Annotated in this window: 47 protein-coding genes; 14 read left to right on the forward strand and 33 right to left on the reverse strand. The window is 61.2% G+C overall.

What is annotated here, in order from left to right; genetic code table 11:
- Nucleotides 1-99: 99 nt before the first annotated feature.
- The 8 genes from ACK59X_RS05565 to ACK59X_RS05600 form a co-directional block, all read right to left on the reverse strand.
- Nucleotides 100-2,835, reverse strand: coding sequence for a beta strand repeat-containing protein (locus ACK59X_RS05565; RefSeq protein WP_409955871.1), 2,736 nt, complete (start codon nucleotides 2,833-2,835; stop codon nucleotides 100-102).
- Nucleotides 2,836-3,717: 882 nt separating this feature from the next.
- On the reverse strand, nucleotides 3,718-4,059 hold the full coding sequence (locus tag ACK59X_RS05570) for a hypothetical protein (protein WP_409955873.1): 342 nt from the start codon (nucleotides 4,057-4,059) through the stop codon (nucleotides 3,718-3,720).
- 526 nt (nucleotides 4,060-4,585) lie between these two features.
- Nucleotides 4,586-6,754 (reverse strand): hypothetical protein, encoded by a 2,169-nt coding sequence (locus ACK59X_RS05575; protein WP_409955875.1) that lies wholly within the window; start codon nucleotides 6,752-6,754, stop codon nucleotides 4,586-4,588.
- A gap of 29 nt (nucleotides 6,755-6,783) precedes the next feature.
- Nucleotides 6,784-7,233, reverse strand: a complete 450-nt coding sequence (locus tag ACK59X_RS05580) for a ProQ/FINO family protein (RefSeq protein ID WP_409955877.1) — start codon at nucleotides 7,231-7,233, stop codon at nucleotides 6,784-6,786.
- Nucleotides 7,234-7,254: 21 nt separating this feature from the next.
- Nucleotides 7,255-7,512, reverse strand: a complete 258-nt coding sequence (locus tag ACK59X_RS05585; RefSeq protein WP_409955879.1) for a hypothetical protein — start codon at nucleotides 7,510-7,512, stop codon at nucleotides 7,255-7,257.
- Nucleotides 7,513-7,547: 35 nt separating this feature from the next.
- Complete coding sequence (locus tag ACK59X_RS05590) at nucleotides 7,548-7,877, reverse strand: hypothetical protein (protein ID WP_409955881.1); 330 nt, start codon at nucleotides 7,875-7,877, stop codon at nucleotides 7,548-7,550.
- 41 nt (nucleotides 7,878-7,918) lie between these two features.
- Complete coding sequence (locus tag ACK59X_RS05595) at nucleotides 7,919-8,239, reverse strand: hypothetical protein (protein WP_409955882.1); 321 nt, start codon at nucleotides 8,237-8,239, stop codon at nucleotides 7,919-7,921.
- A gap of 16 nt (nucleotides 8,240-8,255) precedes the next feature.
- Nucleotides 8,256-8,438: a hypothetical protein gene (locus tag ACK59X_RS05600; RefSeq protein WP_409955884.1), complete on the reverse strand. Its 183-nt coding sequence runs from the start codon at nucleotides 8,436-8,438 to the stop codon at nucleotides 8,256-8,258.
- A gap of 170 nt (nucleotides 8,439-8,608) precedes the next feature.
- Here ACK59X_RS05600 and ACK59X_RS05605 point away from each other — a divergent pair, with 170 nt between their 5' ends.
- Nucleotides 8,609-9,286, forward strand: a complete 678-nt coding sequence (locus tag ACK59X_RS05605) for a hypothetical protein (protein WP_409955885.1) — start codon at nucleotides 8,609-8,611, stop codon at nucleotides 9,284-9,286.
- Between the two features lie 79 nt (nucleotides 9,287-9,365).
- Here ACK59X_RS05605 and ACK59X_RS05610 read toward each other — a convergent pair whose 3' ends face one another.
- Nucleotides 9,366-9,662: an H-NS family nucleoid-associated regulatory protein gene (locus tag ACK59X_RS05610; RefSeq protein ID WP_409955886.1), complete on the reverse strand. Its 297-nt coding sequence runs from the start codon at nucleotides 9,660-9,662 to the stop codon at nucleotides 9,366-9,368.
- A gap of 102 nt (nucleotides 9,663-9,764) precedes the next feature.
- A complete protein-coding gene (locus tag ACK59X_RS05615) occupies nucleotides 9,765-10,502 on the reverse strand; it encodes a hypothetical protein (RefSeq protein ID WP_409955888.1) in 738 nt (245 codons plus the stop codon).
- A 251-nt stretch (nucleotides 10,503-10,753) separates the two neighbouring features.
- Between ACK59X_RS05615 and ACK59X_RS05620 the strand changes: the two genes are divergently transcribed.
- From ACK59X_RS05620 to ACK59X_RS05630, 3 genes are all read left to right on the forward strand, one after another.
- Nucleotides 10,754-11,242 (forward strand): hypothetical protein, encoded by a 489-nt coding sequence (locus ACK59X_RS05620; protein ID WP_409955889.1) that lies wholly within the window; start codon nucleotides 10,754-10,756, stop codon nucleotides 11,240-11,242.
- Between the two features lie 363 nt (nucleotides 11,243-11,605).
- The gene (locus tag ACK59X_RS05625; protein ID WP_409955891.1) at nucleotides 11,606-11,881 is read left to right on the forward strand and encodes a hypothetical protein; all 276 of its coding nucleotides are present in this window, start codon (nucleotides 11,606-11,608) and stop codon (nucleotides 11,879-11,881) included.
- Between the two features lie 1,177 nt (nucleotides 11,882-13,058).
- Entirely contained in the window at nucleotides 13,059-13,844 is a 786-nt protein-coding gene (locus tag ACK59X_RS05630; RefSeq protein ID WP_409955893.1) for a hypothetical protein, read from the forward strand.
- Between the two features lie 385 nt (nucleotides 13,845-14,229).
- On the opposite strand, the gene ACK59X_RS05635 is transcribed toward ACK59X_RS05630, so the two are convergent.
- Nucleotides 14,230-14,751, reverse strand: coding sequence for a hypothetical protein (locus ACK59X_RS05635; protein ID WP_409955895.1), 522 nt, complete (start codon nucleotides 14,749-14,751; stop codon nucleotides 14,230-14,232).
- Nucleotides 14,752-15,072: 321 nt separating this feature from the next.
- On the opposite strand from ACK59X_RS05635, the gene ACK59X_RS05640 reads away from it, so the two are divergent.
- The 4 genes from ACK59X_RS05640 (at nucleotide 15,073) to ACK59X_RS05655 (ending at nucleotide 19,059) form a co-directional block, all read left to right on the forward strand.
- Complete coding sequence (locus ACK59X_RS05640) at nucleotides 15,073-15,381, forward strand: helix-turn-helix transcriptional regulator (protein WP_409955896.1); 309 nt, start codon at nucleotides 15,073-15,075, stop codon at nucleotides 15,379-15,381.
- 37 nt (nucleotides 15,382-15,418) lie between these two features.
- Nucleotides 15,419-16,240 (forward strand): hypothetical protein, encoded by an 822-nt coding sequence (locus ACK59X_RS05645; RefSeq protein ID WP_409955898.1) that lies wholly within the window; start codon nucleotides 15,419-15,421, stop codon nucleotides 16,238-16,240.
- A 144-nt stretch (nucleotides 16,241-16,384) separates the two neighbouring features.
- Entirely contained in the window at nucleotides 16,385-18,043 is a 1,659-nt protein-coding gene (locus tag ACK59X_RS05650; protein ID WP_409955900.1) for an ATP-dependent nuclease, read from the forward strand.
- Nucleotides 18,028-19,059, forward strand: a complete 1,032-nt coding sequence (locus ACK59X_RS05655) for a DNA helicase UvrD (RefSeq protein WP_409955902.1) — start codon at nucleotides 18,028-18,030, stop codon at nucleotides 19,057-19,059. The genes ACK59X_RS05650 and ACK59X_RS05655 overlap by 16 nt, the downstream gene beginning before the upstream one ends.
- Before the next feature lie 236 nt (nucleotides 19,060-19,295).
- Here the strand turns inward: ACK59X_RS05655 and ACK59X_RS05660 are convergent, their stop codons facing one another.
- From ACK59X_RS05660 to ACK59X_RS05680, 5 genes are all read right to left on the reverse strand, one after another.
- Nucleotides 19,296-24,659, reverse strand: coding sequence for a beta strand repeat-containing protein (locus ACK59X_RS05660; RefSeq protein WP_409955904.1), 5,364 nt, complete (start codon nucleotides 24,657-24,659; stop codon nucleotides 19,296-19,298).
- A gap of 335 nt (nucleotides 24,660-24,994) precedes the next feature.
- Nucleotides 24,995-25,432, reverse strand: a complete 438-nt coding sequence (locus ACK59X_RS05665; RefSeq protein ID WP_409955906.1) for a DUF6283 family protein — start codon at nucleotides 25,430-25,432, stop codon at nucleotides 24,995-24,997.
- Nucleotides 25,433-25,592: 160 nt separating this feature from the next.
- Nucleotides 25,593-25,961: a hypothetical protein gene (locus tag ACK59X_RS05670; RefSeq protein WP_409955908.1), complete on the reverse strand. Its 369-nt coding sequence runs from the start codon at nucleotides 25,959-25,961 to the stop codon at nucleotides 25,593-25,595.
- Nucleotides 25,962-26,003: 42 nt separating this feature from the next.
- A complete protein-coding gene (locus ACK59X_RS05675; RefSeq protein WP_409955909.1) occupies nucleotides 26,004-26,291 on the reverse strand; it encodes a hypothetical protein in 288 nt (95 codons plus the stop codon).
- Nucleotides 26,292-26,465: 174 nt separating this feature from the next.
- On the reverse strand, nucleotides 26,466-26,831 hold the full coding sequence (locus ACK59X_RS05680; protein WP_409955910.1) for a hypothetical protein: 366 nt from the start codon (nucleotides 26,829-26,831) through the stop codon (nucleotides 26,466-26,468).
- Between the two features lie 507 nt (nucleotides 26,832-27,338).
- Between ACK59X_RS05680 and ACK59X_RS05685 the strand changes: the two genes are divergently transcribed.
- Entirely contained in the window at nucleotides 27,339-27,995 is a 657-nt protein-coding gene (locus ACK59X_RS05685) for a hypothetical protein (protein WP_409955911.1), read from the forward strand.
- Nucleotides 27,996-28,001: 6 nt separating this feature from the next.
- Here the strand turns inward: ACK59X_RS05685 and ACK59X_RS05690 are convergent, their stop codons facing one another.
- Nucleotides 28,002-28,685 (reverse strand): DUF6998 domain-containing protein, encoded by a 684-nt coding sequence (locus tag ACK59X_RS05690; protein WP_409955913.1) that lies wholly within the window; start codon nucleotides 28,683-28,685, stop codon nucleotides 28,002-28,004.
- Here ACK59X_RS05690 and ACK59X_RS05695 point away from each other — a divergent pair.
- From ACK59X_RS05695 to ACK59X_RS05705, 3 genes are all read left to right on the forward strand, one after another.
- Entirely contained in the window at nucleotides 28,635-28,877 is a 243-nt protein-coding gene (locus ACK59X_RS05695; protein ID WP_409955947.1) for a hypothetical protein, read from the forward strand. The two genes, ACK59X_RS05690 and ACK59X_RS05695, sit on opposite strands and share 51 nt — an antisense overlap.
- A 180-nt stretch (nucleotides 28,878-29,057) precedes the next feature.
- Nucleotides 29,058-29,804, forward strand: a complete 747-nt coding sequence (locus ACK59X_RS05700) for a hypothetical protein (protein WP_409955915.1) — start codon at nucleotides 29,058-29,060, stop codon at nucleotides 29,802-29,804.
- Nucleotides 29,805-30,159: 355 nt separating this feature from the next.
- Nucleotides 30,160-30,684 (forward strand): hypothetical protein, encoded by a 525-nt coding sequence (locus ACK59X_RS05705; RefSeq protein ID WP_409955916.1) that lies wholly within the window; start codon nucleotides 30,160-30,162, stop codon nucleotides 30,682-30,684.
- A 251-nt stretch (nucleotides 30,685-30,935) separates the two neighbouring features.
- Here ACK59X_RS05705 and ACK59X_RS05710 read toward each other — a convergent pair whose 3' ends face one another.
- The 6 genes from ACK59X_RS05710 to ACK59X_RS05735 all read right to left on the reverse strand — a co-directional run bounded on the left by ACK59X_RS05710 (nucleotide 30,936) and on the right by ACK59X_RS05735 (nucleotide 39,148).
- The gene (locus tag ACK59X_RS05710; RefSeq protein WP_409955918.1) at nucleotides 30,936-31,736 is read right to left on the reverse strand and encodes a hypothetical protein; all 801 of its coding nucleotides are present in this window, start codon (nucleotides 31,734-31,736) and stop codon (nucleotides 30,936-30,938) included.
- Nucleotides 31,733-32,947: a hypothetical protein gene (locus ACK59X_RS05715; protein WP_409955919.1), complete on the reverse strand. Its 1,215-nt coding sequence runs from the start codon at nucleotides 32,945-32,947 to the stop codon at nucleotides 31,733-31,735. Before ACK59X_RS05715 ends, ACK59X_RS05710 begins: the two co-directional genes overlap by 4 nt.
- A complete protein-coding gene (locus ACK59X_RS05720; RefSeq protein WP_409955921.1) occupies nucleotides 32,944-33,621 on the reverse strand; it encodes a hypothetical protein in 678 nt (225 codons plus the stop codon). The genes ACK59X_RS05715 and ACK59X_RS05720 overlap by 4 nt, the downstream gene beginning before the upstream one ends.
- Entirely contained in the window at nucleotides 33,608-37,312 is a 3,705-nt protein-coding gene (locus tag ACK59X_RS05725) for an ATP-binding protein (protein WP_409955923.1), read from the reverse strand. Before ACK59X_RS05725 ends, ACK59X_RS05720 begins: the two co-directional genes overlap by 14 nt.
- A gap of 274 nt (nucleotides 37,313-37,586) precedes the next feature.
- Nucleotides 37,587-38,462, reverse strand: a complete 876-nt coding sequence (locus ACK59X_RS05730; protein WP_409955924.1) for a hypothetical protein — start codon at nucleotides 38,460-38,462, stop codon at nucleotides 37,587-37,589.
- Between the two features lie 125 nt (nucleotides 38,463-38,587).
- Nucleotides 38,588-39,148 (reverse strand): hypothetical protein, encoded by a 561-nt coding sequence (locus tag ACK59X_RS05735; RefSeq protein WP_409955925.1) that lies wholly within the window; start codon nucleotides 39,146-39,148, stop codon nucleotides 38,588-38,590.
- 227 nt (nucleotides 39,149-39,375) lie between these two features.
- Here ACK59X_RS05735 and ACK59X_RS05740 point away from each other — a divergent pair, with 227 nt between their 5' ends.
- Both ACK59X_RS05740 and ACK59X_RS05745 read left to right on the forward strand, forming a co-directional pair.
- Nucleotides 39,376-39,900, forward strand: a complete 525-nt coding sequence (locus ACK59X_RS05740; RefSeq protein ID WP_409955927.1) for a hypothetical protein — start codon at nucleotides 39,376-39,378, stop codon at nucleotides 39,898-39,900.
- A gap of 402 nt (nucleotides 39,901-40,302) precedes the next feature.
- Nucleotides 40,303-41,754 carry a toll/interleukin-1 receptor domain-containing protein gene (locus tag ACK59X_RS05745; protein ID WP_409955929.1) on the forward strand — a complete coding sequence of 484 codons (1,452 nt, stop codon included), beginning with the start codon at nucleotides 40,303-40,305 and terminating at the stop codon, nucleotides 41,752-41,754.
- A gap of 292 nt (nucleotides 41,755-42,046) precedes the next feature.
- Here ACK59X_RS05745 and ACK59X_RS05750 read toward each other — a convergent pair whose 3' ends face one another.
- From ACK59X_RS05750 to ACK59X_RS05795, 10 genes are all read right to left on the reverse strand, one after another.
- Nucleotides 42,047-42,595, reverse strand: a complete 549-nt coding sequence (locus ACK59X_RS05750) for a hypothetical protein (RefSeq protein WP_409955930.1) — start codon at nucleotides 42,593-42,595, stop codon at nucleotides 42,047-42,049.
- Between the two features lie 170 nt (nucleotides 42,596-42,765).
- Nucleotides 42,766-42,912 (reverse strand): hypothetical protein, encoded by a 147-nt coding sequence (locus tag ACK59X_RS05755; protein ID WP_409955932.1) that lies wholly within the window; start codon nucleotides 42,910-42,912, stop codon nucleotides 42,766-42,768.
- 547 nt (nucleotides 42,913-43,459) lie between these two features.
- Nucleotides 43,460-44,524, reverse strand: coding sequence for a phosphoadenosine phosphosulfate reductase family protein (locus ACK59X_RS05760; RefSeq protein WP_409955933.1), 1,065 nt, complete (start codon nucleotides 44,522-44,524; stop codon nucleotides 43,460-43,462).
- Nucleotides 44,525-44,663: 139 nt separating this feature from the next.
- Entirely contained in the window at nucleotides 44,664-44,987 is a 324-nt protein-coding gene (locus ACK59X_RS05765; protein ID WP_409955935.1) for a DNA-binding protein, read from the reverse strand.
- Complete coding sequence (locus tag ACK59X_RS05770) at nucleotides 44,987-45,331, reverse strand: type II toxin-antitoxin system RelE/ParE family toxin (protein ID WP_409955937.1); 345 nt, start codon at nucleotides 45,329-45,331, stop codon at nucleotides 44,987-44,989. The genes ACK59X_RS05765 and ACK59X_RS05770 overlap by 1 nt, the downstream gene beginning before the upstream one ends.
- Before the next feature lie 394 nt (nucleotides 45,332-45,725).
- The gene (locus ACK59X_RS05775; RefSeq protein ID WP_409955939.1) at nucleotides 45,726-46,370 is read right to left on the reverse strand and encodes an AAA family ATPase; all 645 of its coding nucleotides are present in this window, start codon (nucleotides 46,368-46,370) and stop codon (nucleotides 45,726-45,728) included.
- The gene (locus ACK59X_RS05780) at nucleotides 46,351-46,638 is read right to left on the reverse strand and encodes a hypothetical protein (RefSeq protein ID WP_409955941.1); all 288 of its coding nucleotides are present in this window, start codon (nucleotides 46,636-46,638) and stop codon (nucleotides 46,351-46,353) included. Before ACK59X_RS05780 ends, ACK59X_RS05775 begins: the two co-directional genes overlap by 20 nt.
- A 254-nt stretch (nucleotides 46,639-46,892) precedes the next feature.
- Nucleotides 46,893-47,399 (reverse strand): hypothetical protein, encoded by a 507-nt coding sequence (locus ACK59X_RS05785; RefSeq protein ID WP_409955943.1) that lies wholly within the window; start codon nucleotides 47,397-47,399, stop codon nucleotides 46,893-46,895.
- A 106-nt stretch (nucleotides 47,400-47,505) separates the two neighbouring features.
- On the reverse strand, nucleotides 47,506-47,790 hold the full coding sequence (locus ACK59X_RS05790) for a hypothetical protein (protein ID WP_409955945.1): 285 nt from the start codon (nucleotides 47,788-47,790) through the stop codon (nucleotides 47,506-47,508).
- Between the two features lie 83 nt (nucleotides 47,791-47,873).
- A partial coding sequence (locus ACK59X_RS05795) for a hypothetical protein (protein ID WP_409955946.1) occupies nucleotides 47,874-48,219 on the reverse strand: 346 nt, incomplete at its 5' end.

The raw sequence follows: 48,219 nt of genomic DNA on the forward strand, positions 1-48,219 counted from the left end.
GGCCAGCTCGCACCTGCCGAACCGCCTCCAGTTTGAACTCCCGCGTGTACTGCGCACGCACTTGCTTGTCACTCATTGCTCAACTCCTTGTCGGTATTTTCAACAAGGGTTAAGAACTCCACTTTTCAGGGGCAACCTCACGCCCGAGCCCGACGATTGGCTTGACTCCACGCCGACGCCGGTGGGCAGTCCGATCTGCAAGACTGGCTCACCGCCTACCGTGGCCAGCGGAATGTCGGCGAGGTGGCTGCTGCCGCTGCCAGGCGTATCTGTGCGATTGCTCGCTATCGGGGCTACGGTTTGCGTCGTAGTGGTGCTTCCATCGGTGTGGGTCGTTGTCGTCGTCGTTACCGAAGTGCCATCCACCGTGGTCTGGGCAGGAGGTGTCGTGGTGCCGCCGCCGCTTGCTGGCGCTGCCGCGGTAGTGAAGTTGTAGGTGGTGTCATCGTTCACCGCGTTGACGGTGTTGCCTGCCAGGTCCTTGAGCGCATTGGCGCCCCAAATCACGGAGTAGGCCGTGGATCCAGACAGGTCCGAGTCCGGGGTGATGACGAGCTGGCCGCTGCCGTTGATAGAGACCGTGGCGGACACCGGGTCGTGCGTGCCGACTTCGCGCAGTGTCACCGATGTCAGGACGCTGTTGACGGCGTCCAGGGGCTCACTGAAGGGGAGCACGATAGCGGCCGATGCCGAGAAGCCGGTGGCGTTGTCTGCAGGGGTCCCGGCAGAGGGGTTTGCAACTGGCGCCTGGTTGTCCACGGTCGCATTCGTGGTGTCCGACCGCGGCCGGACATTGCCAGCGTTGTCGGTGACCTTGAACGAAACGTTCGCGTTGGAGCTGGTGATGGTGCCGGGAATGATCGTATGGACTGCTGTCCAACTGCCGCCCAGATTCAGCGCCGCGACCGACGACCCACCGCCGAACGCAGAGAAGTCCACGGTGACGGCGGAGATGGTATCGACGTTGTTGTCGCCTGTGCCCGTGTCGTTCCAGGTAGCAAAGATCGTGTCACCGATCTTGAAGGCGCCACCAGTTCCCGTACCGCCGGTGATCGACAGATGCGCATCGGAAACGATGGGGGCGATGTTGTCGACGGTGGCGTTGCTGGTATCGGCAACCGTGGTGGTGCCCGCAGCGTTCGACGCACTCACACTGACGTTGCGGGCGGTGGTGTCAATGATCCCGCCCACGATGGTGTAGGAGGCAGTCCAGACGCCGCTGACTTCCGTGGCCACGACAGCAGCGCCCCCACCGAACTGGGAGAGGTCCACCGTAACGCCGGTGATGCCCGGGTTGTTGTCGCCTGCCGCCGAGTTGTTCCAGGTGGCCGTCACGGTATCGCCCGTCTTGAAAGCCCCGCCAGTACCGGTGGCACCGGAAATCGAAATGTTGGCGTCGGTGACCACTGGGGCAGGGTTGCTGATGACCGTGGCGTTGGTGGTGTCGGCCACGGTTGCAGTGTTGCCTGCGTTGTCGGTGGCGGTCAGGCTGACGTTAGCGTTGATCGAGCCCGTTGCGCCAGAAGCGATCGTGTAGGTGGCGGTCCAGGTCCCGCCGCTGTTGCTGGACGCCACTGCTGCGCCCCCGCCGAACTGGCTGAAGTTGACGGTGGCCGACGTGATGGTGTCACTGTTGTTGTCGCCGCCGGCAGTGTTGTTCCAGGTGGCGGTGACGGTATCGCCGACCTGGTAGGCACCGCCGATGCCTGTGCCGCCGGAAATCGACAGGTTGGCGTCGGTCACGATCGGCGCGGCGTTGTCCACCGTCGCGTTGCTGGTATCGCCCGTGGTGGCCGTATTGCCGGCGTTGTCGGTGACCGTGAAGGAGACGTTGCGAGCGCCAGTGTCGATCGAGCCCGCAGAAAGCGTGTACGTAGCGGTCCAGATGCCGCCGACGTTGGTTGCCAGGACCGCCGCGCCACCACCGAACTGGGAGAAATCCACGGTGGCCGAGGCGATGGTGTCGCCGTTGTTGTCGCCCCCGGCCGTGTTGTCCCACGAGGCGGTGATCATGTCGCCGATCTTGAAAGCGCCACCGGTGCCCGAGGCACCGGAGATCGTCACATTGGCGTCGGACACCACAGGCGCGGTTGTGTCCACCGTGGCGGTCTGGGCCCCGGCCGGCGTCGTGGCGTTGCCGGCATTGTCGGTTGCCGAGATGCTCACCTTGGCGGTACTGGTGTCGATCGCTCCGGCGGTGATGGTATAGGCCGCGGTCCAGACGCCGCCGCTGTTGGTTGCCGCGACAGCCGAGCCGCCGCCAAACTGAGAGAAATCGGCGGTCACACTGGTGAAGCTGTCGAAGTTGTTGTCACCGCCGCCCGTGTTGTCCCAAGTGGCGGTGACGGTGTCCCCGATCTTGAAAGCACCTGCGGTGCCCGTTGCGCCCGAGATGCTGATGCTGGCGCCCGTGACAGTGAGAGGGATGTTGTCCAGGCTGGCCGTTGTGGCTGACTGGGCGGTGTTGGAGTCGGTCCCATCCGTGGCGCTGACGCTCACGGTCAGAGCGGTGGTGTCGATGGCTCCAGCCGAGATGAGGAAGGTTGCCGTCCAGGTTCCGTTGTTTTCGGTGGCGGGCACCGCAGCGCCGCCGCCGAACTGCGAGAAGTCAACGGTCACGCCGGTCACTCCGGGGCTGTTGTCGCCAGCCAAGGTGTTGTCCCAGCTCGCGGTAATCGTGTCGCCGACCTTGAAGGTGCCAGCCGTACCGGTGCCGCCAGAGATGGAGATGTTGGCGCCCGTAACTGCTGGACCCATGGATAAGGATGACTGCGCCCGAAAGCTGCCGACGCCGTCTGTGTTGGAAACGGAACGCACAATATCTCCTGCCTGCATGTAGAAATCCTTTATCAAGGGAAAGAAAAATAGACGGAACCTCGATCTAAATCTAGAAAGCGAAGCTAACTAGCTCTTTGTCGATTGAGCGAAATAAACTAACGGGCAAACCATATCACGAGTTGTGGGCTTTGTGAGTAATTTCAGTGGAATCAGCGCTAATCGTGAGGCATTTCGCTTACACCATCCGCCCGATAGTAGATTACTACTGAATTGATTCGCCTTTGAAATGCGTCATATATTGACGTATTTCGCATGTATTTCTACTCTTAGACGTCCGATTGACCCCAGCAGGTGGTGAGGCACATAAATTCAGCATGATTCTCCGCGCCTCCGTCATGTCCAGGCAGACCAGTGGACGCGAGGCTATCTGCTATATCCTCGGGCGCGCGCGACTCCTCTTCCATCAAGACGAGGCATCACGGGGCTCAAGGGTGGAGACGGGACCAGTACCGTGGCCTCGGCTTCCTAGATGGAGCTAAAGGTCCTTGTGTGTTATTCAGCTTCCCGGAATTCAGCGAGGACCTCTCGGCCGAATTTGATTTCTTCAAATCGGTGGACGGTGTTGGGAGTTAGCTTTCAGTCGCCCGTCTACCAGTATCGCGTGGCCAGTGGAATAGGGTGATGCACTGGCGACGAAAATTTCGCCATTGGATACGACCAATCCGCGATTCACCGCGCATGGCTTATAATGCCGCTACGTCAATGTTCGTTCCTGGGAAGTGACTAGGGATAGTTGAGCAGGTGAGATGGCCCGACTATTCTGAGAAATAGGCCAGCAATTGTTGCTGGCCTATTTTTTTCTGTGAGGAATGCGCGCTGGCCGTATCTCGCCTGCTCCGCAAGTCAAGCACTGTTCGCCCATATGGCAGCCAAGGTGAGTTAGCTGCGATCGTCCACGACGTTGAACTCGAAACGGAATTGGACAGCTACCTTCTCAGGCAGAGATAGCACGACCCGAGTTTCCTGAGGGTGGAGGATTGTGCCGCCGTCTGCTACCACCGCGCCACCGGTCACTACCAGCGTTTCGTCCTTGGAAGTGGTGGTGCGCCGGGTTGCATTCCACCTGTATTCCGCTGGACGCAACTTCTGCCGCTGCAGCCAAGCCCAGATGGCCAGAATCTCGGCGTTGACCTCGCCCTCGGCCGCTCTGGGCGTCTTGGCCTGGCCAGTGAACTCGTAGCGGTCCTCGCGGAGGACCCATTTGAAAAGCAGGTGTGACATCTATCTGTTGGAGGTACTTGAATCAGTTGTCGATCACGGGGCGGTAGAAATAAATGTGGGGCTGGATAGGTGGCCAAAGAATTTGCCAACCGACTTTTCAGCGATGTCGCGCGCGACGGCGTGGCCTCGCAATTCCGCCGGCAACCGGTGAATCTCCAGTTTTGTGTACAGGTCCGAATTCATCTCAGGCCTTTTTGCCCCTACAGAGCCTTTCATCTGAACACGAGCCAGCGCCTAGATTGCTCCCAGCCAATTATCGTCTGGTCAGGGCCTTGTCCTCATCTGACTTCGGAGACTGGCGCAACGCGTGGCGCTGTTCCGAAAACGAGCCGATATCTCCGTGCTCCCGCAGGCGACGCGCGGCTTCGCGCACGCCCAAGGAGAGGTTGTTCCCGCCTATCTGTTCCAAAATCCGTGCGCTCTCGGCGTCAAGCATCACATTCCGGCGTACAAAGACTGTAGCGCCGTCCTGCGCCTTGAGCCCCCCGCCGGGGGCTCTCTTCTTCGGTGCTGCATCCATTCGTTCTCACAAGGGGCTGTCGTTGAGCAGCGAGTCTATTGCAGGGCGCTCGGCTGGTACTTTGTTGACGCGCGCCAGGCCTCGAATCGAGAGCGGGATGAGAACCGACAACTTCATATCCAGCCAGAGGTTTTTCGCCTTCCAGATCATGGGGTCGATCCGGTCGAGGATATGGTTGCCCGTGTAGGTTCGCAGGAGATCCCAGTGTTGCAGCACATCCGGCAAATCGGTGACTTCGCAACCTGCAACCAGCGCCAGCTCGGCGGAGTTGGCCGGATAGATCCCGATCCAGTGGCTAGCTACGGTGCCGTTCAAGTGGCAGAGCAGCTTGCCGCGACTGTTAGTCCCGCCCAGCAAAACGCCGGCAGCGTTGTACCGCGACTCCCAGTGGCTATTCTCCAGCTCGTGACGCCCAAGAAACTGGCGTATGGTCCTGCGTGGGGTTCCAGGTTGGGGGTCACCGCGCCCGCTGATGGTACGCACTGGGCCTGTATGTCCCTCGTAGCGTGTGAATGACCGTTGCATGCCGGCGTCGACCCACAGCGCATCGTTGCCGCACCAGCGCAGGAGGGTTGGCGCATTGGCTCTCACGCGTGCGGCGTACCAGGCTTTCACCTCGGCCTCGCGCTCTCGGAACTCCGCAGCTGCCAGAGCCCCCACTTGCGTGGCGAAGTTAGCGCGGGCGATGAATTTCCGATCTGCCTCGATCTTCTCGCGGCTTCCGAAAGTCGTTGCGTCGACCTTCACAAGGGGGATTCGCCCTTCGAGTTCGCCTTCCTTCCGCCATGCTGGCAGCGCCTCAAATCCCGGCTTGGTGGTCGATATCTCGCCCGTCTTGTGGTCGAGGGCGAAGGACTTTTCGGGGGCGGCGAGCAGGTTGAGGGTCTCATCAGGAACCAGGTGCCCATACCGCTCTTCGAGCCACCGATTGGGCTCATGGTACTTGCCACCTACCTCGGCTTCGGTCACGGCGTCCGCGGTTACGTCGGCTTTGCGCAGCGGCGGGAGGCCCACCGGCTGGTAGGCCACGACGGGCAAGTTGGCAGTCGTGGCATGCTCGATCAACGAACCCTGGGATTTCAGCATCTCGGCGGTGTACGAGAGCTCTGGCGCTTTGAAGGCGCGGTGCCAGAACTTGTCCACGATGAGGTCGAACATCATCGAGATCCAGACGAGCTCCGCTGGCGGCAACTCGGCGATGGGCTTCAGCGGCAGCGCTGCGTTCTGGTAGGCAACCAGGCCGCGCTCCTGGGTCTGCTTGAGGTAGAGCTGGCCGGACTCTTCGTCGTAGTCCAGGCCCAGCAGGTCATAGGGGAACCAGTTGCGGGAGGCGCGGCGTTCAAGCTCGCGCTCCGGCTTGCGCGTCATCATCGCCTCCAGGGGATGGGCATAGTCGGGCACGTCCGAGAGCGTGAACAGGTTGCCTCCGTTGCGAATCACGAAGCAGAAGTAGCTATGCATGCCATCCGGATGCCGGATCAGGCTCAGCGATACACCGGAGGGGTGATGGGTAGCCGCCGCCAGCATGGAATTGACGTTCCACCACTGGTGCACCGTGCGGTTGTAGACAGGCTTGATTGCTTCCGGCTCGGGAGTCCCCTCAAGAAACTGGTCCACTTTGAGCTTCTCAAGGGAACGCAGGGCATCGCGACGTAAGAGCGCGATGGAGTCATGGGTGGCCAGGAGGTTTTGCACGTCTGGCCGCTCGGCTGCGCCGTAGCCTTCAAGGGCCTCTCTGATCGCCGCGATAAAGCATTCCCTGGCTTCCACCAGGTCCTCGCGGTTGAGGAGGTCCATGAGCTCGCGCGGCTTCACCAGGCGGGCGGCCATGCCCTGCGGGTCGTTGAGCAGCGTGAGCAAGGTAACCTTGCGCTCGCTCAAGTAGCTGTTGAGAAGGTATCCCAACAGCAGGCTGGCTGTGATCTCGGACGGATCCAGGTCGATGGCCTCCTGCAGCTCTTTGAACGTCTCGCGTAGGCTCCAGGATCCGAAGGTACTCGTGGTGGCCTCGGGATCGACGCCCGTGATCTCGCGCCAGAGGTTCAAGGCTTGAAGCAGCTTGGAATCGCCCGGGGCTGCTGCGCCTACTTCGGCCTGCAGCTGCGGATCCATCTCGTGCTCAGCGGCGTCTTCTTGATGATGTGGAGCGTTCCAGGGCCAGGATTCGTCTTGCATCGCGGATCAGATAGTGTCTGCCATGAGGCTTAGACAGAGGGAGATGTGGGCTTCGCTTCGGCGGCCTTTTCGGCCTTGATGATCTTGCGGAGGCGCTTCCTGGCTTCCTCGATATGCTCATCCTTGATCGTCTCGGGCAGTGCCTGGCCGTCGATGCCGTACCGATGGCCGCCCTTGGCCAAGCATTCGATGTAGCGCCGATCCTTGCAGTGGCGGAAGAGGAACTGCTTGATCTTCCGCCACGAAAGCGGCAGCTGCCTGGCGCGGGCATCCGCCAGCAAGGCTTTGTCGAGCCGAATGCCCAAGGGGACGAATCGCCCATCAGCGAACAGTTGAGGCCAGAACGCTGCGACCTGCTGGCTCACCGCCGCGTGGTCGAAAGGAGGCTCATGAGAGCGAGACTTCCCGGCTTCCGGGTCTTCGACATCTGCTGCCTGGTCCGCTCGCGACAGCGACTGGGTGGGGCTATTCGGGTTCATGTTGGGTCTCGGCCGGAGGCTTCAGATCAGGCCGTGGTAGCGGCCTTCGCCTGTGCCGTAGAGGTCGGCCGATTGGATGGACGGCGTGTCTTCCGGTCCACCGAACATTTCGCGCTCCTGCGCTGCATCGCGTTCGGCCTCGGCGACTTCGTCCTGGACAGCGGCGTCGACCGCAGCCTGGAACGCGTCCTCGTTCGCAAATTCCCCCTCCTCGGCTTCGGCGCGCATCTCTCGCTCGATGCGCGGGCGGATTCGAAGGGCGTACTGAACAGAATTCATGGCCTATCCTTTGGGTCAGCTAACGGTGGTGGGAGTCAAACTACTTGGCGGAGCGCTCGGTGGCGCTGGAGCCAGAGTTGGCAGATGGCGTCGACGCGTCTGGTGGCGTGGGCAACGCGCAGTCGTGAGCAGTTCGGCACGATGTCGGCACTGGCGTGAATGGTGGAGCCCCAGGTGCCATCGGAGGACTTTGTGAAGCTCCCGAGGCACTCGTACGCCGCCGGCGCGCCGGGTGCCGTATCCACGCGGACCATCAGAAATCCTGGTGCGGTTGCTTCCTGATAGTCAACGTTCAAGTCGATGAAGAACGAGCCATCATCGAGAAGAATGTGGAACTCGGTCGGTGCTGATGAAGGGGATGCCATGGTGGTCAAGCTTCTCGAATTCAGTGGGCTCGGCGGGGTAGTCAGAACCCGCCCAGGGCACGGCGCTCTGCAGCTGCCTCGGCTGCATAGGCGTGGGTGCCTCGCTCTTTCTGGCGCTGCCTGACCAGTGCGCGGCGCTCAGCAAAGGAGAGGGCGCTGATGTTGGGCACCAATACCTTTCCAGAACCCGAGCAGTCTTTGCACGCTACGTCGTAGGTGCCCTGCAGATATTCAGCCTGCGCTTCGGATTCCAGTTCTTCCCACTCGCTGGATGTGAAGCCGTTCGCGAATGCCGGATGGTCTGTCCGGCCGTCGCCCTCGCAGTTGCAGCAGATCACCCAGCGCTTTTTTTTGTCGCGCATTTTCCAGGCCTCCGCATCAATCGTCCACACCGTCGTCGAGCACGCAGGCGTCGTGTCCTTCGCCCAGCTGGCGAATGGCAATGTCATCCGCCATGGCCCGCGAGGTAAAGCCGGCAGCGGAAAGAAGGCTGTCGGTCCAGGTGGTCTCGTCCTCTGCGAGAAAGACCTGTTGCACTGGGCGGTAGATATAGAAACTCATCGTCGGTTCCGGGCGTGCTGTGGAGATCTTATTATTACACACTAATAAGAAATTGTGACCGCTACCCTTACTGAAACGCCAGCCCCCTGCTTGATCAATAGCGCGAATCGCGCTAACATGCATTCCATCAGCACTGCATTTCGCAAGCGCTGTGACTCATGGAGAGCAAGATGGAATCCTTCGAGAGCGGGCCTTTTGAGTATGTGCCCATTGAAGAGCGGCAGGTGAACGGGGCTCCTCACATTGCCTGGGAGGTGCGCTACGGCCGGCAGCTGGTGGAGCGCTGCGATTTGCCGGTTGGAACAGACCGCCACGAGGTCCAGCGTGCGTTTGCCGATCCGCGTGCGCAGTTCACCGCCAAGAACTGCTTGGCCCACTCCCCAAAAACCCTCGTGCTGCAGCGCTGGGATAGCGGCGACCCTCTCGCCTCGTTCACCGTGGAAACCGTGCCGGAGGCGATGAGAGACCGCAAGGCCGACGTCCACAGTGAGTTCTGGCTCCGCTTGCGGAACACCAGGCTGCGAATGCCGGTGACACTCGCCGAGTACGCCGAGATTGTGCGCACGCACGGCGCGCCCGACTGGCACTGGATCACCGGGCTCCTTCGTCCCCAGGTGACCACTCGCAACGTCGGCGAGTGGATTGCCCCCACGAGCTGGGAGATCCGGCATATCGTGGGAGAGGGGAGCTTCACTGGGGTCTCCGGTGCGCAGGCCGCAGCCTTGGTCGGTGTGACGCCGCAGAACTTTCGTAAGTACACCGCCCGAGATGGCGCCTCCACGCGGCAAAACATCAGCTTTGCCATGTGGCATCTCCTATTGAGCCGCATGCACGTGCAGCGGGCTTAAATGCATTGCCTGGCCTTCGCGGGCCAGTCCTACAGATCAGGCGCTGACGGGTATGCGACCGGAACTCCGGCGCTGGGGCTCAGATCGCGAACTTCTCGCGGTCCTGGTCCTTGATCCAGGTCGGCGGTTTGCCGCGGCCTGTCCAGGTGGCGCCAGTAGCCGGATCGCGGTACTTCGGCGCAACAGACGAACCCTTCAGGGCACTGCTCTTGCGCGCCGCTGGGAACACATCGTCATGGGAGAGGCTGAAGTCCGTCATCAGCTGGCGGATGGTGGCCACGGCTTCCCCTACCTCCTGCTTGCGCGCTGCAGCGATCTGGGCGTCGAGGGCATCGCGCATGGCGACAAGTTCTTTGTAGCTTGGGGTTCCGGTCATTGCTTGGTCCTTCTTGGTTGATAAAAAGTTGATCGCGGTTGGATCTCGTGGTGCTGTGAGACTTGAAAAGCCAACAATCGGGTCTTGTAGGGCACTCAAGGCTTAGCTTGTGCCTTGACTTCCTTTCACCAGCTTGAGCACGTCAGGCCAGCGGGTGACTTCAGGCGCGGTGAAGCCTTGGGCACGGAGCCCCATCACTGCTCGCACGACATCAGGCACGCTGTAGGCTTGGATCTCCATGTCCGGGGTGCCCAGCGCAGCGGGGAGAACGTTCTCCCAGCCGGCGAAGGATGGCCATGGGGCGATCTTCTGGGATCCGTCATGGTGTTGAATGCGCACCCAGGCATGGCCGCTGGGCGAGCGCATGAGGCCCACCGATGAGTTTTTGGGGTGCTGCCAGGGCCATGGATGATTGGGCTGGGGCGGACGAAGCATCGCGGGGCTCGCAGCGAAGATCGAATGCCGCACGGGTCGGGCGGCCTGCATGCGTTCTTGGATTGCGCGCAGCCTTGCCTCAGCTTGCGCCATCGCGAGCTCATGCCTTTTCTTGAACTCCTCGATCAAGTCCGCAGTGTTGCTGGCGAGCAGTTCGCGATCCTGATCGCTCAGCATGTGGCCGCCGCCCCCACCAGCTGCATATGCAGGCCGGCCCAGTGCCTGCAGCCCACCAAATCGCCTGGCAAAACAGGTTGATCCCATCACTATCAACTGGCCACCATCGTCCACGACATGGATCGCCGCGTAGACACCGTGGCCGCAGCCTGGCTGCTGGCATTGGACACGGTTCGCGGGTTCTACCGAGACAATGGCGAGTAGGCGCGCACGTGGCTGAATGCTCATTGGGAAAAAGTTGTGGACGCTGACCCGGGGAATTTCAGGTGCAATTAGATGTAATCCAGCTTATTGGCTGAGCGGTTCGTTACTCACTGGTATGACAGTGTTATGCCTGCATTCTAGGGCTATATTTCGACTTTCAACATTTTTGGTGGTGTCTAACCCATTGCGGTGAGATAGGCTCACCTACCTCGGCATCCCCGCCCTGATGGTCATGGACGGCTCAAAAGCGATCGATGGACGGTACATAATCCGGTATGCGTCCAGAATCCCCCGATCCGCTACAAAGAGAGGCACTGGCCCAAAAATTGTTGAGCACAGTTCTCGACACCTTTGCCGCAGCCGAGAAACAGCCAGCCTTTCAGATGCGCTCCAGCCGCCTGGTTGAACCAGGTGTTTGGCTGTATTTTCGCTGCCTCTCCAGCTGGGCCCTTGCCGCGCGCTACCACTACGTGGACGGTCCAGATGCTCCAATGGGCAGGGCAGTGGTGCTCGCGGACATTTCAATTGACGAATCTCTGCAGCGCCAAGGGTTGTTGACGCGGATGATGCGGACTCTTGAGGAGAACGTCCCCGGTCTGGTGTACATCGAGCTCGAAAACGTTGTCACCGAGGGGCTGCTGGCACATTTGAAGCGCATGGGCTGGAGGGAGCGTGTTCCTGGCTGGCAAGTCTCGGATGGTAAGGTCGGCGGCTGCTGGTATCGCAGGGTGGAGCGGCGCCCAGAGATCCGAAACGACAAATAATCGACTGCGCTCGCCGTGCTGACGGGCCTCGCACTGCCGGCGCCAGACGGGTCCAAATGCGTCGAGCGTTGGCTTTTCAACCGAAAGGGGAACAGCGCCGACGCGGCGCTTGGGCCTGACCGAGCTTCGCTTGAGGGAGCTACGCACCGCAGGCGCAGAGTATGGCAAAAAGCGCAAAATGTCGTTGCTCCAGCCGCGAAGGACTTCGCGGCGTCCATCCTCGCCTCAATGAAATGCGACGTTTTCGGCCGTATTTCGCATGTATTTTCCCGCCTTCGTTCGGCGAGAATTGTGGTGCATTGAGCGCTCTCACGCGTTTTATTGAAATGTTAAGTCGCCCATGAAAGGAGAGGGTGATCGGACATGGATGACTTCATTATTCAGTTGCGATGGCGGGGCTTCGCGATATTGGGTCTATCCGCTTTGGCTCTGTGGGCTGGACTGGAGGCCTACACAGTGCTGGGTTGCATGCCATGTCGCCTCACCGAGTTTGGCTTGTCCGAGATGGATTTGAATTTCGCCAAACTGATTTCTATCGTCGGTGGGCTGATTGCTCTTGTGAAAGCCTATCAGCTTCGAGCCGAATACAAGGCCGGAAAAAACTTGGCTTCGAATATCACCCACGGCTCTGAGCAATGACACCTGCTAACCTTCGCCCTTCCATTCTTGCAATCGCGGCCGTGGCGCTGGCGCTGCTCTCCGGTCCTGCGAGCGCTCGTTCAGATAGCAAACCCACGCCCGCGGCGCCGCCGAAGCAAAGCTTTGGTTCTTTCAGCTCAAAACCTTCTCCTCCGCCACCCCCAAGGCGGGAGAGCTTCGCAGCGCCTACGCGGTCCGCCCCGGCACCCCCGGCTCCCCCGGCTGCGGCTCGCCCGGAGCCCCAGCGATCCGAAGCCACCCGTTTTGGCTCCTTTAGCGCCCCCGCCCAGCGTGATGCAAGGGAGGTACCGGTGGCGCAACGACAGGAGCAGCGGGACCGCAAGTCCGCCTCGACCACGTTCGGGAGCTTTGGAAGCCAAAGGACGGAGACCAAGCCCGCGCCTGCGGCCACTCCGATTCAGGGTGTGAAGCCCAACAACTCGATGGCCAACGACCTGTCCAACAGTGCGGCCAAGGCCCAGGCGATGCGCGCGTACGACGACAGGCCGCGCGCCAGTACTCAACCCCCCGCCCCGGCGCCCGCCCAGATACAGGCGGAATCGGCTGCAGCTTCTGCCATTGCCAAGGCCAGACAGTCCAGCGCCACGCCTGCGGCATTGGCGCAGCGTCAACCTGAAGCGGCAAGCGGTACGAGTTGGGGCAGGGCGCCGGCCGGTGTTGACAGCACGGCATCGTACGAGCGAAACCGGCGTATCCAGGCGGAGCGTTTGGCGGACGAGCGCCAGCGGGATCTGGACGAGGCGAACGCGCGAGCCTATCGCGCACAGACGCAGCAGGCCGTGCCAAGTCCACGCCCTTTCGACTCGGCACCCCTGGGAATGAACCGCAGCATGGTGGGAGCGGGGGTGGGCGTCGCTGCTGGAGCAGTCGCTGGTGCTGTACTCGCCACGGCGGCCTCTGCTGACGCTGCGGAGAGCACGCCGTCAGGCGATTTCAGCGGCAGCGCGGACAGCGTGGAGATGAGTGCCGGACCTGGGGGCAGTTCCACGGGGATGTCGCCGCCCGCGAGAGCGGCGCTCCCAATGGCCCCTACCAAGGCGCAGGGTTCGGATACCGGCTTTTGGATTGTGCTCATCTCGACGGTGGCCATCGCCGCAGGCATGTTCTTCTGGGTCCGCCACCGCCTGCCCGCTGCCAAAGCTGGGAGGTACTCCCTGTGAGCTGGACAGCCGCGGTGAACAAGGCTCGCAGCTTGCTGGGTAAGCTAACAACCGACTCGCCTACGCTGGCGGCCGATGCCAGCGTGCCTCTTGGCGGGCGTATCGGGGGCTCCATCAGCTTCGATACCTCCGCGTTCCTGCTGGCCAGCAACTCGCTGGTTCCGCCGCCAGATGACCTGGTGCAGATCATGTCCATTTCGCGCCTTCGCGCGGACCTCCAGGGCGCGGTGCACCGGCTCTACATCGCTCGTGGGGACACAGGCAGTGATGCCCCGGAGTGTTTCCTACAGATCTACACCGATGCCGCAGGGCAGGCCAGGGAACTCGTCTACTACCACCGCATCCTGCGCCTCATTCCTGCCAGCCAGGCAGAGCAGGCGGCCTACCTCGGGGAGGGAGGCGCAGGCCTAGGACAGGGTACGTTCACGCTGTGCCGTGAGCAATTCGACGGACTGGACCTGCCGCCGGCGCTTGTAGAGCGGGCTTTCGGGGATGACGATGCGATCGCCTCCTCGCTCAGCGCCGGCAATCCTTCGCAAAAGCACGTCCCGCCGTTTCGAGGCATCGAGACCCGCATCGATGACAGCCTGGGCCACAACGGTCTCCGGCAGGAAGTGGTGTTCATGCCCTACCGTCGCGATGTGGCGGGCGGCGGCGAAGAGCAGTTGCTGATATCCACGGAGGTCGTGCAGGAGCAGGACGGTGATTCCTCCCGCCGCGAGATCCACGTGGACTTCATGGTGGGCCTGGTACTGAGCCCCGACTTCGTTGCAGTGCACTGAGTCCACGCCGCTCGCTGCCGACGAGACAGGCCGCGACGTTGCCCAGGCTCGAACGGTGGCGGGCCAGCTCGCGTGCTTGGGATAACAGTCCATCTGCCCCTACCATGACCGTGGTAGCTAACATGGCCGTGTTGGATAAAACCATGCTGCAAAATTAGGAATAGCAGTAATTTCTCCGGATTGGAGCTATGAGCATATTGTTTATCAACTAGCCAGCCAGCAAAGAAAGACAAAGTCGATTGCAATCGAAGGCAAGGTCAAGCCCAGAAAATCAGAGAAGTGACGCGCTTTTCGGGCGGCCATCCATGTACTCGGCAAGCTTGGTCGACCTCAGTCCGAAGTCCTCGGCGCCGAAGCAGATGGTCAGGTCTTCTGCGATGCGCAATCAGGCGTCATCACCGTGTGAACTCCTCCTAGTCGCAGCATGGGCGCGGGCATGATCGACCAAGGCGATCCACTCGGCGAGCTGCATCCTGCGGCCAAGGATCTGCTCGAACTGCAGTCGCAGACCCTCGCAGTCGGTGTTTCCCTCCGGGTTCTCACCGAACTGAAAGGTGAGGCTCAAAATCGCCCAGAGACGATGCCAGGTGCCTTCGACTCCGTCCAAGTAAAGCCCCAGCCCATACCCAACATCCGTCATGGTCGGCACGGGGTTCAGGATCGTGTGCATCTGCGGTGGCCGATTGCGCCGACGTTCAATTTGCTTGAGAGCCTCGGCTCGAAGGTCTTCGAGCAAAGACGGCTCCATGGGGCCTTCACACACTTTTTCCCAGTGGACGATTGCCGCCGCCACAGCCGCGTCCAGGGCCTTGCTGGCGGCTTTGGATTCAAGCTGCGCGCCCAATGCATCCACCAGTTGCTGCACGGCCTTTTGGCGCGACGCAAACGCTGAATTGATTGCGGACATGACTCGCAATGACTGCGGACTGTCTGGGTTGAGGACAAGGTCGCGAGCTGCGGTGGACCAGACGCTTTCGCGGGGGTCGGGTGGGACAGGTGGGGACGGCCGGGGCGCATTCATCCTCCCAGTCTACTGCCGGTGCGCACCGCGGGCCAGTACTAGTCACCCTGGCTCACCACCCGGGGCGCCAGTCCAATCGATGGTCGTGAAACTCCCTAACCGGGGTGGGGTTGGCTATGTCTCAACAACGATCAGGCGCGAGAGAATGGAAGATCAATTGCCTTATATAGTTGGCATTTAGCCGTGCAAATGGCTAACATATGAGGCATGGCAAAGTTGTCCGTTCCTCTTTTCCCGGCAGTGGCCAAGCAGCTCCATGAGCTGGGGCTTCGTATTCGCATGGCCCGCGAGCGGCGCAAGATCAGCCAGGAGCGCTTTGCCGAACGAATGGAGGTATCTCGGGAGACGTTGCGCCGCCTGGAAAAGGGGGACCCGACGATCGCCATGGGTTCCTTCATGCGAGCCCTTCGAGTTCTGGGGCTCGAAGGCGACGTGGACAGGCTTGCGGCCGACGACGAGCTCGGTCGCAAGCTGCAGGATCTTGAGCTACCCGTCAATCGAAGTCTGCGCGGTTGAGCCAGCATTCATGATGTGAACCTAAGGAGAGGGCTGTATGCGCACGAAGGACATTGGCAAAGCACTGGAAGAGAAGTTCCTCCGGCGTGCTCTTGGCTGGGACGGAAAGCCATTCACCAAGGAGAGTCTGGGGGACCGTTGCAAGCTCCATATCGAGCTCTATGGGCGAGATGCAAAGACCAGCGTGATGCTTGCCGGTGAGCGCGGGCTGGGGCTCAAGACCAGGCGGAGGCTGTTTCCCACGGGCCCATTGGGCGAGATCAACTACGCGAGCAAAGGGCGCCTTGAAATTGAATTCCCATCGGGCGATCTGCTCAAGGCGCTCCAAGGAACCTACGCGGTGCATTCAGCGCTCATCCACCACTACCTCAATCACGCTGAGCCCCCTTACCCTACGGATATGCCCCTGGAGTTGGCTATCCAGTTTGCGCACCAGTGCGTCGATGTCAGGATCGCAGAGGACATCGTGGAGGCGCTCTTCGCCCGGATAGCCCCGTCTCCTATTGGCAATGCGTACCGCATCATCACCGGACTTCTCGAAGTCGAAGATATCGCCAGCCAGCGACGCTGGAAGGTCGTTGACCTGCAAAAGTGGAAGGCGTCTGGCCTGCTGGAGCCTGTAGTTCAACGGCCTACTCCTGTGCGCTCCAACGCCCCCAGATCGGAGCCCGCTGGCGTCGTTGTTCGAGTCACCGAGCGCCAGGCGAGGCTTTTGCTGCAATTTGATCGCCTGGATGAAGCCGGAAAGCGGCATGTTGAGCAGACAGCTGCGTTCGCAGCCGCAGCTGCAGCCGGCGCGGTGACACTGGAAGGCCGCGGGGGCTCTGCTACCCTAGTACCCAAAGTCGAAGCCGCTTGACGCAGCCAGTGGGAGGGCCGGCGTTGCGCGACCGACAGGGCGGCAGGGGATCTACGCTCATGCCTACAAGGATGGATTGCGGCCATCGTAGATGTTGAACGCAAGGACTGAGCGGGCTGTCGTCACGCAGTTACTTTCTCGACTGTGCGGATCTGCATCCATTTGATTGAGCGGGCCATCCCTGGCAACGATGCCAAGATTGCAAATGCGTGTTGGGAATGGGAGGAACAGAAATTGGGAACCATTAGCCGGTTGGTGCTGAAGAATTTCAAGCGTTTTAAGACACTGGAACTGGAATTCGACCCTGAGTTGAATATCCTGGTGGGCGGTAACGAGGCTGGCAAGAGTTCGGTTCTGCAGGCGATGGATATCGTGCTCAGCGCCAGCCGTAGCAAGGTGGAGAGCATCGGGATTGAGGCCCTGTTTAACGCCGAGTGCATTGCGGAGTTCCTGGCCGGTGACCGCAAGGTCGTAGACCTCCCCGAGCTATTCATTGAGGTCTATTTTGATGGCTTGCCGGGGAGGTACGACCTAGACGGAAGGAACAACAGCAAAGGCGTCGATCACCTCGGCATTAAGATGGTTTGCCGACCGGCCGATGAGTACACGCGGGAGATCCAGTCGATCCTGGCCGAGCGGCAGGACAACTTTCCGTTCGAGTACTACGGGATTCACTTCCAGACATTTACAGACGATACGATCCTTCCCCACAAGAAGCCGCTGCGGCACCTGCTGATCGACAGTTCGCAGATCAACAACGAGTACGCGACGCGCGAGTACACACGTGCTATGTACGCCGCCCATGCGACCGTCGCTCAACGCAACCAACACGGGTTCGAGTACCGCAAAGCCAAGGCGACCTTCAGGGATGAAGCCTTCAAGTCGATGAACGACGCGTTGAAGGACTACAAGTTCGATGTCCGTACCAGTCCCAAGGCAAACATCGAGACTGACATCATCATCACCGAGGACGACATCCCGGTCGACAGTAAAGGCAAGGGCCGCCAGTGCTTCATCAAGACCGAGTTTGCGTTGCGCAACCAGGAGCATGCGCTGGACGTTCTGCTGCTTGAGGAGCCAGAGAACCACCTCAGCCACATCCACATGCGCAAGCTGATCGAACGCATCCGGGCCTCGGTGAGGAAGCAACTCTTTATCGCCACCCACAGCAGCTTCATCGCGACGAGACTCAACCTGAAAAAGGTGCAGATTCTGAGTGAGGAGAACCCGTCGCAGCCGGCAAGCCTCAAGAATCTAAGCCAAGGCACGGCCGAGTTCTTCATGAAGGCGCCGGACAACAACGTGCTGGAACTTGCGCTATGCAAGAGGGCTGTCCTGGTGGAGGGCGATGCCGAATTCATTCTGATGGAGACGCTCTACCAGCTCAGTGCGCCAGGGCGCAGCACCGATGGCGATGGCGTCCATGTGATCTCGGTTGACGGTACCAGCTTCAAGCGCTATCTGGAACTGGCGAAGCTGCTGGGCATCAAGGTGGCGGCCGTCCGTGACAACGACCGCGATTTCGCCGCCAACTGCGTGGCGAACTACGTCGACCATGTCTCGACCTCCATCCAAGTCTTTGCCGATTCGGACAACGCGCGGCACACCTTCGAGGTCTGCATGTACCGCGACAACCAGGCGGTGTGCGACGAGTTGTTCGCGCCTGGGCGCAAGACGTTGAGCGTCGAGGACTACATGCTGAAGAACAAGACCGACGCTGCATTCCAGCTGCTGGAAAAAAAGGGAGCTCTGCTGGTCGTTCCGCGCTACATCCAGCAGGCGGTGGCATGGATAAGCGCGTAGTTTTCGCGGTGGCCGGCTCGGGCAAGACCACCAGCCTGATCGCCTCGCTGGACGATGTGCGACGCTTCCTGCTGGTCACCTACACCGACGCGAATCGCGACAACCTGCGGGCAAAGGTCATCCAGAGATTCGGCTACGTACCGGCCAACATCGCGATCTACACCTACTTCAGCTTCCTGCATAGCTTTTGCTACCGGCCGTTCCTGCGATCCAAGAAGGGCTCGCGGGGCATTACCTTCACCATGCCCGAGCGGTTTCCGAACTACCCCCTTACCAATGACCGGCGCTACATGACGGCTGGCCGCTGGCTGTACGCCAACCGGCTCGCTAAGTTCATCGAGCAATGTGGCCTGCACGGCGCAGTGGTGGCGCGGATGGAGAAGTACTTCGATGTGCTCCTCGTGGACGAAGTCCAGGACTTCGGGGGGCACGACTTCAACTTCCTGATGGCCATCAGCGAAGCCCGCTTAGACATCACGTTTGTCGGCGATTTCCACCAGCACACATTCGACACGAGCCGTGACGGGAACGTCAATTCAAGCCTTCACGCCGACTACGGTGCGTACAAGAGGAAGTTCGAGCGGGCCCGAATTAAAGTCGACACCGACAGCCTCAAGCGCAGCCGCCGGTGCAGCAAGAGCGTCTGTGACTTCATTACGCAGATGATCGGCATCGAGATCGAGTCGCATGACGAGCGGGCCAGCGTAGTCCGATTCGAAGACGATCCGACCGCTGTGGCTACTCTGTTCGAAGATCCCGCGACAGTCAAACTGTTCTACAAGGAGCACTACAGGTACGGTTGCTTTTCGCAGAACTGGGGCGCTTCGAAGGGCATGGACAGCTACGGAGATGTGTGTGTAGCCCTGAATCCAGGGAACGTGAAGGCTTGGCAAACCGGCAGCTTTCGCTCCATCAACCCGGAGACACGCAACAAGCTGTACGTTGCCTGTTCCCGGGCGAGAGGCAATCTCACATTCGTTCCCGAGTCGTTGCTGAAGGCATACAGGCGCTTCTGAGGCCGTATATGGCTATCCCTGGTGAGGCCAAGGGAGAGCCATCGTATTCAGCTTCGCGCCCGCTCCCGCAACCGAAGACCGCCCTGCCTGCGGCACCAAGTCGGTACCGCAGCCAGGTGGGCGCCCGCTACGGAGGGTGTCGTTTTCTGCAATCCTAAGGAAACCCCGACACCCATTCGGGCATGGCAAAAGCAAGGCCGGCCATTGCCTTGCCCTTCCTCCATGTACCCTTCGTGTCAGAACGCTGGCAGGCCTATCAGCGTCAACTCTGCACTCTCAATGGCACCTACATGCCCAGCCAGCGTGTACTCCACGCCCTGCTGCAGCCCTGCCGTGTCGATGCGGTAGGCCTGCCCACCCACCTGCAGCAGCTCCACGCTGCGCAGCGTGTCCACCTCGCCGCTGGCCAGCATGCGCACCAGCACTTCCTGCTGGCCTGTGCTGGCATTGGTCTGCAGCGTGAAGCCGTAGTGCTTCACCTGACCGAAGTACACGGCCATGTCCGTGCCTTCGCCGCCATCCAGGACATCGTTGCCGCCCCCGCCGATCAGCACGTCGTTGCCCGCACCACCCAGCAGCGTGTCGTTGCCGCTGTCAAAGCTCCAGCCGGTCTCGGCAATGGTGCCAGGGCGGATCAGGTTGAGCTGACTGCCACCCCCGGTCGTCGGCACCGTAATGGCGTTCTTTACCTGGGGCAGGTGGATCAGGAAGTCCAGCGCGCCTGTCCAGGTGCCGCCCTGGCCCAGGTAGTCCACGGCGATCTGCACGTTTTGTGCGGTGGCCATGCTGGCGCCCACGGTCTGGGTGATCAGGGCCTTGGCCATGTCGGCCGTGCCCAGGTTGGCGGGCAGGGTGCTTTCGTACCAGTTCCAGGCACCTTGCAGCAGGTTTTCCTTGGTCCACCCGGGGCTGGACAGGCCGTTTTGCGTATCCAGCGTGGGCAGTTGGCCCGTGAGGGCCTGGAACAGCAGGGCCGTGGTCTCCAGCCGGCCGTAGTCCTGGTTGTAGACCAGGGCCAGCCGCGGGTCGATGGGCTCGCCGCCTTGCCAGTTGCCTACGATGCGGGCCTCTGTCAGTTCGCTCAAGGCGGCTTCCTTGGCGGTGTAGCTGGCATGCAGCCGGCCATCGCTGCCCAGGGTGAATTGCCAGGTTCCACGGTCGGCTGCGCCGCCGATGAGCACGTCGTTGCCGGCGCCGCCTTCCAGGTGGTCGTCACCGATGCCGCCGACCAGGGTGTCGTTGCCATCATCACCGTAGAGCCTGTCGTTGCCGCCGTGACTGCCGATCACGTCGTCACCCCCACCGCCGCGCAGCACGTCGTCGTCGGGGCCGAGCACGATGAATTGGGCAGCGCTGTCGCCCACGACGAAGTTGGCGCCTTCGCCGCCCACGATGCGCACGGCTCCGACGACGATGGCGAATTCCACCTTGTCGAACTTGAGGACGGTGCCGCTAGGCATCTGGCGTGCGTCGATGACCAGGGCCTCCTGGCGTGCTGGGTGGGCGGTGTCGCTCTCGCCCCTGCCGTTAGCGCCGGTAATGGTGATGGGCTGGCCAGGGGCGCTGGTCGCACTGGAGGTGAGTGTCAAGGTGCGAACCGTGACCTGGCTCTGGTCCTGCACGCCGGGCACGAAGGTGTCGATGCCGGTCTGCAGCAGTTGGGTGAAGTCGGCCGGCAGCGAGAGGGGTTGGCTCGCGCCGATGAGCTTGTCGCGCAGGGTGAGGTTGTTGCCCGTGGTCTCTGCTGAGGAAACACCGACGCCCACGGGCAGGCCGATCTGCAGCACGGTTTCGCCACCGGCCGTGGCCAGGGGGATGTCGGCCAGTTGGCTGTTGGGGGTGTTCGGGTCTTCGGGGCGGCTTGCAGGCACCGGGGCCACGGTGGTCGTGGTCGTGGTACTGCCGTCCGAATTGGTGGCGGTGCCGGTCTGTACGGTGGTGCCGTCCACTGTTCGACTGGGCGGCGTTCCGCCGCCACCGCCGCCGCCCGACGACGGGGTCACCGCCGTGAAGTTGTACGTGGTGTTGTCGGTCAGGGCCGCCACGGCATTACCCGCCAGGTCCTTGAGCGCACCCACACCCCAGTTGACGTAGTAGGCCGTGCCAGCCACCAGGGCCGCGTTGGGGGTGATGACGAGCTGGCCACTGCCATTGATGGTAACGGTGGCCGGCACCACGGTGTTGGTGGCCACATCGCGCAACTCCACGCTGGTCAGCACGCTGCCGGTGGGGTCCAGGGGCTCGCTGAAAGGCAGCGTGATGGCGCCCGTGGTCGGCGCATTGGTGGCGTTGTCGGCCGGCGTGCCGCCCGCTGGGTTGAAAGTGGGCGCCGTGATGTCCAACGTGTATGAACGACCAAACTCCTCCCCATAGTTGAAGGCTGCATCGCGCACGCGAACCTTTGCAGTACTGCTGGCAGTCAGGTTCTGGCCAGAAATCGACCAACTGCCCTCCGCTGCGGTCGCGTCGAACCAGGTCACGCCGTTGTTCAACGAGATCTGGACAACCTCCCCTGCGCCAGGAGAACTGTCTAACGTGGCCGTCACGCTCACATTCGCTGCGTTGTTCGACACGAGGTCGCTGCTGCTGGATCCGCTGTCGGGGCTGAACAGTATTGCCGTGGCCTTAGCGGTTGGTGCAATGGTGTCTACGACGATATTGGAGGTGGCTCCGAGCGAGCCTGCCGCGCCCGGTGCCGCTAGGGTGAGCACCAAATCGTTGCCAGCTGCGTCGCGAATGCTTCCGCCATTCAACGCCAGCGCAGAGGCGCTTGCGTAGTCGAGATCTGGGGTGTCTTCCCCAGCAGCCGGTGTATAGCGGAACACCAGTGTCGAGCCACCGCTACCGTTCAAGTAGGTGGCGGTGCCGCCATTGGCCAAAGCTAGTGTGGGCGTTCCAGTAACGGTCACTTGCTCACTCGTTGAGACCTGCAAGGAATATGCTCGGCCGACTCCGATGGTATCCGTGCCGGCCCAGACAGACGTAACGGTGGGACGACCCGCGTCCACGAAGACCCTGGCAGAATCCGCCAAGGTGGAGGAGTTTCCAGCGTCGTCGGTCACCAATGCTTCGATGTACGCATTCATGTACATGTGGCCAGCGGGTATTACAAAGCTGGCGCTCCAATTCCCGCTTCCATCGTTCGTGGCACCGATGTAGCCCGGGGAGCTGCCGAAACGAGCGAAGTTGAATTGAACGCCAGACACGTCCAACTGGTTGTCCCCTGCGGCTGAGGCAGCCCAAGTTGCGGTGACTGTGTCCCCGGCCTTAAATGCTCCATTCACGCCACTGGCACCAGATATTGTCAGATTGGCATCGGTCATCACCGGGGCGATGTTGTCCACCGCGGCGTTGGAGGCGCCGGCCGCGGAGGTTGTGTTCCCCGCATCGTCCGTGGCCTGGATGCTGACATTGGCATTGGTGGCATCGATGGCACCAGCGGCGACGATGTAGGTCGCTGTCCAGATGCCGCCGCTATTGGTGGCGGCCACGGCGGCGCCGCCGCCAAAGGCGGAGAAGTCCACCGTGACACCGCCGTTGGGGATGTCACCATTGTTGTCGCCAGCGGCGGTGCTGTTCCAGGTGGCCGTGACGGTGTCGCCGATCTTGAATGCGCCATTGGTACCCGTGCCGCCTGAGATGGCGATGCGGGGCGCCGTCACGGTCGGTGCGATGTTGTCCACCAAGACATTGGTCGTATCGGCCGTGGTCGTGCTCGTCGTCGCAGTGCTGGCCTTCACGCTCACATTGCGGTTGGTAGCATCGATGGACCCCGCAGTGATGAGGTAGCTAGCCGTCCAGATACCGCTTCCATTGTTGGTGGCCGTCTCCGCAGTGCCGCCGCCGAACTGCGAGAAATCCACTGTCACACCGGTGATGCCACTGGTGTTGTCGCCGCTGGCGCTGTTATTCCAAGTCGCGGTAACGGTGTCACCGATCTTGTACGCGCCTCCCGTGCCGCTGCCGATGGACGTGAGTGAGATGCGCGCATCTGTGACGGTGGGGCCTTGGTTGTTCACCGTGGCGTTGGTGGTGTCCGATGCGAAGGCGACGTTGCCTGCGTTGTCGGTCACCGTGGCGCTGACGTTGCGGTTCGTGGCGTTGATGGAGCCCGAAGTAAGTTGGTACGTGGCCGTCCAGGTATTGCCGCTGTTGGTCGCCGCCACGGCTGCGCCACCGCCAAACTGGGTGAAGTCGAAGGTGACGGCGCTGATGGAGTCGGCGTTGTTGTCCCCACCTGCTGTGTTGTTCCACGTGGCAGTGACCGTGTCACCTACTACGTACACACCGCCCCCGCCGGTTGCGCCTGAGATGGCTATATTGCCATCGGTCACCGTCGGTGCTACGTTGTCCACTGTCACGTTGCTGCCAGACGTGAGCGTGGTGTTGCCCGCGTTGTCAGTGGCAGCTACGGTTACTTTGCTGGTGGTGGAGTCAACGACGCCGGAGACGACGGTGTATGTCGCAGTCCAAATGCCGCCGCTGTTGGAGGCGGAAACCTGTGTGCCGCCGCCGAACTGCGAGAAGTTCACCGTCACGCCACTGATGGTGTCGGTGTTGTTGTCGCCGCTAGCAGTATTGTTCCATCTCGCGGTGATGGTATCGCCGATCTTGAACGCTCCGCCTGTGCCTGTGGCACCACTGACAGAGATGCGGGGAGCGGTGACCGTAGGCGCTTGGTTGTCCACCGAGGCATTGGTTGTATCAGCGCGGGTGGTTGAACCACCTGGGCCAGTGGCCGTCACACTGACGTTGCGGCCAGCAAGGTCGATCGAACCTCCTGCTATCGTGTAACTGGCACTCCAAATTCCGCCGCTGTTAGTGGCCGCTACGGACGAGCCGCCGCCAAACTGGCTGAAGTCGACTGTGGCTGCTGTAATGCCGCTGTTGTTATCACCGGCGGCGGTGTTGTCCCAGGCGGCGGTGACGGTGTCGCCGATTTTGTAGACGCCTCCGGTGCCCGTACCGGTGGAGGTAAGCGAGATCCTGGAGTCGGTAACCGTGGGGGGCGGCGTGACCGGGTCGTCGATGGAAACAAACCTGAAGAGCGATATGCCAGTATCGAGAATCTCTAGGCTGCCATCTGCCAGATTGGAATATGCGCTTTCAAAGTAACTTTTCCCTGTGACCCGTATCTCATCGACGTTACTTAAAAATTGATTGGCAGCGATATCCGACGATAAATCGTAGTTCATTATCCCTGTCTGAGTAGTTACAGGGAAGGCTCTTTCAAAGCTGCCAACGGACGATCCTGCCTTGAAACCCTCGATTTTCAAGGTGACGCCGTACGTGATTGTCATCCCCAAGTTCTTGAGGCTGAACGCAGATCCGTCGTTTTTCTTTATTACCAGATTCTTCGTGGCATCCGAATCTGCATCCATTGCCCCATCATTGTTCGCATCGCGGTAATCACTGTACGCATAGTCATCTGGCGTGCCGGGGTAAGTATGATACAGGGCCACCTGACCATCGAATGCCGAGTTGCCAAATAACTTCCCCACATCCGTTATAACCGTTTCTCCCGCCTTGAGTCCGGTCAACAAACTGGTGTAATAGACTTGAATATCTCCCGTGCTGCTTCCCGCTTCGCCGCTGGTCAACTCTGGACCAAACCTTGGACCTTTCCAATCACTACTGTCGACCGTTCCATTCGCCACACTCAAAGTTTGCAAAGCCATAAATGAAATAAATAAAAAAGTATCAAAAGAGAGTGCGACTGGAGATGGGTCTGCACCGCGTTGGTGCATTCACCTTACCGGGAAGTAGAAATCTTTACAACAAAAAAAACGGTTGTCGCAGTGAGGCAGAAGGATTTAAAGGCTGGAACTGGCGCGACGTACGGGGCTCCGTCCGAAGCCTGGAAGATCCTCAAGGTGATGCCCCGGTATCCCCAGGCCGATTGTTGAAACGGCATGCACAAGAATTTGACCTGGTACTAGTTGCAGTTGCCCTCCAACTTTTGGAGGACGGCTCCGTAGTTTTCATGGAGCTCCGGCCAATCCTCCCCCGGGTCCAGGGCCTCCACCGGCAACCGACCCTGCATCGCTGCCAGGCGCACGCTGGGGTGAGCCCGCCCCACAGTCGCCAACCATCCAGCGCAAGCGATCTCGGCTCCAACATTGGACTGGTGGCACGCGAAGATGCTAGCGCCAAAGGACGGCCCGAGGCCGCCGTTGTCGGGGCAGGTCGACGCCAATGCTCGCGCCTTGTCGATGCTGAAATTCGGGATGTCGTGCGCGCCCTGGTCGATTCGCCATGGGCAACTAGGGCATGGTTGAGGCAGCGTCCGCCAAGCGCTCGGCGCTTCCTCAATCTGACAGAGGGAGTCGGAGTCGGCTGTCGAAGGATTTGCTTGCGGCATTGGTGGCTTCATGGGTGGTCGGGACGGATTTCGCAGGCCACGCTGACCAGGTAGCCGACGCCGGCAATCTTGTGCTGGTGCGAGGGTTCGAAGGAACGGAAGGAGCCTCGTGGTACCGAAGGCAATTTCCAGGTCGGTGATAGTGCCGAGCGATTCGCGCGTCAGGAGGTAGTCAGCCGTTGGCTGCACCGTCCAAAGCCACCGTAGCACTCATCTGCGCGAATTCCAGGCCAAGGTTGGCGAGGGTAGCTTCGAATGTCTCGACTTGAGTGCGGGGCACATTCACCAGGTACTGAACGCTGCTTTGGCGCTCACGCCACCAATTCGCGGCATCTGCGATATCGTCCGGTACCCCGGGCAAACCTTCCCCGATTTCCCCGTACTCAATCTCCACCACGGCGGTGTCCGGAACGGAAGAGAGATCGATGTCCGAGTCAATTGCATTGGCTCCATCGACCCGGATCAATATGTCGTCGTGAAAGGTATCAGGCCCCCAAACGATGGGGTCCGAGTAGAAGCGCTTGAACTCTGCGCCAATCATCCTGCATGTCATATTCTGCGTCCTTAAACTGTTTTCGTTCCTTCAAGGCTTCGCTTTGCGAAGCTGCTCACGTCCCGCATCATCAATGTAGATCTCGCTCGAAAAGCAAAATCCATCCAGTGGATCGCCAGGCAGGTCGAGCGGCTCTTCCTCCGTGTAGTACACCAGACCCAGCTTGGCGAGCTTGCGGTAAACGCTGTGCCCTGGCGTCACGAAGCCAAAAACCAGATCCTTCTCGTTCGTCTCCGGTACCTGCCACTCGATGACCGATCCGCCAGCGTCGACCAGCAGGCGCAGCGCTGTCAACTCGGTTGCGGTCAGCCCTCTCATGGGTCCGCCTGCACTATTAGTCATAGGGTCGATAGGGCTCGTCTGCTTGGCGCGCTAGCCGGTACTCGGGCTTCACCATACGCGATCCGCCCAGTGTGAGGCGGCGATTCCTAACTGCCGCGGTATTGAAGCGCTGTGCAAGTGGTGTGCCTTGCCTGCTCGTGCTAGCGCACGTCAGCGTTCGGCGACCAGCCATGCCACGAGGCGCTCTTGGCGCTCACTGAAACTCTCCGACCCTTCGGCGAGCAGGGTCCATTGGGCATCGAGCTCGCCCGCACGGGCCATGCGCCCCCAGTGCTCCCACTGCGCCAGTGACTCCTCGCGCCGCATCACTGTGGTCGGGGAGAGCATGACCTGGGTGCATTCGGTGCCGAATACCTCTGTTGCATCCACGATCCCCTCATACTGCGAAATCGCCTCGAAGGCCTCAGCCAGGCTGGCGCCCTCCACCAGGAAGTTGTCCACGCGCACGCGTGGCAACTCGCAGCTGTGCACCTTTACGGGGTGGGCTGCAATGACGGTGAAGATCTTGCGGGTCATGGAAGTTTCTTTCGGTGGCGGGTCGGGGGTTTATTGTGATTCAACAATACCCGTTTCGCAAGGATTTGTTGTGATCCAACAATTCGCTTAGACTGCGTGGATGGAAGAATCGAAGCGGAGGCGCGGACGGCCTCCCACACCACCCGACGAACGACTGGAGCAGCGCTCCATCCGCCTGACCGCTGCGCAGTGGGCCAAAGTGGATGCCAATGGCATTCCCTGGTTGCGCGAACTCATCCAGCGCGCAAAGGCAGTAGCTAAGCACGCAGACAAAGAATGAGGACCTCCACGACCTGCCGATTCGGCCGCGCCCGGAGCCTCGCTGGCTGCGAGTGGCCTACTCGCCAGACCGACATGGCAGTGCGTCGCCTTGCGAAGCCGACCGTGCCGTCCCAACTGGCGCCCCTGCAGCCAGGCGCGCGGCGTGCCCCTTTCCAGCGCTGGCAGCGTGTTCGGCACAATCCCATCCTTCGTGCGAACTGTCGCCGCCATTGACCCTTCCAAGGAATGAAATCTATCGTCATTGATCCCAGCAAGGTGCGAGACATCGGTCCCCTTTTGCTCGACGCCGAAGGCGGCTTGAGAGTTCTGCCTGCCTCGGATCTGAAAGGCACAAACGCCGCGGAACGGCTGATGTTCGGTGTGCGCCACGGGATCTACAGCATCCCGACCATCGAGCTCGTCGAGTACCTGCGGGAGCGCGTAGCAGGGCGGTGTGCGATTGAAATCGGGGCAGGGAGCGGAGTGCTGGCCAGGGCACTTGGAATTCCTGCTACTGACAACCGCCAGCAGGAAGAGCCGGGGCTCAAGGCCTACTATGCGCAGCTGGGACAGCCCACGGTCCCGTACGGCGAGCACGTAGAGCGTCTGGATGCAAGCGAGGCGGTGACCAAATACAAGCCCGAAGTGGTGATCGCTTGCTGGGTGACGCACCGCTTTGACCCCGCTCGCGAATCCGCCGGCGGCAGCTCTTCTGGGGTCGATGAGGCAGCAATCATCGCGGCCTGCGACGAGTACATCTTCATCGGCAATGAGCAGGTGCACGCCCACAAGCCGATCTGGGAGCTACCCCATGAAAAGCAGACTCCGGCGTGGTTGTTCTCGCGCGCTGCCAACGGCAGTCCCGACTTCGTGGCGACCTGGAGACGAGCGCCCAAAAGCTGAATTTCCTCAGGGCAGCGGGGAGAGCGCCAGCTTCAGGCCCTGGAACTCCTGGGAGGCTTGGCCAACCCAGTCAGCTCGGTAGGCGATCAGTTGGGCCGTGACATTTGCGCGAGCCTGCTCGCGTATGAATTCATCCCGCAGCGCGTACATCTCCCAGTAGCCGGCTTCGAACGAAATACAGAGCCTGGCGCTGCGAGAGCCAGGCAGGGGCTCCAGGTTCAGTAGCGCATCAGAGTGCCAGACCAGGCCCAGCCCATGGCTGGAAGCGAACTCTCGAAGCTCCGCTTCGAATTCTTGACGGAGAGCTTCAATCGGCATGAGCTGCGGCCCCTCTGCCAGGGTGATGGCGAGCTTGCGTGCACGCGACAGGTCGAACTCGAAGTTGTTGGTCGGCTTGTAGTGGCGGGCAACCTCAACGGCCGCAGACATCGGGCCGTAGAAAACGGTGGTGACTTGGCCCTTGAGGTACTGCACCACCATGAGGTCATCGGCGAGGCTCGCGGTAGTCTTTCCAATCGCCACGAAGCCTGAGGCCTGGGCGGTGGTCTTCACGCTGATGCGCCGGCCCTTGCTGCAGATCACGTCAAAGCCGTGCTGGTTGGGCGTGTGCGCCAGAGTGCCGCCAACCTGCAAAGCGCAGTGGAACTCGCCCAGGCGGCCGATGAGGTGGCGTGCTTCTGTGGGGGCCACTCCCAGGACCTCGATTTCCAGCTTGAGGAGTTCCAGGTAGCGGTCGTGGAGCAGCTGGAGCTGCTCGGTGGAGATAGTGCTGATGATGTGCCCCTCGGATGCGATCTTGTTTTCGGAATCGAACGATTTTCACACCGAAGCCTCGTCCTGCCGAGTGACATGGATCGCGCTGGTCGAGGCGATTTTCTGTAGCAGATCGGATATCGCTGTTGTAGCATTCCAGTGTCGGACCTCCCTCCGGCATCCCTCCCTCGCTCCAAGCGAGTTGCCCGCCTCGTGCGGGCATTTTTTTGCGATACGGAGGCCGTCGCGCCGAGACGAGTCACAGCCTACAGGCACTTTAGCGGCTACTTGCCAGGAAGCAACCCAAACATGTTCACGCCCTACGAACCCCCCATCGAGCCGTTGACGGGAGTGTGGAAGGAGGACAAGGCGAAAGTGATCCGACTAGCAGAAATGCCCACCAAGGCCAGCAGGTTCCTTCAGCATGCCCACACGGTCGAGACGCTTTACAACAAGGGCGCCCCCGAGGCTCTGACCAGCAAAGGATTTCCGCAGCGCAAGGGGCTTAGTCGTGAGGTTCACGGCGAGCTATACCCGCTTGCTCGCTTCGCCGGTCTCCATTACCAGGGCTCGGATGACGTGTGGATCAGCTGGAAGAACGGCAACCAATCCTACGACGCCACTGTGGAGGACCTGCGCCCTGGGCCACAGATTTCAAGCCCTTACCTAGAGGTCACAACGCTGCAGGACGAGGAGGATGCGGAGCGGATAAAGGAGCTGAACGTCGCGGGAGAGGTTGGATTTTTCAGTCATGAGCTGCCTGAGGTGGCAGACCACCGGCGCAGGGTGCGCAACCTAAGGGGTGTCTTGGAGAAAAAATCGAAAATCGAGTACGAACCCGGCACATCATTGTTGGTCTACACCGACGAGTACCGATTCCGCAGTTCCGTGTGGGGGGGCCCATCTCCCCGCATCGATCAACCATATGACTTTGGAGAGGTGCTCGAAGACCTGAAGCAGGCTCTTGTGGGGTTCGACGCGGTGTTTGTGTTCAGCAAGCGAGCAATCTATTGCAGGCTATCTGGTGGTCTCGTTGTGCTCTACGATGGTGACTAACCCTAAGCCGAAATTCTCCCTAGAAAACCCTTGTTTCTATGGGTAGAGTTCTGGCCTTTCCGGCCCGAACCGTCGGCTTCAGGGGACACAGTGGCAACCATTCACGTTTACAACATATCCAAGCCTTTTGCCTATCGGGATCTGCGAAGCATTCAGGCCTTCCACGGCATCTTCGCATCGCTCAACGAGAAGCACGTCGAGAGGCATTGGTTTTTGCTACATTCAATAGAAGAATGATTCCTTCTTGGGGATTGGAATGATGGTTTTATCTTGTTGATCTGGTATAATCTACTATTCTATAATAAATGCTTTGATATTCATGTCATCGGTTATATCTGGGTTGACACCTGAGGTGATGTCAAGTATTTTCGCGAAGGAACCTCAGGGCTCCGATGTGTTGTGGAAGGGTGATGTCTTCAATCTCTTCGACGACAGGGAGGTCATGCCCTTCAAGTTTCTGGGGCTCTGCTTTGTTGCATTATTCACAACGCCTTTGCAAGAGGCTGGAGGGGACGAAGAATTTCTATTGACGCAGTCGACGAACTGGGCTGGCGGTTTTGTACCTCACGCGAGTTCGCGAATAGTGAAATTTTGCCGCAGAGATAATTCAGGCAATCGTGCGCTGTTCCATCCAGATGGATGGTCCCTACAGGCTCCGGGGCAAATTTTCGCATTCTCGGAACATCTTGCCGAGGTTGTGGTCAAACACTACTACACAGTGTCGCCGATCGTTGAGCAGTACTTCTTTTGGCCTGCGAATGAGCGGGCCGGTCTGCTCTATCGACGGACCTTTCGATCTGTCAATGATTTGCTCGATGGGCTCTTTGTCCCTATACTCGAAGATCTAGGAGAGTTCCGTGGCTATCAAAAAGCAAGCTGATCCTTCAACCGCTGTTGCCCGTAAGCGTCTTCAGGCCGAGAGCGTGAACCGTACGTTCTTGGCGTTGAATTCTGCTGCTCGGGAGGGACGGCTCGTACCGATGAAGCCCCGCGATGGGCGTGATATCGGCGCCAATGTGCGCTTGGCACGACCCTCGACACTGGCCGCTTAGGCGAGCCCTCTGCACATATGAAGACCGGCTTCGGCCGGTTTTTGCTTTTTTGGCCGATTGCTGACCAACTCCTCGGCGCTCACCCCGGGAACTGCTCTTGATTCAGCCCGAGCTCCAGCGATTGCATTCGCTCCCATGCCACGCCGATATCGCTGGCTTGCGCCAGGCGGTCCAAGTGCCCGCGCGAGGTCGCGAAGGAGTTAAAAAACAGGTCCACCCTGCGGGTTGCGCGCGCCGCAGCTTCCAGCTCTGCTGCGCCTGGCAGGCACAGCGCCTCACGGCGAGGCAGCGAGGCGGCCATCGATAGCCCCTTGGGATCAAAATCAAAGAAGGCGAGGGTAGGCCGGTGGTCGCGTCGTACCAACTCAGTGGCCACATCGGTTCGATACAGGCCGGGAGCCCCGCGAAATAGCACGAGCGCAGGCCTGCCCTTCACGAAGCCGCTGAGCCAGCCGTAGCGCCCTAGGTTCAGCATCGGCTCCAGGTTCTCGCACACAATCAAGACCTCGTAGGGCATCTGCAGCGCGGCCTCGGCCCGCAGTGACATGAAGCCGTCCGGTGGCATCCGGATGCCGGGGATGGCGAGCGGCACCAAAGCGACCAGGTCGTGGGACACCCGCAAGGCACCTGTCTTTTCCGAGCCCCCCGCCGGCGCCTCACTGCGCGTAAAAGGCGCGGCCGGCGCAGTAACCTCGTAGCCCCGCGCCCTGAGCATGTGGGCGGCACTGGCGTGGTCCTCGGCGGTGAACATGACCCGACTTCCCTTGATGGTGCCGATCCCCTCGGTGGTGGATACCGTGCGCGCGACTTCGCCGAGCCTGCACTCAGTGCGCGCGTCGGTCACCAGGCGCTGCAGGAACTTGACCGCCTGGGGGCTCATGAGGGGCCACCAAGTGGAAGCACGCGGGCGTCCTCGAAGTAGTGCCTAAACCGCTCACCGGGCCTGGGCGAGCTGGACACCAACTCTACGGCGATCCTGCGGTCGCGCAGCGCCAGGACGGCAAACACCAGCCAGACGTGCGCGTCGATGGTCTGGGCCAGGTCGTCGGTAAGTCGCCACCCGGCCAGGGACATGGGCTGGGTGCTGGCCTGCGCAGCTGCAACCAGCCGCTGCAGCGCTAGGGTTGCGTCAGAGGGCTTCTCCACGCGCGGCGCGTCCACGATGCGCTCGTACCGCCGGGGCTCTTTCGGGGGCGCTGCCACCTGCTTGGGCGGCAGGCTGTAGGCTTCCTTGGCCAGCACGTCCCCAATCTGAGCGTCGGTGTCCAGTGGCTCCACGTGGGCCTCCAGCTCGGGCAGGCGCGCGGCCAGCAGGAAGTCCGGCACCGGCTTGGACGAGTCCACCTCGAAGCCTCGCCACATGGGCTGCTGGCGGAGGAACACATCCAGACGCGCGAGCAGCTTGTGGTTGCGCTCCACCTCGCGGATCCTGAAGATCTCGCGCGAGATGTGGGTCTGCATCTCGGACATGGCGTTCTGCCACCCGAGCGTGCGGGCTGAGAGGTTCACCCGGATGAAACGCGCCAGATCCGTCATGCCGCGGGTGCTGGCTTGCTGCTCGATCGTGTCGAACACTCGGGACATTCGCGCCATGTCCTGGGCCAGGGTGCTGGTCTGCACCTGGTAGAAGCGGTTCTGGCTCTTTTTGGCCTCCAGGGTGCGCACGTTGCCGAAGCGCGTGGAGATGAGGGTCTGCAGGTACTGCAGGTTGCGATCCACGCTGTCGGCGATGTCGAACACGGTGGACTCGATCGTGTCCACGATGGTCTCGACGCCTTCGGTGTCCCGCGCCCTGAGCAAATCCTGTGCTTCCTCCCACAGTTGCTTGGCCTGGGCGATGCGGGAGCTGATTTCAGCGAGGCTCTGGTACGCAGGAAATAGCTGCAGATGGTCCGTTAGGAACTCCCGCAGCTTGGGATGCAGCCGGTAGCCGTCCTCGCCGGCGGGGCGAAGCGCTTCTACGCTGCGCAGCGCGATGATCGCGGCGTCCGAGCCATGGCCCTCGCGCCCGATCACGCCCTGCAGGGCCTCCTCAATGACGTCGGCGTGCTGGAACAGGACCTTCAGAACGTCCTTGATGGGCGATGTCATGGCTGTGCGTCCGGCGCGGGTTCGGCCACATCAGCCATGTCCAGTCGCGCCTGGGGATCCATCTGGTCGACCACCTGATCATCCGAAAGGTGAGGGGTGTTTTCGGCGATGAAGGCAATCAGCTGGTACAGGTAGTCCATCTTCCCCGTGAAGGTGTAGCCCTTGCTCGCGAAATTCGATTCGACCAGGTATCCCTGCTCCACCAGGATGTTGAACATGCGCTGGATTCTGTGAACCGTGGCGCCGCCATCGGAGACACGACCGTCAGCGAGCTCGCGCATGTCGAGCAATCGCCGATCCAGCATCGTGGAGCCCCGGACGGCCTCGCTGATCTCGGTCAGCCAGACCACGTCGCCCGCGTGTAGCTGGGGGTTGCGACCCTGGGCCTGGCGAAGCGTTTCCAGAAAGCCTACGTACGGCTCCAGGCGGTTGCGAATGGTCTTGAGCTCGTCGCGCAGCCGGGTGCGCATCTCAGAGGTCGGCACGTCGTAGGCCATGAAAAACGCGCCTTCTTCGCTCAGGCGCGCCAGCCGGTAGCCGACCGCCTTGAGCCAGGCCTCGGCGCCGCTTCGGCCCGCCTCGGAGCTGAGCACCTCGAACTCCTCCGGGAACTGGATGGGGCACACGAAGCTCCCCTTGGCCAACTGCTTCAGGGCGGATTCAAGCTTGCTCATGGTGGCGCTCCCGCTGGGTGTTCTCGCTCGTAAAAATGGCCCCTGTGTTCTCGAACATGCTCAGGCGCGGGAAGTGGCGGGCGAGCGCCGGATCCACACTGGGGCTGGCGCTGATCACGTCGATGTCATTGGCGGATAGGGTGCTCAGGAAGGCCCCGACGTTGCTGGCGGAGAATCGGCCCAGTTCGTCGGTGACCCACACCAGGCTCACGGGGGCAGTGCCCCGGATCATCTGCACGAATCCCAGCAGAAACATGGCGGTGATGAGTGCGGAGTTGCCGTTGGACGAAATCGCCCGGAACTCCTCATCATTGGAGATCGAGCGCCGCACGCCGTTCTCGTACAGACTGCATTCGAGCTGCACCTGCTCACTGAGGTTGACCATCAGGCCGCCCTCCACCTGCAGTATGTCGCGGTACTCGCGCACCAGGGCAGCGTCTTCTTCCGTGGGCAGGTCCTGGCGCTTTCTCATGATGGAGCGGCCGACGAGAGAAACCCCCGAGCCCCGGTCCTGCATCCTGCGCAGCACCTTCAGGAAGGCTTGTTGGCCAACGCTCGAAGATACTTTCACGCCCAGGTCCTTGAACCGCTCGAAGTGCTTGATTCGGCCCAATGCGGCCCCCAGCTCACTGCTGAAGCCGGTCACCAACCGATCGAACTGGTCCATGCGGGTGACGAAGGCATTGGCGTTCTCGAAGAAGCCGTTCATTTCGCTGTTGAGCTGGTCCACATAGTCGCCGCTCTCCATTGGCTCGAACCAGTCGCACAGCTGCTGGGCTTCCAGGCAGGCGAACTCGTGCGAGAGGCGGGTCTGCCTGTCAGGCAGCTCGCGCGATTTGAGGTCCAGCCAGTCCGAAGGACCCCCAGCCCGCCGGCGGAACTCGTTTCGCAGGGAAATCACCTCACCCTGCAGGGCACGTTCCTCGCCCCCAAGGGCCGCCAGTTGCTGGGTGACCGATTGCTCCAGGTCATGCAGCGAGCGGCCCGCATGCGCGCTCGCGGGGACATGGTCCAGGAAATTGCCCAGGCTGGCCACGATCAGCTTCTCAAGCGTGACGGCATCGGCCTTCAGGCGCTCGACCTCCCCGTCGATGGTCTGCAGCGCTTCTTTCAGGGCAGCTTGGCGCTGATCGCGGGACTCTTGGAGGTCGGAGAGGGCCCTGTCGGCCTCGGCGGCCTGGTCTTTGAGGCGAGCCAATTCGCGCTTCTGTGCTTCGAGGTTAGGCAGGGTGGTGGCCGAGAACGTCTCCCAAGCTGCCACCTCGTGGCGGTTCATCGCGATGAGGTCGAGTTCCCTGCTCAGCGCATTGACCGCTTCTTGCACGGCGGCAATGCGGGTCGGGTCCAGCCCCATTCCCTGCAGAGAGAGGTCGTAGTCCTTGCGCAGTCGCGCCAGCGTGGCGGCAGTGCGGATGCCCAGCTCGGACTGCTCTGCGGTGATGTTCTGAAGGGCTGTCGCCGTATCCGCTTCCAGTTGTCCAACAGCACGACTGCAGTCGTCGCGGATGGCCTTCTCCTCGTCGGTGAATGCCTTGCGAATCCGGCTGGTTTCATCCTCCACGTCCGTAGCGAGCGCCTTGATCTTGACCAACTCGGCTGCGCCGACTTCCTTCGCCGCGCTTTTCTCGGCCGCCAGGATGCCGGCCAAGCGGTCACGCTCGGCCCGAGCGGACTTCACAGCCTGTACGGCCAACGCCTCCAACGCCTGGGCCTGTCCGTGTGCGGTGGCGGCTTTGGATAGCAGTTCTGATCGCAACTTGGCCTCGGCTGACTCCTCTTGCATCCTCTGGGTGATGGTTGCCGCCCTGGACTTTGCCTGTTCGAGCCTTGCCCGGACTTCGTCCATGGAGTACCAGGAAGGGGGCTCCACCTGGCCGAGCTGCACGCTGGTGTTTCCGATGATGACGGAGCCCGCGGGCGCCAGATCCTCCACTGCGTCAGCCAGCAGCTGGGGGCTGAGATCGGTCCTGTGCAGCAGTTCGGGGTTGAGAAGCTTCGAGGCCTCGGTCCAGATCGCCTCGCCATCCGCTCGGATGAACTCCAGAAGGGACCCGGGCTCCGGCCGCATCTCGGCGTTGATGGCATCGATCAACTTCAATGCGGCATCCTGGCTGCGTTCGAGGCCATCCACGGTGGCCAGCGCATCGTCAGCGCTTTTTCTGGCTTGTTCGAGAACTCGAAATGCTTCCCTGGTCTTTGCTGTGGCCGCCTCACTGTCAACGAAGCTCTGATCTAGCGTGGCCACTGCTATCCCGTGCGCGTCAACAGTCTCGGGCCGAGGTGCGGGGTTGCGCATCTGGGCGCTGATCTCGCCTTCCTTGACGGACAGGGCTCTGCGCTCAGCGGCCAGCTCCGCGAGGCGCGGGGGCTCGGTGCGCTTCTGGAGCGCCGCGTCGCGCTCACGGACGAGGAGCAGTGATTTGGCGGCTTGCTCTTCTTTGGCTTTGGTGGCTCTTGCTGCAATGGCAGCGGCCTGCGCATCATTGGCGCGCTGCGCTTCCTGGACGCTTCGCTCGTAGTTGGAACTGGCAGTGCCGGCCTGCGCCGTCAACGAGTCGAGCTCCGCCCTCTGTGCCAGCAGCTGCAGTTTCCGTTCCGGCTCGCGGGCCTGCTTTGCGGCCAGGTCACGTGCGTCGATCTCATCAAAATGTGCCAGCTTCTGGGCGTTCGCCTCCACGATCGTGCGGTGCGCATTGAACGAGTGGTTGGCCTCGCCCTTCGCGGTGATCGCCTGCTCGATCGAGCTGGTGAGCAGCGCCAGGACCGCCTGGGCTGCGGTCTCCTGTTCGTGGCGCCGAGCGAGCAGGGCCTCAGTCTCGCGCCGGCCTTGGGCCAAAGCGCCCTTGACCGCGACGTGGAGAGAGCAGAGATCGAGGTGCAGCCCCTTTATCTGGGTGATCCTCTCACGCATGCGATCGGCCTCCGGCCGACGCTTGAGGATGTCTGCCATGTGCGAACGGCTCTCGATCCAGCGCGCCACAGCTTCCTTGCTCTGCTTGAGCTCGCGCACATTGGGCCGCTTCGACTCCGAGGCCTGGTCTTCGGAGACGCGCTCCAGCACGATGTTCTTGAGGTCCTGGAACTTGATGGTCTCGTTCGCCATGGCGGCGGCGATCTGGTGCAGGTTGCGCAGGGACCGAGGGCCGAGGGAGTGCTGTCTGGCCAATGCAATCAGTTCCTTGGCATTCTTGGCGTTGGTACGCTCGTGCAGGATGACGCTGCGGTACTCGTGCAGGCTGAGCAGCCGGGTGACTTCGATGCCGCGGGCTTCGGCGCGCGCCTTGAACTCCCGCCTGTCCACGAAGTGGTTGGTCTCATCGTAGAAGAGGTCTTCCTGGAAGCCACTGCGCACGATGTGAAACTGGGGCACCTCTTCGCCTTCCTTGGCGTACATGACCACGGTGCGCAGCTGATCAGAGTTTTCGCGCTCGTACTCGTAGGCGACGGCGCTGCTCGGATCGGGCAGGGTGTAGCTGATCATCGCGGTGCGGCCGGAGCCTTTGAGCACCTGGGATGGCGAAGCCCCGTAGAACAAGGGCACGGTGCGAAGGAGGGTGGTCTTGCCAACTCCGTTCTCCCCGACCACTAGCACGCCCCCACGCGGGTCCAGCTCAGCGATCCGACCCGATGGCAGGCCGGTAGTTGGATTTGTGATATTTATGCCGATGGTCCGGCGCAGCTGGTAGGGCATGGGTGAGGGGGCGTTCTTGTGGTGGAGGCGGCGTTACAGCGGTCCGTCGTGCAATTTACCGCACTACTGGTTGAATATCCAGGTTCTCTGCAACGAAGTGGCGTGCCCGCCCAAGCCCCGGGGGTCCTGCGGAACATGACCCATGCGCATCCTCTGGACTGCCCTGTGAGGTCAATGTTTCAACTGGCCGAGTCGACAACTCCAGCAGCGCAGCTGGGCAAACTTCAAGGAAGCGGCTGTGAGCCCAGGGCCGCGCACGCTTGATGCAGCGAGGCTACCGGGCAGTCATGAAAACCGACGTCCTGCGCAGCACTTGCCCGAGAACTTCGTCTTCAGAGGACCTCACCGAGTAGCCTTCCATCGTCCAAAGAAGGCTACCGGACGATAGCGTCTTCGCCTGGCCGAGCGCTGTGTTCAGCTTTGACCTGAGGGCCGCCTGGCTTTCGGCGCTGGCTACACAGGTCACGCCAACCAGGATCTCTCTCGCGTCAAAGTCGAACTGAGCCGCCCGCCCGTCAGTGCATGGCGTAAATCCTCCGTTTAGAGTTATTGGCGCGCGAGTGGCATCGGCAAAAGCCATGTTGCAACCGATCCCTCGACCCACGGAGTACCGGCTGCAGTTGCGCGCGTCGAATCCAAAGTAAGCTGCAGCATCAAGCAACGAAAAACCAAGCGGCGCGGCCACTGCCACCCCATCCGGGCGTTCGGTATAGGCTCTCTGGGCCATAAGGGCGGCACCGCAACTGGTGAACAGCTGAACCGAGGAAACGTCACCCTCTCGGGAGCGGTTGGAAACATTGAACACGCGGTCCGGGGTGATCCAAGTCTTCACGTTCGGTGGGCCCTCGCGCGGAAGCACCTTGCCGATCGCTTCGGCCAGGGACGTCTCGCGGCAGGCACCAGAGTTGGTCGAAGCGAACCACACTCCATCGGCCTCGGGGCGCCCAGTCACATCCTCCTCGCAGCGCATCCAGGACATGTCAACATTCGCTGCTGCCTGGGGTCCCCAGCACCAACCTTTCGCTTTCGCCGCGTTCTCTGCGAGCGCGAGCAGCTGGCATGGCGAACCAGGCTTTCCAGAATCCTCTTGCGACTGTCGGCAGGTGCCCTTGAGCCGCAGGACCTCGCTCTGCAGGTGTTCATCAGACATGGTGCCGAAGTCGGCTGGCGCGGCTTCCTTGGGTCGGTCGCCGCATCCGGCCAACACTAGAGCGAGGCCAGCCGTAGAAAGGAGCGCGCTGTAGGTGGATCGCTTCAAGGCAAATCGCACGTGCGTTACTCGATGGCGCGTGCCCGCAAGAGCTCTTGCTCGGCGACATCGAAGGAGCATATCCAGAGTTTGCTGCCGGTGTATCCGCCAAAGCTGTTCTTCGCATTGACGCTCACGGTGTAGGACACACTGGGGAACCAGCCTTTGGCCGTCTCGTAATCTGGTGAGGGGCCTTTTGCACGGGCCACAGCGCCAACCCTGGCGGATTCCGGATCCTTGAGCATGGTCATGATTCGAGTCAGACAGCGCTGTTTGTTCGCCTCGATCGCCTCATTGGAGGGCGGGACGGCTGGAGGCATTGCGTCAATCTGCTTTTGCACCTTGGCGCGAGCTTCGTCGATACTGGCCGTCCCGCTGGAAGGCTTGCCGAGGCAAGCTTCGGAGAGCATGTGCGTGTACCCCGAGCAGTCAACGCCCACTGCTGGCTTCACCTCAATCTTTTTGGCGTCGGCTGCGCAGGGGGTCTGGCTGAAGGTGTTTCCGCACTTGTAGACGGACTGAGCCAGGACCGGCGAGGCCAGGAGGGCGCCTAGGGCGCCCAAAAGGAAAGCGAGGCGAGGTTTCAATGGATCTCCTGGTTGTTGGCGCTCAAGTCGCACGCCGAGGGCTGTCATGATAGGGGACGCAACATTCAGTCACAAACGACTTTGTGCCGGTTCGTCCGCTCTCGCGACCAGCTCACCCAAATGGGTGAGGTCATGTTGAATGCCAGCTGTACAAGACCGGCGACGTGCACGAGGTCGACCTTCCATAATCGGGCACCAGAACCCATGATCGCGCAATCAGGAGACATATGAACTTCGCTCGACTCCTCCCACTTCTCCTCCTGAGCATCCACCAGGCGTCGTTCGGATCTGATCCGCTGGCTGAGTTCAAAGCGATAGTAGACACCTGCAAGGTTGCGTTCCAAGCCAAGCCGGCAACGAAGGTCGCTTTTAACTCCATGACGCAGGCCTGGACAAAATACGCATTCACTCCTGCAGAGATCTCTTATGACGTGCGCAGGTCAGAGTCGTTGGTGCGGCCCTTCACCGCGTTCGTTGAGATCCTCGAATCACGCACAGCGGAAAAGGCCGCAGATGAAGCTGCAGCCGCACAGCTGGAAGTCAGCGTGGAGACTGCGCCGACCGCTCAAAAGACGGTTGTGCGGAATAATTTCGCCTATGAGAACGGGCGCTGGGTACTGATCGGCGGCACCTACACTTCCTCAATGCGGATGCGTGGTGAAAAGCGCTTTGATGCTCCAACGTCCCTCAAAAACACCCCTGAGGAGATCGGCAAGCACACGGGTGAGTTGGCAGAATGTCGGGGAAAGTAGCCGAGCAGCGCTCGGGCGTCCCGTTATATGGCTACGGCGTTCGAATCGACCTATGTGCCAATGAGGACGAAACTGCCCACAATGCGTCTGTTCAAAAGCAATGCTGCCGCAATTTGAGCGGGTCGCAGGGCGTCGTTGTGGAGTTCGAGCCGACGACAAGGTTTGGGGCAAATTAATGTCGGAGCCTGGGCGGCCTAGCTCGCCACTCTCCAGACCCCGTCAGCCCATGAGGGTATGAAGGCAGCGCCAAACTCCCCGTAAAGGGCTTTGCAAGCTTGCGTTGGATCCTGAGAGATGGAGCCCCTGCAGCGCCAGCGGCAGTCACAGGGAGAGGCCGCGCTTCCCGACGCGCGCTGGCCTACGCGAGAATACAAGCAACAAGACCGAAACTGACCAAAGACCATGAGCGCAACGACTGAGCACCCGAAGGTTTTCATTTCGTACAGCTGGACAAACGTCGAACATGAGCGGTTCGTCATGGATCTGGCCACGTCACTGCGCAATCACGGCGTTGACGCGATTCTGGACAAGTGGGACCTCAAGCCGGGGCAAGACAAGTACGTCTTCATGGAGTCGATGGTGGTCGACCCTGACGTGCTCAAGGTGCTCGTCGTTTGTGACCGCAAGTACCAGGAGAAGGCGAACAAGCGCGCCGGCGGAGTCGGTACTGAGTCGCAGATCATCTCGCAGGAGCTTTACGGTAAGGTCCAGCAGACCAAGTTCATCCCGCTCGTCTGCGAGTACGACGAAGACGGTCAGCCGTGTCTGCCGGTCTTCATGAACGGCCTCATCTACATCGATGTGTCGACAGATGAGCGTTACGGAGCGGGGCTCGATGAACTCCTGCGGCTCATCTATGAGCAACCCTTTCATCAGAAGCCCAAGCTTGGAGGGGCGCCGGCCTTCGTCTCCAACCCCGGCACGAGCTACGTCAGGGAGTTGGGCGCGGCGCTCAGAGCCATCCAGGACGGCAAGCCCAACCGTCAAGGGTTGGAGACACTCTTCCTCAGAAGCGTCTTGACTGAGCTGGACAAGTTGTACGTCACTCCCGAGGGGAACGACTACGACGAGGGTATCTACCAGGCCATCGCCAGCACCAAAGGGCTGAGGGACCAGGTCGCTGACTACGTCGAAGTCGTGGCTGCGTTTTCGGGCGATGACCCTACCGCGATTGGTCCCTTCATCAAGCTGATGGAGGGCATTGCGGCGCACTTTGGGCCACCCGAAGGCACTGGGGCCTTCTATCCTGGCTGGGTCGACCTTTATGCATTCTTCGCGCTGGAAGCCCTACTAATCCAAACAGCGGCGCTGCTCCGGAACGAGCGTTGGAAAACGCTTCGCCGTCTGGTTGGTGCGACCTATGTCGTTCGCGGTCGACAAAGTGAGCTAACCACGGCGCGGTTTGTTGCCTTCGATACCTATCTCAGATCCCTCGATGAGGATCGCAATAAGCGGCTTAAGCTCAATCGTGTGTCCGTCTCAGCCGACCTCCTTAAAGAACGATGCTCTGCCGAAAAAACATCGTTCGATGAGATGATGCAGGCTGATGTGTTCCTTGCGCTGAAATCGCTGGTCGCGGGTCGTGAGACAACCGAAGGTTGGATTTCGTACTGGGAGCCACGCACGCGCATATATGCGCCTTATGGGAACAGGCACCCTGTGTTCTTGCGGGCCTCCGACGAGACGACTCGAAATGGCATTCTGGCAGCCATCGGTGTGGGCTCCGGCGCTGAGCTCAAAGCCAAGCTTGAAGTGTCCGAAAGCCTTCTTGGCGACCTGGACCGAGTCGGCGGGCGTTCGCACGGGCGCTTCAACTTCTTGCAGGCGATCAACGTGGCAGCTCTGACGGGGTAGTGAGCTGTCAGGTGACTGCGGCTGGCGCAGAGCGCTCAGCGGTCAGGAACCCTATCGGGGCGGCGGATGAGTGAGATCTGCAGCTTTTCAAACCCCCAGCGTGCGATGAGGCTTTGAAAAGCCGCGCCAAGCCCCCGGAAGGGGCCTGGCAGGCTTGCATTTGATTCCCGAGGGGTAGAGGCCCCTGCAGGTGGCTAAAGCGGGCCTACGGGCCGCTGGCACCCGGAGGTGCCCACGGCCTGATTCTGTTTTCAGGCCCTCTCCGGAGTGCCAAGAACGCCGGACCCTGAACTCAGGCAGCGCATGTCTCCCGGTAAACCGAGGACTCACGCTGGCGCGGCGATGCTGTGCCGGCACGACGCTCGCGCGCCGCCGTGGGCACCGCCAGGGGCGCAGGCTGCAAGTACTTGACCTCCACCAGGTGGAGCCCCGACTTCTTGAGGAAGGCTTCGGCCGAGGCCAGCATGGCATCCCGGATGGGAGAGCCCTCAGGGACGCAGTAGTGCTCGGCCAGGAGCTGCACTACCTTCGCGTAGGCAACACTGAAGTCCCGCCCGTCGACGGTGACCGAGTTGCGGAACGTCTGGCGGCCAGGACCGCGCAGAGAGATGTTGATAACCGCTCCCCGGGGCGGGGAGGGTTTGCTGTAAACGGTGCCGGTCAGGGCTCCGTTCCTGGCGAAGATCTTCATGTTGTGAACAAAGGCCTCGTCTCGCGCGGCCTCGCTTTCATAGGTGACGATCTCTTCGACAGTTGCGGGCTCTCCGAGGGTACGGTCGCCGGCGCGCCACCAGGTGATGGAAGGCTTGCCGTTGTGCGTGCCCCAAGGGCCCGGGTTCATTTTGTTTCGTGTCATGGTTCGTGAAGGGATAAGCAGAGCCCGCCTTCCTTGTGAGGCAAGAGCGAGCCGCGTGTTGTTCAGTGCCTCGTCGGCCTGCCGGCGCGAACGCAGAGCCAGCCTCGGAGGGGCTTGGCGCAGCGCAACGAGCGGCGGTCGCGAGCGTGAGGCGGTCAGCGCCCGATGAACCCCAATGCGTAGCAGCGCAAACGCCACCAGTACATTGCCAAGCCATCGGTCTTGATCCCGTAGCGCAAGCAGGCTTCTTCGTCGCACCCAACGGCGTAGAGGCCACTTGCGTGGCCGAATCGCTTGCTCATGGGGTGGGTTGCCTGGCTTGATTCGTCAGGTCGATGTACCCCTGCGGCAGGCCGGCTCGCGAGGTCGCAAACCCGAGGCTGCAATTATTCGCGAAGGCGCCCAGCCCTGGGGCGTTGCGGGGATTTGTAGAAAGCATGGTTTCTCCAGAAAGTGAGATGCAGAACGACACCCTGAGGGGAATGGTCCTGCGCGGTTGATGCCGGATGGCAGGGAGGCGCCGCTGGCGCTGTTGGTGGGAGCAAAGGGCTTTCGTGGCATGGGGCTCCATGGAAAACCGGGTGCACACCATCACCCATTCGGGGGGTGTGTGCCCCCGGCGGGTTGTGGGATCTCAGGCCGGGTGGCCAGGTGCTATTGCTGCTTTTGCCCGGAGGCGTGGCCAGCTGCCGCTTCAATCCGTCGGCGCTAGGCCGGTGGAGGTGAGAACCGTTTTCCAAAGCCGCCGGACTGCGCCGGCAGGGTGGGGGCTTTGGAAAGCGCCGCACAGCCCCCGTGAGGGGCTATGCGGGCTTCGTTCAAGACACGCGCGGGCCACCCCGCTTCGTATCAGCTTGGACCGCAGCTAGCGTCCCCATACGCGCCCAGCGGAAGCACCCAGTCATCGGTGAAGATGGAGAGGGTGAATTCTTTGCTGTTCGCGACCTCGACCCAGAACGGATCGAGTTTGTACGGAGTGCCTTCGGCGGCGCGCTTCTCAACGCTATCGGTGCGATGGATGGTCAGGCCAAACCTTCGCTCATAGTCTGCAATCTTCTGGAACTGGGCAGGTGCGATGATCTTGACCGTCGCCCACTGATCCTTGCTCCCGAAGATACATTGCCTGCAGCTGCATCTTCCATATCCTAGCCAATAGGCAGGGTGCGCGACCACACGGTATTTCTGGATGATGGCCCACACCTGGTGCTCAGTCCAGGAGTGCACTGGCCGCCAGTGGTCGACGAAGCGCTTGACGTGCTTGCCGAATCGGTTGTCCGAGCGGTGGGGCTCGAACACCTTGTACTTCGCACGCGATGTTGACTCCTCTGCCCGCTCACCGGTGATAATGAGCGTCTTGCCAAACAGAAAGACCGGGTCGTTTTTGATCCAGGCGTCCATCTGACTTATCTTCAAGTAGCTCGAACACCAACGTGTCGTAAGGGATGCGCTGACCTGAGGAAACTTCAACCTCGTTCCATCAGGGCCGTTGCCGCCCACCAGCATCCGTCCGGCTCCGCAGGGAACCGAATTCGGCGCAGTGGCACAAGCGTCACGTAGCATCTCGCCTTCGAACCCGCCGACCTTCCAGCTGTAGCTGATCGGCATGCCAAAAGCTTTGGCGAACGCATTGCAGTACCCCTCTGTCACTGGCCAATCCATGAGGTCGGATTCAGGTCCATCCACCAGGTGGTGATGGAGATGGATGCGCGAGGGCTCAATGCCGCAATCCAGCAGATGGAGCACGCATGCGAGCGAATCCTTGCCCGCCGAAAAGGCCACGATGATTCGATCGTAGTCCGCGAGATTTGGTGCGCTCGGATACTGCAGTGCCTGCGGTTCTTCTGCCCAAAGTGATGATTGCTGATCCTCCTCTGCCTGCTCTTCGCGGCACGGTGCCGGCAGTAGTGTTTCCATGGTGATTCCTTGTGAAAAAACGCGGAACCACGCCCCACGGGGCGCAGTGCCCGCGAGGGTTGGAGTTGTGAAGGAGGCCGGCGGCCGTAAAGGACGCGCTCCCCCTGAAGCTATCTCAAGCGCATGGCGCTGGTGGCCATCAGGCCCGCTGTAGTACCCGCACTTCGACGGTCGCCGTCATCGACTGGGCCAGAGCCCCTACGATGGCGGACAGGTTGTCCATGCTGGGATTGCCTTGCGCAGAGAGCATGCGGTGCACGCTCTTGCTCGGCCTGTGGATGTGGGCAGCGAGCTGCTCGAATCCGATGGTCGCATTCACGAGCTCGCGCAGGATGAGCCGAGCCGCCTCGGGTTCGCCCTGGCAGAACATCGTCATGGCCTCATCAAGCAGAGCCTTCGCGAACTCGGGTTCGCGCTGGGCGCGCTCGGTGACTGTTTGGCGGAAGTCGCGTGTGAGTGCCATCAGTGCTCTCCTTTCATCTGTTCGTTCAAAGCCCGCTTGCGGGCCTTGTACTCCTCGTGAAGCGCCACGGCCTCATCGATGCCTTGCTGCTGTTCCTTCTTGCTGCTGCCACCAAAAAGAACGATCAGCGTGTCCCCATCCTTGGCAAGGTAGACCCGGTAGCCAGGTCCCCAGTCAATGCGGTACTCGCCTATGCCCCGAAACCATTTCAGGTTCGAGGTGTTGCCGAGTTGCATGCGAACTTGCGCCACAGCAACCTTGGCGGCTGCAGCGCGATCGAGCGCATCGAACCAGGCGCGAAACGGGCTGGACCCATCCTCGCGGATGTACTCCTCGACTCGCATCAGGCGCCCTCAATGGTAACGTATACGTGACCATTCTGCAGAACCTGGGCGGCGTGGCGTGTTGGCCGCATGGGCTTTTTGATCATGTCCATCTCCATAGGTTGAAGACGGGCCAACCCGGATGGGCTAGCCCATCTGGGTGAAATCCAAGGGCGGTAGCCGTTGGTTGGTGGTGTGGAGGGCTGTTGAGGCCCGCTGAATGCTGATTCGCCCAGGGGCTCGGCCAGCTGCCGCTTTGTTCCGCCAGCGCTAGGCTGGTGGTCTCAAATCGCTTTGCAGAGCCCCCGGCAGGTACCAGGGGCTTTGAAAAGCGCCGCCAAACCCCGGGGAGGGGTAGGGCGGGCTTCGGGTCACCCGGCGCCGAGGCGGCCGAGTGGCATGCAGGAGCTGGTGCTCAGCGTGAACCTGGGTTCACCAGTTCCGCTGCCCACGCAGGCATCTGCTCTACAGGCACTACTGCCTTGAATCCATCCTCCGAAGACATGGTGATCAGGAGAACGGGCCCATCGGAAGTGTCCGGATCGCTGTTGTCGTAGATGAAAGCGGCGTCCATGAGACTCAGTGCTTCCCGAAGGAATGCATGGGTCTTGTGGTACCTGGCCACGATCTTCTCGGCATCGACGTGGTGCCCACCTTTGCGCACCCGCTGCGCGACGCGGCCGATGTTGATCGCCGGGTCTCGGGTGCTGATGAAAACCATCTGCAGGCTGTACCCCGACTGGCGGGCGAGGTTGAAGAACGTCGCCCACCTGTCGCGGTCCGACATCACGGTTTCGGTGCAGAACGAGTCCCGCTCCATCATCATCGTCCACCGGCGTCGCTCCGCCTCGTGGGCGGCCTGGAACTGCATCTCGGTGGTCGCAACATCCAGTCCAGCAGCATGGGCGAGCCCCGCTGCAATCTGGTCGGCATTTACCAGCTCGCCAACATGCATCTCCCGAACCATTTGGTTCGTGATGGAGGTTTTGCCGGATCCGTTGGGACCCGCGAAAACGGTGATGGTGGGCTGGGGGCTCGGATCACTGCGCCGGATGGACACTGCTCACACCTTGGTGGTGTTTTGCGAGGCGTTCATCAGCGGGATCGAGCGTTTGCACCCGTCCGTCCACCATGCCAGTCACAGGGATACCTGCGCGGATGTCAGACGCCACGGCGTTGCTCACTGCGCGTTTGACCAGGCTGGTCATTTGCGCGGCGTTCAGGCCGAGGATGGTGGGTGCTTGTGAGGGCATGGTCCTTAGGCTACGGCCTTTCCGCGCAGCGGTCAAGTCAGCGGCCTTCCAATCAATCGAATGGAGCATGGTCATACTTGGGTTTCAAGAAAACCGGGTGCACCTTCTCCCATACGGGGAGAGATTTCCCCGGTGGGTTGAGATATCCAGGCCTGGCGGCCCGGGGTTGCTTTGCTGATTCGCCCAAGGGCACGGCCAGCTACCGCTTCGAATCCGCCGGCACTAGGCCAGAGGGAGGAAATCGCTTTCCGCAGCCCCCTGAAACGCGGCCGGGGGCTCCGGAAAGCGCTGTGAGCCCCGAGGGGGGCTCACAGGCTTCACGATGGGGCTCAAGCAGCTGGCGCTGCAGGATCCGCTTCGATTTCCACTGCCGTCTCGAAGCGCACTTCCGTGAGCTTGAGACGGTACCTTTCCATGAACGCTGCCTTCGAGGCCTCCATCGCTTTGCGAATCGGGCCTTCGGTAGGCAGCTGGCGCGCGGTGGCGACGATGTCGATCACCTGTGCGTAGACCTTGTGGAAGTCCGCACCAGTGACGATGAGGGACGTGCTGACATGGCCAGGTTCGCTCTTCTTCAGAACCCGGATGCTCACCACCGCACCGCGTCTTGTCGACACCCTGCAGTAGCAGACGCCTCTGAGGGTCCCATCGGCGGCGAAGATGTTGTCCATCTCACGATGGAATGCAACTTCGCGCGCCTGGTCGTTCTCGTAGACGCGAACTTCCTTGACGATCGGCGGCTCGCCAAAGGCTTCTATGCCTGGTCGCTGCCAAACGATCGTAGGCAGTCCATTCATCGAGCTGAACTCGACAGGCTCCATTCTGCTGGTCTTCATTTCTCTCGTTCTCCATGAAAAACGGAGAGCACCGCCCCAAAGGGCATGAATGCCCTCCAGGGGTTGTCGCAGGCAGAGCCCCGTGGCGGGGCTGCAGCTGCAGGGATCAGGCGAATTCAGTCACGCTGACTGGACGCGAGAGGTGGGCCGGTTCAACCGGGAACCACCACGCGTCCGCGTCTAGGTACACGAATCGCCTGTTGGTCACCGATGGGGCGAACCCAGCGATGACCTTGTCGGGAAACTCCACACCATTGCAGTTCGTGTAGGTGACCTTCTCACCGATCTTGAAGTCGCAGGGCACAGGGGGCTCGGCTTGAGCATCCTGCGCCAGCGGGTACTTCCAGACGCCTGGCACCAAGTGGGGTCGGCGCGCAAAAGAGGATGACATGTGTTTCCTTTTCAAAATCGACAAGCACCGGCCCCTTTGGGGCACGGATGCCCGTCAGGGGTTTGCTCAGCTGTGGGCTGAATTCAGTCTTCCTCGCACCAGCACCAGCATCCGGCGCCGATGGGATAGACCTTGATGGAGATGGCGTCGACCTTCACCGTGGTTGCCTCAAAGATCTCGTCGTCATCAGAGGTGTTGACGAAGGCATCCTTTTCGGCGTCGTAGCGCAGGTCATCCATGTGGGCGAGCAGCTGCTTGGCGACTTCGAGATCGAAGTGCGGCATTGCCCAACCGTTCCAACGTCGGCCGTCCGTGTAGGCTGGCAGGCGCAGATCCTTTGGAAGCCACTCTCCTGTGACGTGCCGACGAGCAAAGCTCGGTGCAGGCGCAGGTTTGAATGTTTCCTCGAAGGCCGCGCGCGGCAGGTAC

The organism is Acidovorax sp. (assembly GCF_046339755.1).
GTDB lineage: Bacteria > Pseudomonadota > Gammaproteobacteria > Burkholderiales > Burkholderiaceae_C > Acidovorax.

Bases quoted from the DNA above. Each gene is read 5' to 3' on its own strand.
- ACK59X_RS05685 (WP_409955911.1), top strand. From the start codon at position 27,339: ATGAAATCTATCGTCATTGATCCCAGCAAGGTGCGAGACATCGGTCCC.
- ACK59X_RS05715 (WP_409955919.1), bottom strand. From the start codon at position 32,947: ATGACATCGCCCATCAAGGACGTTCTGAAGGTCCTGTTCCAGCACGCC.
- ACK59X_RS05765 (WP_409955935.1), bottom strand. From the start codon at position 44,987: ATGGCACTCACACGCGACTTCCGCCAAACAGTCACCGAGCGCGCCCAG.
- ACK59X_RS05710 (WP_409955918.1), bottom strand. From the start codon at position 31,736: ATGAGCCCCCAGGCGGTCAAGTTCCTGCAGCGCCTGGTGACCGACGCG.
- ACK59X_RS05755 (WP_409955932.1), bottom strand. From the start codon at position 42,912: ATGAGCAAGCGATTCGGCCACGCAAGTGGCCTCTACGCCGTTGGGTGC.
- ACK59X_RS05675 (WP_409955909.1), bottom strand. From the start codon at position 26,291: ATGAGAGGGCTGACCGCAACCGAGTTGACAGCGCTGCGCCTGCTGGTC.
- ACK59X_RS05575 (WP_409955875.1), bottom strand. From the start codon at position 6,754: ATGCAAGACGAATCCTGGCCCTGGAACGCTCCACATCATCAAGAAGAC.
- ACK59X_RS05585 (WP_409955879.1), bottom strand. From the start codon at position 7,512: ATGAATTCTGTTCAGTACGCCCTTCGAATCCGCCCGCGCATCGAGCGA.
- ACK59X_RS05745 (WP_409955929.1), top strand. From the start codon at position 40,303: ATGAGCGCAACGACTGAGCACCCGAAGGTTTTCATTTCGTACAGCTGG.
- ACK59X_RS05605 (WP_409955885.1), top strand. From the start codon at position 8,609: ATGGAATCCTTCGAGAGCGGGCCTTTTGAGTATGTGCCCATTGAAGAG.
- ACK59X_RS05640 (WP_409955896.1), top strand. From the start codon at position 15,073: ATGGCAAAGTTGTCCGTTCCTCTTTTCCCGGCAGTGGCCAAGCAGCTC.
- ACK59X_RS05725 (WP_409955923.1), bottom strand. From the start codon at position 37,312: ATGCCCTACCAGCTGCGCCGGACCATCGGCATAAATATCACAAATCCA.
- ACK59X_RS05785 (WP_409955943.1), bottom strand. From the start codon at position 47,399: ATGAAGACCAGCAGAATGGAGCCTGTCGAGTTCAGCTCGATGAATGGA.
- ACK59X_RS05780 (WP_409955941.1), bottom strand. From the start codon at position 46,638: ATGACCATGCTCCATTCGATTGATTGGAAGGCCGCTGACTTGACCGCT.
- ACK59X_RS05750 (WP_409955930.1), bottom strand. From the start codon at position 42,595: ATGAACCCGGGCCCTTGGGGCACGCACAACGGCAAGCCTTCCATCACC.
- ACK59X_RS05565 (WP_409955871.1), bottom strand. From the start codon at position 2,835: ATGCAGGCAGGAGATATTGTGCGTTCCGTTTCCAACACAGACGGCGTC.
- ACK59X_RS05730 (WP_409955924.1), bottom strand. From the start codon at position 38,462: ATGTCTGATGAACACCTGCAGAGCGAGGTCCTGCGGCTCAAGGGCACC.
- ACK59X_RS05570 (WP_409955873.1), bottom strand. From the start codon at position 4,059: ATGTCACACCTGCTTTTCAAATGGGTCCTCCGCGAGGACCGCTACGAG.
- ACK59X_RS05645 (WP_409955898.1), top strand. From the start codon at position 15,419: ATGCGCACGAAGGACATTGGCAAAGCACTGGAAGAGAAGTTCCTCCGG.
- ACK59X_RS05610 (WP_409955886.1), bottom strand. From the start codon at position 9,662: ATGACCGGAACCCCAAGCTACAAAGAACTTGTCGCCATGCGCGATGCC.
- ACK59X_RS05620 (WP_409955889.1), top strand. From the start codon at position 10,754: ATGCGTCCAGAATCCCCCGATCCGCTACAAAGAGAGGCACTGGCCCAA.
- ACK59X_RS05655 (WP_409955902.1), top strand. From the start codon at position 18,028: ATGGATAAGCGCGTAGTTTTCGCGGTGGCCGGCTCGGGCAAGACCACC.
- ACK59X_RS05770 (WP_409955937.1), bottom strand. From the start codon at position 45,331: ATGCGAGTCGAGGAGTACATCCGCGAGGATGGGTCCAGCCCGTTTCGC.
- ACK59X_RS05635 (WP_409955895.1), bottom strand. From the start codon at position 14,751: ATGTCCGCAATCAATTCAGCGTTTGCGTCGCGCCAAAAGGCCGTGCAG.
- ACK59X_RS05760 (WP_409955933.1), bottom strand. From the start codon at position 44,524: ATGGAAACACTACTGCCGGCACCGTGCCGCGAAGAGCAGGCAGAGGAG.
- ACK59X_RS05625 (WP_409955891.1), top strand. From the start codon at position 11,606: ATGGATGACTTCATTATTCAGTTGCGATGGCGGGGCTTCGCGATATTG.
- ACK59X_RS05590 (WP_409955881.1), bottom strand. From the start codon at position 7,877: ATGGCATCCCCTTCATCAGCACCGACCGAGTTCCACATTCTTCTCGAT.
- ACK59X_RS05580 (WP_409955877.1), bottom strand. From the start codon at position 7,233: ATGAACCCGAATAGCCCCACCCAGTCGCTGTCGCGAGCGGACCAGGCA.
- ACK59X_RS05600 (WP_409955884.1), bottom strand. From the start codon at position 8,438: ATGAGTTTCTATATCTACCGCCCAGTGCAACAGGTCTTTCTCGCAGAG.
- ACK59X_RS05790 (WP_409955945.1), bottom strand. From the start codon at position 47,790: ATGTCATCCTCTTTTGCGCGCCGACCCCACTTGGTGCCAGGCGTCTGG.
- ACK59X_RS05615 (WP_409955888.1), bottom strand. From the start codon at position 10,502: ATGAGCATTCAGCCACGTGCGCGCCTACTCGCCATTGTCTCGGTAGAA.
- ACK59X_RS05705 (WP_409955916.1), top strand. From the start codon at position 30,160: ATGTCAAGTATTTTCGCGAAGGAACCTCAGGGCTCCGATGTGTTGTGG.
- ACK59X_RS05720 (WP_409955921.1), bottom strand. From the start codon at position 33,621: ATGAGCAAGCTTGAATCCGCCCTGAAGCAGTTGGCCAAGGGGAGCTTC.
- ACK59X_RS05665 (WP_409955906.1), bottom strand. From the start codon at position 25,432: ATGAAGCCACCAATGCCGCAAGCAAATCCTTCGACAGCCGACTCCGAC.
- ACK59X_RS05670 (WP_409955908.1), bottom strand. From the start codon at position 25,961: ATGATTGGCGCAGAGTTCAAGCGCTTCTACTCGGACCCCATCGTTTGG.
- ACK59X_RS05680 (WP_409955910.1), bottom strand. From the start codon at position 26,831: ATGACCCGCAAGATCTTCACCGTCATTGCAGCCCACCCCGTAAAGGTG.
- ACK59X_RS05595 (WP_409955882.1), bottom strand. From the start codon at position 8,239: ATGCGCGACAAAAAAAAGCGCTGGGTGATCTGCTGCAACTGCGAGGGC.
- ACK59X_RS05740 (WP_409955927.1), top strand. From the start codon at position 39,376: ATGAACTTCGCTCGACTCCTCCCACTTCTCCTCCTGAGCATCCACCAG.
- ACK59X_RS05700 (WP_409955915.1), top strand. From the start codon at position 29,058: ATGTTCACGCCCTACGAACCCCCCATCGAGCCGTTGACGGGAGTGTGG.